The sequence below is a fragment of the Gillisia sp. Hel_I_86 genome, assembly GCF_007827275.1.
Taxonomy (GTDB): Bacteria; Bacteroidota; Bacteroidia; order Flavobacteriales; family Flavobacteriaceae; genus Gillisia.
Genome location: NZ_VISE01000001.1, coordinates 346,029 through 403,699, shown reverse-complemented (window position 1 = coordinate 403,699; position 57,671 = coordinate 346,029). Strand labels below are relative to the sequence as shown.

Here is a 57,671-nt window from a genome sequence, read left to right as displayed (position 1 = left end):
TCAAGGAACCGGACTTGGCCTGCCAATTGTTAAAAAACTTTTGGTTTTATTTAATTCTGAAATAAATCTTGTAAGCGAGGAGGGGGAAGGTTCTACATTTAGTTTTACCATAGAATTTGATAATGGAGAGCAGGCTAAGGATGAGCTAGCGCAGGATTTACAAAATCACGAATTAAGTCTCGAATCTATCATTTCTTCTGGAGAGAAACGCATCTTAGTGGTGGACGATAATAGAATAAATCAAGTGGTAACTAAAAGGATCCTGGAACAACAGCAGTTTTTAGTGGAGCTTTGTGATAACGGAATAGACGCTATAGAAAGAGTGAAGCACCATCCTTTTGAATTGGTACTTATGGATGTAAATATGCCGGGGATTTCTGGCTTGGAAGCCACAAGAAGAATACGGGAGTTCAATAAACACCTTCCAATTATAGCCTTAACTGCAATGGAAATAGATGAGATAAGAGAGGAAATCTATGAAGCCGGTTTAAATGACATCATTGTAAAACCCTACGACACCGCCAGATTTTATCAGGTTATCTTCAAAAACCTGCAATCCCCAATCTTAACATAAACTATTCTTTTTCTATAACTACGGCGTCTTCTGGTTTATCAAAAAGTTTGTCTTCTGCTTCAAAGAATGTAATGTTGCTTAGTGTTGCTTCTCCTATTTTTTCCCCAAAACCATCTTTTAAGTTCCAATTATGGAAAGACCATTTTGTTGCTACAGGAATTCCTTCCACCACTTCATATTCTGAATATACAATTGCATGTGGAGCTTCTTCGGCCTTTTCCTGATTTGTCCCAAAGGTTACAATATAGGCCGCAGCATGTAATAGTCCAGATTTTCTTTCTTGATAAATCACGTACCAATCATCTGGTGCATCTCCAATATTGTTTTCGAAACTCAATTTACCAACATCATAGGGATCATTGTTCAATTCAATAGATTCCATTGATTCCCATTTTGTGCCCGGATCGGTTAATTTAAAAGGAAGGGCAAAAAAGTACTGCCATGTGAACATATCGAATCTGGCTCCTTTTGGTTCGGCATCTGCGGGATATAAATAGGCATTTTTGCCATCATAGATCAACTGCGTATTATTATTTTTATCTACTCTTACCTTAGTAGAATTTGTGAGCGCAGTTACTTTTCCGTTCAATCTTTCCTTTCCCCCAAAAGTTAGGGAAATATCAAAAGAAACTGCTTTTTCAGCATTCCAATCTTCTTTATTATGGGCACTTTCTATTCCTTGTGCAAATGCTACCGCAGGAGAAATAGCTCCATTCCCAATACCAGCATCGGGCTCGGTCATTATAACCTCTTCACTATTTTCCGCTTTTTTTTCTTCTTCTTTGCAGCTTATTAAAGTAAAGATAGCTAGTAGTAGAATTAAATTTTTCATGATTATTTTTTTTGTTTAGGTCTGTAAAATTACAAAAGCTTTCAGTAAGGAATATAAAAAAACCGTTTAGACGTAATTATACGAACTAAACGGTTTAATATCAATAGGATTGGAAAGTGATTTATTTCACCATTTCAAAACTTCTTTTTATAAAGGCAGTTAATTCTTCACCTTTTAATAGGTTCTGGGATAATCTAGCCAAGTCCAAAGATTGCTTTATCAAGCGTTCTTGCTTCTTCCCTGTTTTTGTGTTCAATATTTCTGAAATCAACTCATGGTTGGTATTTACCACCAAATTGTACATTTCTGGCATATTGCCCATTCCAAACATTCCACCGCCACCGGTTTGTTGCATCTCCTTCATTCTTCTCATAAACTCAGGTTGCGTGATGATAAGTGGCGAGGCATTGCTATCCATAGATTCTAATTGAACCGTATATTTTCCTTGAGGGATCACTTTTTCGAAATCTGCTTTTAGCTTTTCTTTTTCCTCTTCAGAAAGCTTGGAGATCTTCTCGTCTTCTTTCTTGATAAGATTGTCAATATTATCTCCATCTACACGTACAAAAGAAATCTTTTCTTTGCTGGTTTCCAACTTCTGAATTAGATGCGAAACAATGGGAGAATCCAGCAATAGCACTTCGTATCCCTTTTCTTTTGCAGCTTCAATATAACTGTGCTGCTCCTCTTTATTGGAGGCATAAAGAATTATAAGATTTCCATCCTTATCTGTTTGGGAATCTTTGATTTTCTCCTGAAGCTCTTCAAAAGTGAAATAATTATTATCTACAGTTGGGTATAAAGCAAATTTATCGGCTTTTTCAAAGAATTTATCTTCAGAAAGCATTCCGTATTCGATAACAATTTTAATATCGTTCCATTTCTTTTCGAAATCTTCACGGTTATTGTTGAACAAGGATTTCAATTTATCGGCAACTTTTCTGGTAATATAGCTGGATATTTTCTTTACAGCTCCATCTGCCTGAAGGTAGGATCTCGAAACATTCAATGGAATGTCTGGCGAATCTATTACTCCTCGCAACATGGTTAAGAATTCCGGAACGATCCCTTCTACGTTATCTGTTACATATACCTGGTTTTGGTACAATTGGATCTTATCCTTTTGCATGTTCATATCCTGACCCATTTTTGGGAAATATAAAATCCCGGTAAGGTTAAATGGATAATCTACATTAAGGTGAATATGGAACAAAGGATCTTCAAATTGCATAGGGTATAATTCCCTGTAAAACCCTTTATAATCTTCATCTTCCAAATCGGCTGGTTGCTTTGTCCATGCCGGAGTTGGATTGTTGATGATATTGTCTACTTCAAGCGTTTCTGGTTTTGCATCTTTTTCAGCATCCTCGGGAAGAGGCAAAGTTTCTTCTTTAGTCCCAAATTTAATTGGCACCGGCATAAACTTATTATACTTGACCAAAAGTTCTTGAATTCTTGCTTCTTCCAAGAATTGCTTGTCCTCTTCATTTATATGAAGAATAATTTCAGATCCTCTTTCAGTTCTATCCGAAGCTTCTAAAGTGAATTCCGTTGTACCTTCACAAATCCAGTGCGCAGCAGGCTCATCTTTATAAGATTTGGTGATGATCTCTACTTTATTGGCTACCATAAAGGCAGAATAGAAACCAAGGCCAAAATGCCCGATAATTCCACTATCCTTAGCAGAATCCTTATATTTCTCTAGAAACTCTTCTGCGCCAGAAAAGGCTACTTCATTTATATACTTTTCGACCTCTTCTTTGGTCATCCCAATTCCTTGGTCGATTACATGAAGCGTGTTGTTTTCTTTATTGATTTTAACTTCGATCTTCGGATCTCCATATTCTGTGTCAATCTCGCCAATACTTGTAAGATGCTTCAGTTTTAAAGTGGCATCTGTTGCGTTGGAAATTAATTCCCTTAAAAAAATCTCATGATCACTGTATAAAAACTTCTTTATTAACGGGAAAATGTTTTCTACAGATACATTAATGTTTCCTTTAGCCATATATCAAAAATTTTATTGAATTATTACTTTTCATTCTATAGTCAAAAAAAATACCAAGACTGTTGCGCTGACAAACTGACACTTGTAATTTGAATTTCCTATTTACGTCTAATGATTATTGGCAATTAGGTGACAAACACGATTTAACAAATATTTTTGTTTAGTCATTATTAAAAAAGATTAAACAATTTGTATCTTTGAAAAAGAACTATAGAATTATGGCAACAAAAAAACAACCAGCAGAAAAGAAATTCAGTAAAGAGCTTTTGATTGGCCTTTATATGAATTATGTGTTAGAGCATGAACAAATGCCGAAAAGCGTTTATAAATTTGCTAAAGAGCATAAAATTACTGAAGCTCAGTTTTATGAATACTTCGGAAGTTTTGATGGATTGAGAAAAGGAATCTGGAATCAGTTCTATGTGAATACCATGGATGTAATGCAAAAAAGCATCGAGTTCGAAGCTTTTACTCCCAGGGAAAAACTACTCACCTTTTATTATACCTTCTTTGAATTGTTGACTGCGAATAGAAGTTATGTGTTGTTAACCCTCAATGAAAATCCGAATAAGCTTAAAAACTTAGAGCAACTAAAAGAATTGCGCAAGGACATTAAAGGTTTTGCAAAAGAATTGATTTCTGAAGGAAACGAATCTAAAAACGCACAGTTTTTAAAACAATCAGAAACAATTTTTTCTGAGGCAACCTGGGTTCAGTTTTTATTCATTCTAAAATTTTGGTTGGAAGATAATTCCGCAAAATTTGAAAGTACCGATGTTGTTATAGAAAAATCAGTAAACACTGTTTTTGACCTTTTTGACAATACTCCGTTGGAACGGGTTATAGATTTGGGAAAATTCTTGTGGAAAGAAAAAATGAATTAAATAGTTCAGAAAAACAATATTAGAATAATTCAAATCCGTTTTTTGGCCAGCAAGGCGTCGATCATCTCGTCACCCTGAACTTGTTTCAGGGTCTAATCCCTATTGGGATGCTGAAACAAGTTGAGCATGACGAAAAATCTGAAGGTTGTTAGTTAAAAGTGATAAATGGGACAAAAGTGGACAATCAGTTAGATTATGAAGACAATAGATAGCATACCCACAGGAAAACTCGGAAGGACCAGTAAAATGGTTCAAACCGGAGTTAAGGTGGGTGGTAATTATATAAAATATTATAGTAAAAAAGCCTTTGATAAGAACTTTAGCAGGGACGAACTTAATGGAGATAATGCATCGGATATTTATGATGGCTTAAAAAGTTTGAAGGGAAGTGCGCTTAAAGTGGCACAAATGCTCTCTATGGAAAAGAGTTTGATGCCTAGTGCATTTGTGGAGAAGTTTTCTTTGGCACAATTTAGTGTTCCGCCATTATCTGCTCCTTTAGTTAGAAAAACCTTCAAAAAATATAACGGAAACTACCCCGAAGAACTTTATGATACGTTTGCAACGCAATCGGTAAATGCAGCCAGCATTGGACAAGTGCATAAGGCTACAAAGAATGGGAAAAAACTTGCTGTGAAAATCCAGTATCCGGGCGTTGCAGATAGTATCAGTTCAGATCTTGCAATGGTGAAGCCTATTGCTACCAGAATGTTCAATTTGCAAGGTAAAGATTCAGAAAAATATTTTAAAGAAGTAGAAGGGAAGCTTTTAGAAGAGACAGATTATATCTTGGAAGTGAAGCAAAGCAAAGAAATCTCATTGGCTTGTTCCCCGATACCAAATCTAAAGTTCCCAAAATATTACGAAGAACTTTCCAGTGAGCGAATTATCACAATGGATTGGATGGATGGGGAACACCTTAGCGAATTTTATAAAAGAAATACCGATCAAGAACTTTCCAATAAAATAGGTCAGGCTTTGTGGGATTTTTATATGTTTCAGATCCATGGTTTAAAAGCGGTTCATGCAGATCCTCACCCTGGTAACTTTTTAGTAGATGAAGAATTAAACTTAATCGCAATCGATTTTGGTTGCATTAAAAGAATACCAGAAGATTTTTATACTCCATATTTTCAGCTTGCTGAAAGAAAGAATTTGGAGAATAAAGAATTTTTTAATCAGAAATTATTCGAATTGGAGATTCTACGTGAAAGCGATTCAAAAAAAGAAAAGGAGTTCTTTTCTGAAATGTTTTACGAAATGTTCAGTATGTTTTCTACTCCCTTTCAATCTGAAACTTTTGATTTTACCGATGTGGCTTTTTGGAACAATCTCACACAATTAAGCGAGCGATATAGTAAAGATCCGGAATTGCGAAAAATGAATGGTTCTCGGGGCAGTCAGCATTTTCTATATATGAGCAGGACTTTCTTTGGGCTTTATAATTTATTGCACGATCTGGAAGCGACCATACAAGTAAATAATTATAAAAAAATGATCTAAAGATTAATATTGGTTAGGTTGAATAGGAGAGCATCACTATTGCGAGTGGTGCTTTTCTTATTTCCCTCATTGAGGGGTTAACCCGCCTGACTGAATGGGCAGGTTCCCCGCTCCTAGTTATTGGCTTGCCCGAGATTCTTGATTAAATTTCCATAATGGAAATAGAATAACAAAGGGCTATCTAAATTTAGCCAGCCCTTTGTTTTAAGTTTATAAAAGATAATTCTCAGTCTTGCATTATCTCTTCTTTTTTGCTTATTTCAGTCTTTACCCTATTTTTTACATAGGTTTCCAGCCACTGGTCTTGCTCCCACAAAACATGTAGTACAGATTCTTTTGCACTGTAACCATGACTTTCTTTTGGAAGGATCACCAATCTTGCAGTTGCCCCAAGTCCTTTTAAAGCATTAAAATACCGCTCACTTTGCATAGGGTACGTACCAGAATTGTTATCTGCTTCTCCATGAATCAATAACAAAGGAGTCTTCATTTTATCGGCATGCATAAAGGGAGACATGGTATTATACACATCTGGTGCTTCCCAGTAGCTCCGCTCTTCACTTTGAAATCCAAATGGGGTCAAGGTTCTATTGTAGGCACCACTTCTTGCAATTCCGGCAGCGAAAAGATTGGAATGAGACAATAAATTAGCCGTCATAAATGCTCCATAACTATGACCACCAACGGCCACCCTATTTCTATCTATATATCCCATTTCGTCCACAGCATCTATCGCAGCCTTACCGTTAGCTACCAACTGAGTTCTAAAACTGTCATTAGGTTCTTCATCTCCTTCCCCAATAATGGGAAATGAAGCATCATCCAACACTACATACCCACGGTTAACCCAATAAATAGGAGATCCATAATAAGGATATGTAAAATCGTTGGCATTGGAAGTGTTTTGCGAAGCAGAATTCTTATCCTTGAATTCTCTTGGATATGCCCAAAGGATCATCGGTAATTTCTCCTTTGCATCTTTATTATAGTCGGCAGGTAGATATAAAGTACCGTTTAATTCCAGTCCGTCGTCCCTTTTGTAGGTGATCACTTCTTTATGAACATCCTGTAGGCTTTTAAAAGGATTTTCAAAGTTGGTGATTTGGGTCAATGCATCCTTTTTATTGATATCCCGTAAATAATAATTAGGATATTCGGTAGAAGATTCAATTCTCACTAAAATTTCCCCTTTAGAAATATCTATGGCTTCTACTAGGGTTTCCTTTTGTTTATTATAATTGGAGCGATATAAATTTGTGGTTTTTCCGCTTTTAAGATCGATCTTATCTACAAAAGGGAATTGACCTTTTTCAGTAAAACCTCTCCCCATTAAGAAAGCATCGTTGTCTTTTAGAGCCAATATATTGGTTCCAAACTCATTTTTCTTTGTCACAAAATTCCCTGGATCGCTATATTGATCTTGATAATTCCTGTTGAATACTACTTTTGGTTCCTCCCTATTATTTGAAGGATCAAAAACATAAGTTCGGGTGTTTCTGTTGTTCCACCAGTAATCATATGCGATTGCTGTATTTTTATTTCCCCAAGTGATCCCGGAGAATCTATCTTTTGTTTTTAAAATAGATTTTCCCTCTCCTGTAAAAGGAGCATCCAACAAAAACACTTCGTCCCTAAACGCTACTTTTACTTCAGGGTCTCCACCATCCAATACTTTTGCATATACCAAGGTAGCTGGTACATCATTTCTCCAGCTCATATCCCTTCTTCCTTCTCTTTCCGCCATAAATCCAATTGGCAATACTTCAGAAAGAGGCACATCGTTCACTTTACTTATTTCCTTTCCGGATTTATCATAGATCACAGTTTCAAAAGGAAATCTATAATAGGGGACCAGATATGAGAATGGTTTTTTAATGTTAGACACCATTACATAATTACCATCTGGAGAGAAAGAAATATCGCTGTACATTTTAGAGGATTTCCACTTTGTCATAGTCCCATTTAAATCTACTTTTACCAAAGAGGCATGCGCTAGTTGTTCAAAATTAAATTCGTCATTTGGATTTTGAAGCAAATCTTGATAGGTCCTATTTTGTGCCTTATTACCATCACTCACAGAAACTGTAGGTCCTTTAGGTACGGCAGTATTGGTGTTAATTAGCTCCTTTCTGTCTTCTGGCAACATTTTCACCAATATCGAGGAGCCATCCTTGAACCAATTAATAACATCCCTCATATTCGCATTAAGTGTTCCCTCTGTTAATTTTTTTGCCGAGGCTGTATTAAAATCAACCATCCATAATTCTACACCTGTGTCTGTAGTATGCGTCATAGCCATCTTAGTCTCATCTGGCGACCAAGAAAAATTTGCCAAACGGGGATTTTCCGGCATGCCAGAAATAGCTTTGGGCGTTTCAGCTTTTATGGGCTTCACTTCTACATTATTATAGTAAGTGGTTCTACTGTTTATATTGGTAACAGGATTAATCCGTAATCCACCCAATCTCAATTCCTGTTCGCTCAGTTCAGCTATGGATTTATATTGATCCCGGTATAGAAACACCATCATTTCCCCTTTGCTATCTACCAGGGTAGCCGGAGCCAAGGGAACATCTACCAATTCCATTATTTCCTGTGGTGGTTTTTGGTAGGTTAAATTTTCCTGAGCTTGAAGATTCGCGAATAAAAAGCTCGCTAAAAAGCATAATAGAATTTTTTTCATGGGTTATTCTTTAAATATTTAAGGTACCACTGCCAATATAAGGGTTTCAAAAAATTAATGTTCTTATATTGCAAAGCAAAAATTTATTAATTGCTTAAATTTAAGAAGAATAAATAATAATACCCTAATTATATACCTATGTATCAATCTAAAATAGCCGGGTTGGGAAGTTACGTTCCTGAAAATGTGGTAACAAATGACGATCTCTCTAAATTGATGGATACCAATGACGAATGGATTCAAGAGAGAACCGGGATCCAGGAACGTCGACATATTAAAAAAGGAGATGGAAATTCTACCGCGGTCATGGGAGTGAAAGCTGCTAAAATTGCTTTAGAACGTGCGAAGATTTCCAAAGACGATATAGACCTTATAGTATTTGCAACTTTAAGCCCGGACTATTATTTCCCGGGATGTGGAGTGCAGGTGCAGGAAATGTTGGATATCCATACATGCCCTGCCATAGATGTACGCAACCAGTGTAGCGGATTCATATATGCCCTTTCTGTGGCAGACCAGTTTATAAAGACCGGGATGTACAAAAATGTGCTGGTTATAGGGAGCGAGAACCATAGTGGAGGTTTGGATTTTACAACCCGGGGAAGATCGGTTTCGGTAATCTTTGGGGATGGAGCAGGAGCTGCTGTATTAACCAGAAGCAATCATATTGGACAGGGAATCCTTTCCACCCATTTACATTCTGAAGGGAAAAATGCCATGGAGCTATCCTTAAAAGGACCTAGCACGATGCATTGGGTGCCGGAGATCATTGCTGAAAATCCACAGGGAGATGATATTCCTTACTACCCATATATGAATGGACAATTTGTGTTTAAAAATGCGATTAGCCGTTTTTCTGAAGTGATCCACGAAGGACTTGAAGCCAACGGTTTGGAAGTGAAAGATATAAATATGCTTATTCCCCATCAGGCAAACTTAAGGATCTCCCAGTTTATTCAGAAGAAATTAAAACTAAGCGACGATCAGGTGTTTAACAATATTCAGAAATACGGAAATACTACTGCCGCTTCTATTCCTATTGCACTTACTGAAGCCTGGGAACAAGGAAAAATTAAAGATGGGGATGTTGTGGTATTGGCTGCTTTTGGTAGCGGATTTACTTGGGGTAGTGCTATTATAGAGTGGTAAAAAATTTTTTCAAAGTAAACTATAACGATCTGGAAGTTGTTTTTTGATTCTTCTATGGAAAATATTGACTCTTAGATATAAGAAAACTGTATGTCCGCAAAGTGTCATAAACTGATAATGTCCGTCATTCTGAACTTGTTTCAGAATCTCAGAACACTAATAAACAGAAAGATAAATTGAGACCCTGAAATAAATGCAGGGTGACGAAAGGACTATATGACTAAAAGCGATATAAAAAGAATTTGCTAACTTAAAGATATATATTGTTAAATTTTTTTCTTATTATATGGGTTGAGTTATTGTATATCCTATTTTATCCTAATTCTAGTGTTTAATCAATTTTAATGGGAGTTGGCTTAAATTATTCTTAAAACCGAGGGTACATCTTATATAGATAGGATTTCAGCTCAAAGCCCTGAATTCATTAATATATGGTAGGGCAGAAATCTTAAACTCTATTTGAAACAATTATACAGCGATTCTGATTTATAAATTCGGACTATAAAAATATTTAATATTAATTATTTGTTAAAATTAATTTGGATGTTTTTTGTATTCCTTTTTGATCTTAATTTACTGTTATCAAAGTATTAACCAATAATTTCAAAAAAAATGAAAAACATTACCTTCTTTCCTAGAAGCTTAGGCTTCGGATTACTGACAATTGCATTGCTTGTTTCCTGTTCTCAGGATTCAATCATTGATGAAACTCAATCATCATTAGATGTGCAATCCAAATCGTTCAACGAAATGATTTCAAGCACTCCAAATCATCCTATTCTCGACGAGTCTCAAGCACAATTGCTTGAAAAGATTTCAAAAGAAGTAATTTTGTTAGCGCAAAAGCCTGAATTTAGAGAAAGTATTTTCACCGAAACTGTTAAACAGAAATCTGGTGATTATGATATTGAATTGTCATCTTTAAATGACATTTTAAAATCTGATACAGAATTAAAACTGTCCTTTTCGAAAATAAGTGATTTATCAAAACAATTCGAAAATGTAAGTGGGGGAATTAAACTTAAACTTTACTATCCTCGTGCGGGAACATTCGAAAAGCAGGGAGTTACAAGTCCAAATTTCTATACCAAGTCGTCTGATAGTCCTGAAATAGTGATTATGAATACCTATAACGAAGATTATTCCTCTCCAGCATACCAACTAAATGACAAAGAGGATTTAGTGTTTACACAAAATGTAACCGAAGATTATGCTAACAACAGTAATGTATATGTTATTGGCTCAGAATCATTACAACGAACATAATCGCTCCTATACTGGATCCAGGTTATGGTGGTGGTGGAGGTGGAGGCTCTACTCCAACTTATACTTATAGAACTAATGGAAGAGCTGAATATGGTGGAAAAATCCAAATTACAGACTTAAATGCCATCGAGCATTGGACAGCGGGAAGATTGGAAATGAGAATTGTTGTAGTAAGTGCATTAGGTAGAGTAATAAAAGATAAAAAATTTCCTCAAAGGGATCGCTCGAATTTTAGGGATAAGAAATGGTATGATTTCAATGAGTTTTTATTTAATTGGAATCAAATTAATATTGGTGCATTTACTATAGAACAATGGTTTGAAATTGACGACCCTATATTTGGTACAGGTAATACGGAAGTAACTATTTCCCTTCCACCAGCTTATGAAGGAGGTTCACCCACTACTGTTAAAATCACTAAACAAGAAGCTGACGATGATCTTGGGCAAACTATTGTTCAGTTTCCTGATAGGATTGAACAAGTTTATGGTATTTCCTATATTAACTTTAAAAGAAAATAATTAATAGGTGGTTTTAGACCACCTTAAATATGTAAACTATGAAAAAACTTTTTCTGCTATTTCTTTTCATTACCAGTTTGACTTTTGCTCAAGAAAATATCTCAGATCAACAAGTCAGCATCATTGGCGAATTTGGTTTAAATAGGCACGGAACGGGAGATATTACGGGTTTTTCCTACGGGCTTAGAGTACATAAGCCTCTTTCAGAAAAATTCGATTTTATTGTCGCTTTTGAAGCCAATCTAAATGATAGAAAAGACACTCCTTTTTTTGGGGAGGACTTAGGTGGAAATACTTATGATGGTACCCTTCATGATGTTTTAGCTGGATTTCAATTGAATTTTGGAGTTGGATACAACTTCATTAATAACAATAAAAGTAAGTTTGGAATCAATCCAAGTGTTTTTGGGCGATATCAGGCTAATTCTGCCCTAGGTAGCGAAATCCTAAATCCCATTGTAACAGATTACCCATTACCAATTAGGGTTTTATCAAGATATGAAAAGGGAAGCACCTATGCCATTGGTTATTCTGTTAGGCTTTATTACCATTATAAAATTTCGGATAAATTTTTGATTGGGATTAGTCCTGGTTTCCAAAATGATTCACAAGGTGATACCATGCTCTTAACGACTCTCATGTTTGGATTAAATTTATAAAAATCAGTATTTTGTAGCTAAATGAAATATTATGTATGTGAGACACGCTTCCATACATCACTATTGGATTCGGAAAACAGTTCTTATAGATTGGCATATATCGGGTTCTAAGATTTTCAATCTAAAAACCAGCTGTATATAAAACCCACGAAGATAATACTTCGTGGGTTTTTTGCTTAAGAGAGAAACTGGGTTATTCAGAGTAATCTGCTATCAAACTTTTCGGTTTCATCTAGATTTTTTTACCTTCAAATTAATACAAAAAGTTACAATTCGCCACACCTTCAGCTTAATTTGTTTTGCAAATGTTCTTTATATAATATATAAAACACAACCAAAATTTTTTGTTACACTTAAACCTAAATATTAACTTTGAGGTATATGAAAAAGAAAACCTTGGTCCTTGGAGCTTCATTAAATAACGCTCGTTACTCTAATCTGGCAATAGAACGTTTGGTGAGAAATAATCAACCCACGGTGGCAGTAGGCCTGAGAGCAGGAACGGTAAATGGAGTTACAATTAATTCAGAAATGGTGGATTTTGAAGATATAGACACTATAACCCTATACCTCAATGCAAAAAGACAGGAAGAATTTTACGAGTATATCATCGATTTACAGCCAAAAAGGGTAATTTTTAACCCAGGCACAGAAAATCCTGTGCTGTATGACCTATTGCGTAAAAACAACATAGAATTTCAGAATGCCTGTACCTTAGTGATGCTTTCTACGAATCAATATTAAACCTAGAAAGGTTAAAGCCCCGTTTAGGATAAGGACAAAAAAGCCAAATTCGAACCCAAACCATACTTCGCTATTCATACTAATCAAATAGCATACTATTGGGGATAAAATGGCGATTATTGGCACCCATTTATCTTTTACCATCCATTTTGTAAAGAGTCCAAAACTATAAAGCCCTAGCAAAGGACCGTAGGTGTATCCTGCAAAAACAATGAGTTTGTCAATTACGCTTTCATCTTTTATAATATATTTAAAAATTATAATTACAAGTATTAGCACGATTGAAACCGCTATATGGATTCGCTTTCTTACAATTTCTTGTTTAGCGGCTTCATATTTTTTTTCGATATCCAATATATCGATGCTAAAAGAAGTGGTTAATGCAGTAAGGGCACTATCTGCGCTACTGTAAGCAGCAGCAATCAACCCTAGAATAAAGAAAGTCGCAATCCCAACCCCTAATCCGCTTTGTGTGGCAATCACTGGAAAGAGATCATCTTTAAAGGCGTCTATTCCATTCAGCCTAGCGTATTCTGTAAGTAAAACCCCTAATGCCAAAAACACCAAATTTACAAAGGTGAGTACAATTGTAAACCAAAACATGTTCTTTTGTGCATCTTTCAAATTCCTGCAAGTGAGGTTTTTCTGCATCATATCTTGGTCCAAACCTGTCATAACGATTGCTATAAAAGCCCCAGATATAAATTGTTTCCAGAAATAATCGGCACTTTTAAAATCATCGAAAAAGAACATCTTGGAAAAGTCACTATCTGCAATATGCCCAATTAAATTGCTTCCTTGTATTCCTAAACTGTCAGAGACATAGTAGATACTAACTCCCACAGCAATCAGCATACAAAGGGTTTGCAATGTATCGGTATAAACAATGGTCTTAATTCCAGATTTGAAGGTGTACAACCAAATTAGCGCAATGGTCATAACCACAGTTGCCCAAAAAGGGATTCCCAAGGCATCAAATAGTATTATTTGCAACACATTGGCTACTAAAAACAACCTGAAACTTGCTCCAACTACTCGAGATAGTAAAAAGAAAGAAGCTCCTGTTTTATACGAATATCTCCCAAACCTACTTTCCAAATAAGTATAAATGGATGTCAGGTTCATTTTATAATAAAGAGGAAGCAGTACCAATCCAATCACGGCGTAACCTACAATATATCCTAAAACCACCTGCATATAACTAAACTGGCTGGCTTCTACCCATCCAGGCACTGATATAAAGGTAACGCCGCTAAGAGAGGCGCCTATCATCCCAAAAGCAACAACATACCAAGGCGATTGCCTGTTAGCTTTGAAAAATGCATCGTTATTGGCATTTTTACCGGTAAAATAGGAGATGATTAACAATGCCCCAAAATAGGAAGCTATTAACAGTAGGATGTAAACTGGTTGCATAGAATTTCAATTTCGAAGCCAAAATACAAATTAATGGGATAAGTTGTCAATTAGTATGCATGAGTAAAATTTAGTAGTATCTATAAAAAATGTAATTTTGAACTATGGATTTTTCTTCTAAATTATTGGAACAGGCTGTTGCAGAAATGTCGCAGTTACCGGGAATTGGCAAGCGAACTGCTTTGCGTCTTGTATTGCATTTGCTAAAGCAGCCCACGGCTCAAACCCAGCAACTCGCCCAAGCCCTGCTGGATTTGAAAGCAAATATTAAATTATGCAAGAATTGTCATAATATAAGTGATACCGAAGTTTGTGAAATTTGTGCAAACCCTAACAGAACAAGGGAATTTGTGTGTGTGGTAGAAGATATTCGGGATGTGATGGCCATAGAGAATACAGGTCAGTATCGCGGCTTATATCACGTGCTTGGAGGGAAAATAAGTCCGATGGATGGAATTGGGCCTTCGCAGCTAACAATAAAATCTTTGGTAGATAAAGTAAAAGAAGGAGAGGTTAAAGAAATTATTTTTGCTCTAAGCAGTACATTGGAAGGGGATACCACCAATTTTTATATTTTTAGACAACTAGAAGGCTTGGATATCAAAACTTCAACAATTGCACGAGGGATTTCTGTGGGGGACGAACTGGAATATGCAGATGAGGTTACCTTGGGAAGAAGCATTGCCAATAGAATTCCATTTGAAGGATCTTTGAAAAATTAGAGAAAGGAAAAGAATCTTTTTGTTTATCCGTAAATATCCCAAACTGAAAAAGGACGTCATTCTGTTCCCATAGCTATCGGAATTGTTTCAGAATCTCATTTCAATGTAAACCAATGCAATATTGAGACCCTGAAATAAATTACCATAGACGTATTTTTTAGAAATATCGATTTCCTGTGATATATCGCCCCTCGCCATGCTGAACTTGTTTCAGCATCTCATGTATGTTAAATTAGACCCTGAATCAAGTTGAGGGTGACGAATGGCGAGCTGTTTTGAGACCCTTCGACAAGCTCAGTCTGAGAGGCTTTTTTTGCCATTCCGAACATAGTGAAGAATCCCTAAGGAGCAGCAATAATATATAATAAAAGAGATCCTTCCTTCGTCAGGATGACAAAAGGGGGTATGATTGTCCCTTCGAGCGGAGTCGAGAAGTCATTCTGTCCCGATAATCATGAAGATCGAATTGTCTGAACATAGTGAAGCATCTCAATGAAGCAGCAATGCGTTATAAAATAGTTCTCGACTTTAGCCTGTATTGAGCGAAGTCGAAATGCCCGAAATGACGCTTTTTTTTAAAATATTCGTGAATTCGTGCAGTAAAAAGCACTTCGATCCAATAGAGATCCCTCCTAGCGTCGGGATGATATAGGAATAAAATTGTCATCCCATGTTTGTATCGAAGGCCTCTCGTCCTTCTGAACTTGTTTCAGCATCTCATGTATGTTAAATTAGATCCTGAATCAAGTTGAGGGTGACGAATGGCGAGCTGTTTTGAGACCCTTCGACAAGCTCAGTCTGAGAGCCTTTTTTTGCCATTCCGAACATAGTGAAGAATCCCTAAGGAGCAGCAATAATATATAGGGGAGTTCTAAAAATTAAATACATGATTTTCAAGTATTTATCCGTATATTTATGACTTCAAAAACACAGATAAAAACATGGATAAACAGATATACAAATCCACAGGAAAGAAGTCATTATTCGACGAGCAATTTTCTGCTGAAAAATTATCAGAAATTGGTAATCCGTTAGATAAAATCAGTAAAGCTATTGATTTTGAAATGTTTAGAGCTTTATTGGAGAGCAAGCTTCTAAATTCTACCAAGAAAAATAATGCCGGAGCAAAACCCTTCGATGTAGTTTTGATGTTCAAAATCTTGATCTTACAACGCTATTATGGACTTGGAGATAAGCAGGTAGAGTACCAAATATTGGACAGGACAAGTTTTAAAAACTTTTTGGGCCTGGACACTGGCGACAAGATTCCAGACGAAAAAACCGTTTGGGCATTTAGAGAGATCCTTACAAAATCTGGTCTTATTGAAGATTTGTTCACACAATTCAAAAGTTTTTTAGAGACCAAGGAACTGATATTGAACAAGGGGCAAATGATAGATGCCAGTTTTACTATTGCGCCACGCCAGCGCAATACCCGTGAGGAAAATAAAAAGATCAAAGAAGGAGAAGGTGATGGTTTATGGAACGACAAACCCCACAAAAAATCACACAAAGATATTGATGCCCGTTGGACCAAGAAAAACAACGAGAATTTTTTTGGCTATAAAAACCACGCAAAAGTGGATGCCAAAAGCAAATTCATCAACACTTTTGTTGTAACGAGTGCCTCGGTCCACGACTCGCAAGCCACCGAAGACTTGTTAGAGGAAACAGATAAAGATCAAGAATTGTATGCAGACAGTGCTTATACCGGAGAAAAGCAAGAAGAAACAATTGCAAAATATAAAATGATAAATAAAGTTCACGAGAAAGGATATAAAAACAAACCATTAACAGAGGAGCAAAAGGAAAACAATACTGAGAGATCAAGAACACGAGCCAGGGTTGAACACGTTTTTGGGTTTATGGAGCAAAGTATGAATGGCCTAAAATTGAAATCAATCGGAATAGCAAGAGCTACTGGAATAATCGGACTGATCAATTTAACCTATAATTTATTCCGATATGAACAAGTAGTCAGATTAAACATTTTACCTATAAAAAACTAAAAATCAAAGAGATAATTGTTTTAAAAATGAATTTTTAGAGGTGTCAGGTCAAAAATATATTGAGATTTAGCTGACGAAAAAATTATTTCTACAAAACCAATGGGGATTGCTTTGTAAAAAAATCAAAAAAATGAATTTTTAGAACCCACCTATAATAAAAGAGATCCTTCCTTCGTCAGGATGACAAAAGGGGGTATGATTGTCCCTTCGAGCGGAGTCGAGAAGTCATTCTGTCCCGATAATCATGAAGATCGAATTGTCTGAACATAGTGAAGCATCTCAATGAAGCAGCAATGCGTTATAAAATAGTTCTCGACTTTAGCCTGTATTGAGCGAAGTCGAAATGCCCGAAATGACGCTTTTTTTTAAAATATTCGTGCATTCGTGCAGTAAAAAGCACTTCGATCCAATAGAGATCCCTCCTAGCGTCGGGATGATATAGGAATAAAATTGTCATCCCATGTTTGTATCGAAGGCCTCTCGCCATGCTGAACTTGTTTCAGCATCTCATGTATGTTAAATTAGACCCTGAATCAAGTTGAGGGTGACGAAACAACTATAGGACAAAAAACGGATATACATAAATCTTTTTAAAAATTCCTTAAATCATTACAATCTCTTTAATCTAAAAAAACATAATTGTAATTTTACCGGCACCAGAATGAATTATTTTAAGCTTGCATCTGGCTTAAAAAATAAATTTATTACATATTTAATACTTCTTAAGTGTTAAATTTAGTAATTTCGCAATAAGAATTATAAAAAACATCGTTGAGATAATAATATGGCAAAGTTTGAACTTAAGTTACCCAAAATGGGGGAAAGCGTAGCAGAAGCAACAATTACCAGCTGGTTAAAAGAGGTTGGAGATACTATTGAAGCAGATGAGGCAGTACTGGAAATAGCAACCGATAAAGTTGATAGTGAAGTTCCAAGTGAGGTGGATGGGGTGCTTATTGAAAAACTTTTTGACCCAGATGATGTAGTGCAAGTTGGGCAAACCATCGCTATTATTGAAATAGCTGGAGGGGATGATTCCAAGGCGCAGCCTACTGAAACTAAAAAACCGGAAGGTGCCTTGGTGGAAGAGGCCGAAAAAATGCTTACTTCAGCTAAAAACATTTCAGAAACTTCTACAACAGATTTTTCTGATTCTACAAAATTCTATTCTCCATTAGTTAAGAATATTGCTAAGAAAGAAGGGGTTTCTCTTCAGGAATTAGAAAAATTGGAGGGAACTGGGAAAGATGGAAGAGTTACTAAAAATGATATTTTAGGATATTTAGAAGAGCGATCAACTCAACCAAAATCCACGGCAGGTGTTTCTGCTCCTGGACAATCTGCTCCAGCTGCTAAAAAGCCAACTGCTCCAATTAGTGTTAGTGGAGAGGATGAGATCATCGAAATGACCAGAATGGGTAAAATGATTGCTCACCACATGGTAGAAAGTGTCCAAACTTCTGCCCATGTTCAATCTTTTATAGAAGTAGATGTTACCAACATTTGGAATTGGAGAAGCAAAAATAAGACAGCTTTTGAAAAAAGGGAAGGGGAGAAATTAACATTTACTCCAATCTTTATGGAAGCAGTTGCAAAAGCGATCAAAGATTTCCCAATGATCAATATCGCTTTGGATGGAGATAAAATTATTAAGAGGAAAAATATAAATCTTGGAATGGCAGCTGCGCTAGGAGATGGAAATCTTATTGTACCGGTTATAAAAAATGCCGATAGATTGAACCTTGTGGGAATGGCCAAAACGGTAAACGATCTTGCCAATAGGGCACGGGAGAATAAATTAAAGCCAGATGATATACAAGGAGGAACCTATACAGTAACAAATGTGGGTACTTTTGGTAGTATCATGGGAACTCCAATTATCAACCAACCGCAAGTGGCTATTTTGGCACTTGGGGCAATTAGAAAAGTTCCTGCGGTTATAGAGACCCCGGAGGGAGATTTTATTGGGATTCGTTACAAGATGTTCTTATCCCATAGTTACGATCATCGTGTTGTTAACGGGGCGTTAGGGGGACAGTTTGTACAACGTGTTGCGCAGTATCTGGAATCTTTCGACAAAAACAGGGAAGTTTAATCCCTCATTGAGGGTCTAAATTTCCCGATGTTTGCCCCGAGGTTCTTGATTCTCAAAATATATAAGCTTAAATAGCCATCAATGCTTCATCTACAATGTAGCTTTGGTGGCTTTTACTTTTTCTAAAAATCATTTTTACAGAAGGTGAGTTTGAATTTTTAGAACATTCAAAATATAGTATCTTTACAAAAACCAATGATTTTTATGGAGTTGAAACTCACAAAACCAATTTGCTTTTTTGACCTTGAAACCACAGGTACCAATGTTGCCAAAGATCGGATTGTTGAAATCTCTATCTTAAAAGTATTTCCCAATGGGAATAAAGAAAGTAAAACCTGGTTGGTAAATCCTGAAATGGATATTCCGGCTGAGGTTATTGCTATTCATGGAATTTCCAATGAAAAAGTAGCTGAGGAACCAACTTTCAATATATTGGCGCCAAAAATCTATGAAATGATAAAAGGTTGTGATTTGGGAGGATATAATTCCAACCGATTTGATATACCGTTACTTGCCGAAGAATTATTGCGGGCAGATATAGATTTTGATATGAAAAGCCAAGCCTCGGTGGATGTGCAAACCATTTTTCATAAAATGGAACAAAGAACCCTATCTGCAGCTTATAAATTCTACTGTGATAAAGAATTGGAAGGTGCCCATGGAGCCGAAGCAGATACGAATGCTACTTACGAAGTCCTAAAATCACAGCTCGATAAATACGACGAATTGGAAAACGATATGTCATGGCTGTCCAAATATAGTGAGAGAAGAAAATTTGCAGATTTTGCCGGTTTTATTGCTTTCGATAAAAAGGGGGAAGAAGTATTTGCTTTTGGGAAATACAAAGGAAAACTTGTAGAAAAGGTGCTGGAAGAGGAACCTGGATATTTTGGATGGATCCAAAATGCCGATTTCCCTTTATATACCAAAAAGATCCTGACAAGGATAAAATTGAGAAAATTAAATACAAAAGTGAAATAACTGGGCTTCTATGAAAATTATTTGCATCGGCAGGAATTATAGTGCCCACATTTCAGAATTAAAAAACGAAAAACCTACAGAGCCTGTCATATTTTTAAAACCAGACACTGCTGTTCTTTTAAAGAAGCAACCGTTTTTTATTCCAGATTTCAGCAAGGATGTCCATTATGAAGTGGAAGTGTTGGTGAAAATAAATAGGGTAGGGAAATATATTGAAGAGCAATATGCCCACAAATATTACAAGGAGATTGGATTGGGTATAGATTTTACCGCTAGGGACCTGCAACAAAAACTAAAAGATAAAGGCTTGCCATGGGAAAAAGCCAAAGGTTTTGATGGTGCTGCGGTAATTGGCGAAAAATGGATCGATAAAAATTCCTTTTCCAGCCTAAATAATATTAACTTTAGCTTGCTTAAAAATAATGAGCCGGTACAAACCGGTAATACCAGTGATATGTTGTGGAAAATTGACGAGCTTATTTCTTATGTCTCAAAATATTTCACTTTAAAAATTGGGGATATTATTTTTACAGGAACTCCAGAAGGAGTTGGAAAGGTTGAGGTCAACGACGTCTTAACTGGGCTAATAGAAGAAAAGCAACTATTTTCAATACAGGTAAAATAAATGAAAAACTACAACTTAGACGACGTAATTGAGATGGCAGGTGGAGATGATGATTTTGTGAAGATAATTGTTCAAACCTTTTTGGAAGAAATTCCACCGGATGTAGCTTCAATGTCGGAGGCTATTTACAACAGTAATCCCGCTTTGGCATATCAATTTGCACATAAAATGAAGCCTAATCTTCAGCTTTTTGGGTTGAACCAAATGGATAATATATTATTGATCGAGGCTTGGTCCAAGGGGAAGGAGCGGGAGACAAATGCTCGGGATGCAGGTGAAAAGATAGCCGCTAAGGTTAGGTTGGCAGAAAGAGAGTTGAAAAATGATTTCGCTTTGTAATGATTGCAGAAATTATTACAATTGGGGATGAGATTCTCATTGGCCAAATTGTAGATACCAATTCGGCACATATTGCACAGGAACTCAATAAAATTGGCATATCCGTTCATCAAATCACTTCTGTGAAAGATGAGCACGACCACATACTTACTACCCTAAAAGAGGCTTATTCCAGGGCAGATGTCATCTTGATCACTGGTGGCTTAGGTCCTACAAAAGATGATATTACAAAAAAGGTATTATGTGAGTTTTTTGAAGATTCTTTAATTAAGGATGAACATGTTTTGCGCCATATAGAATCGATTTTCGCCAAATATGTAACTACGCCTATTTCAGATCTCAATAGGGAGCAAGCGCTCATACCTTCAAAAGCAATTGCGTTGCATAATGAATATGGCACGGCTCCTGGCCTATGGATGAAAAAGGATAATAAGGTTTTCATCGCTCTGCCTGGCGTTCCATTCGAGATGAAATCCTTGATGGAACGGGAAGTTTTGCCTAGGTTAATTAAGGAATTCAAAAGGCCATTTATCTATCACAAGACCATTCGAACTTATGGATTGGGAGAAAGCGCTATAGCCCAAAGAATAGAGGATTGGGAGAACAATTTGCCCTCTCATATTAAGCTGGCTTATTTGCCGAGTTTTGGAACGGTTAGATTGCGGCTTTCGGGAAAAGGGCAAAATGAGGCAGCGCTCAAAACTTCTATAGATAAAGAATTTGAAAAGATCTATCCAATCTTGCATGATATCATTTCTGATGTAAATGGAGAGAACGAAGATATTGCCATCACGATAAATGAATTGCTGAGAGCTAAAAGTCAATTTTTATCTGTTGCCGAAAGTTGTACAGGAGGGGAGCTAGCTACAAAATTCACTAAAAATCCTGGAGCATCTACTAGTTTTAAAGGGGGGATTGTTGTTTATGCAACCGAGTCCAAAGAGGACATTTTAAAGGTTCCCCATGAATTAATTGAGGAAAAAAGTGTGGTTAGCGCAGAAGTAGCGGAAGAGATGGCGAGAAATTCGAAGCTTATTTTTAAATCAGATTATGCAATTTCCACCACAGGAAATGCCGGACCGGAAAAAGGAGAGAGCGATGCAGAGGTGGGAACGGTTTTTATTGGAATCGCCACACCAGATAAAGTTTTCGCGCAAGAGTTTAAATTTAGCCGAAGCAGGGAGCAAGTTATCCAGAAAACAGTGAATAAAGCCCTGGAAATGCTGCTAAAAGAGCTTCTTTCTAAATAAAAATTCCTTCAGAAGTATTTGATATCAAAACAACTAGATTGCATCATAGTGATAAAGAGGAAATAAGGCATAAAATATTTTTATTTTTATGTTGGCAGTTACTTAAAAAAATCGTTAATTTGCAGCCTGTTTTGAAATAACAAGATAAAGAGATAGAGCAATGTCAAGAGTTTGTGAACTTACAGGTAAAAAAGCAATGGTTGGGAACAATGTTTCCCATGCCATGAATAAAACCAAACGTAAATTTAATATCAATTTATTAAAGAAACGTTTTTATATTCCTGAAGAAGATAAGTGGGTAACCCTAAAAATATCTGCTTCTGCATTAAAGAACATCAATAAAAAAGGGATCTCTGCTGTCATGAAGGAAGCTAGAGAAAAAGGGTTTTTAAACAAATAATCCTAAACCATAAAGACACGAGAAAATGGCAAAGAAAGGCAATAGAATACAGGTTATCTTAGAATGTACAGAACACAAAGAATCCGGGAAACCGGGTACTTCTAGATATATATCAACAAAAAACAAAAAGAACACGCCAGATAGGTTGGAGCTAAAGAAATTTAACCCTATTCTTAAGAAGATGACGGTTCATAAAGAAATCAAATAAGTATAAGTCATGGCAAAAAAATCAGTAGCATCGTTGCAAACAGGATCCAAGAGATTAACTAAAGCCGTTAAAATGGTGAAATCTCCAAAAACCGGCTCTTATACTTTTGTTGAAAGTATTATGATCCCAGAACAAGTGAATGACTTTTTAGCTAAAAAATAAGTCATTTTAAAATATTTTAAAGGCCGTCCTGAACTATCTGGACGGCTTTTTCTTTTTATGTATATTTACGCATGAATTTTTGCTGATTCTTGGTTTAGTTCAGCAAGGAAAAACCATCCAATAGAAATGAGTTTATTTAAAAAAATATTTTCCAAGGAGAAAAAAGAAACCCTGGATAAAGGACTTGAGAAATCCAAGACCACTTTTCTTTCTAAAATGAGTAAGGCCGTTGCCGGTAAATCCACGGTAGACGAAGACGTTTTAGATGATCTTGAAGATGTATTGGTAAGCAGCGATGTTGGGGTTGCAACCACGATAAAGATAATTAAGAGAATAGAAGAACGTGTAGAGCGCGATAAATATTTGGGAACAGCCGAACTGAACGAGATTTTAAGAGAAGAGATCGCAGGCTTGCTTTCTGAAACAGAAACCGGTGTTGGAAACGGATTTGATTTCGATAATTCCAGCAAACCTTATGTAATTATGGTAGTTGGTGTGAATGGGGTAGGAAAAACGACAACCATCGGGAAATTGGCACATCAATTCAAGAAGGATGGCAAAAAAGTGCTTTTGGGAGCAGCAGATACTTTTAGGGCAGCTGCTATAGATCAGCTTCAAGTTTGGGCAGATAGGACCGGAGTTCCCATTGTAAAACAACAAATGGGAAGCGATCCCGCGTCTGTTGCTTTCGATGCGGTAGAAAGTGCTGTAAAGCAAGATGTAGATGTGGTAATTATAGATACCGCAGGTAGATTGCACAATAAAGTGAACCTTATGAATGAGCTTACCAAAGTAAAAAGGGTAATGCAAAAAGTGATTCCTAATGCTCCTCACGAAGTGCTATTGGTGTTGGATGGCTCAACAGGTCAGAATGCTTTTGAACAGGCTAAACAGTTTACGGCCGCTACAGAGGTTACTTCTCTTGCTGTAACTAAACTGGATGGAACTGCTAAAGGTGGCGTCGTGATTGGAATTAGCGATCAGTTTAAAATTCCGGTAAAATATATTGGAGTTGGAGAAGGCATAGAAGATCTTCAAACCTTCAATAAATTTGAATTTGTAGATTCATTCTTTAAGAAGCAATAATTCTGATATTTTAACTAGTTTTAATTCTGAATTCAATAGATCTTAATATTTAAAATTTAGCATATTTATTGAATAAAAAATCAATTTAATCTCATTGTTTATGAAACAGCTTTTACTCTCATTCTTCTTACTAGCTTTTATTGCTTGTAAAGAGGAATCAAAACAATTAAGTTCTGTACAAACAGTACAGGATACTACGAAAGTTGCCGATTTTAGAGAGTTTAAAGTATTGGATTCAAAATATATTGAATCAGATTCTATTTGGGCTCCGTTTAATAAAGATTTAGAAGCTTTTTCTGAAGAAAGGTATACTCAATTATTGCCACTTATCTTAGATCAAGATATTCCTACTTTGCAAAAAGCTGTTTATTCTGGAAATTTCACTTACGAGGAATTAACGTTGTTTTATTTGAAGCGTATTCAGAAATATGACAGAAATAATGACTTAAGTCTAAATTCAGTAATCTCATTAAATCCGAATGTATTACAGGAAGCCCGGGTTAAGGATCAAGGGCTCAAAAATAAAATGATGAAGCATCCCGTTTTTGGGATTCCAGTACTTCTAAAAGACAATATAAATACAGCAGATATGCCAACCACGGCCGGGGCTATTGCTTTAGCTAATAACAATACTGAAGATGCTTTTATTGTGAAGCGTCTAAAAGAAAACGGCGCTTTAATTTTAGGAAAAGCCAATCTTAGCGAATGGGCGTATTTCTTTTGTGGAGACTGTCCAAGTGGATATTCTGCGGTTGGAGGCCAGACACTTAATCCATATGGAAGAAGAACCTTAGATACAGGCGGGTCCAGTTCGGGAAGTGCGGTTTCTGTAGCGGCAAATTTTGCACCAGTTGCAGTAGGCTCTGAAACTTCGGGTTCTATATTATCTCCAGCTAGCCAGAATTCTTTAGTGGGTTTAAAGCCCACTATCGGGGTGTTGAGCAGAGGCGGAATCGTTCCAATTTCCAGTTATTTGGATACGCCTGGCCCAATTACTAAAAATGTACGAGATAATGCGATCTTGTTTTCAGCTATGTCTGGCAGGGATTCTCAAGATCCTGCTTCAGTAGCTAATAAAAACAACACCTCTAATTATTATGAAAGTTTAGCTGAAGTTTCTTTAAAAGGAAAACGTTTTGGAGCTATAAAATCTTTGATGGAAGATAGTTTATATGTCGCAGCCATCAATGACCTTAAATCTGCTGGAGCTGAAATAATAGAATTTGAAGGGGAGGATTTGGATCTTCCAAATTTCACAAGATTTCTCAATATAGAGATGAAGCGGGATCTTCCTGTATATTTCAAAAGATATGGAAATAAAGACTTGCCCTTCAAGAGTGTGAAGGATGTGGTTTCTTATAATAATACTGATTCTTTGATGCGTTCCCCTTATGGTCAGAAATTATTTGATGGAATTGTAGCCGATTCTGCTACTACTGAAGAATTTGCAGCTATAAAAGACACCTTAATTACGAAAGGGAAGCAATTCTTTGAAGGGCCAATGAGGGCGCATAATTTAGATGGAATTCTTTCTATTAATAATTACCATGCAGGTTACGCAGCGGTTGCAAAATATCCGGCGATCACCGTGCCTATGGGGTATGCAAAAAACAACGCTCCAAAGGGATTGACTTTTATTGCAAGACCTTATCAAGAAGCTGCATTGTTAAGTTGGGCTTTGGCTTACGAAAAAGCTTCTAAAAAGCGAGTTTCCCCGGAAAATTATAAGAATTAAGCATGCCTAAAACCAATTTTAAGGCGATTATTAGTAAGATCATTGTTTTTTATAGTGTGTTTTATGTGGTCATGAAGCTTATTGCCATTCTTTTTGAAGACGCTTGGGCGCTTCCCAATTTAATTATCGCTCTACCATTTTTGCTGTTTGCAATCATCGGTGGGTTACTGATGAAAAATGACAATTTTTCATGGGTCTATGTAGTAGTTGGGATTTTGGTGATTAGCGCTATCAGGTTTTACGAAGCCCGATGGGTGATAGAGCTGCATGAATATTTTAACTAGTTTACAGAATCCTGCTAATCTTCTTTATGGCATATCCTTTTTTGCCCTATAGTTGTTTCGTCACCCTTAATTTATTTCGGGGTCTCTGTTTACAGGATTGATTATTAGTGTTATGAGATTCTGAAACTCCCGAACGGTCGGGACAGAATGACGTTATTTATCATTTCAGGATACTTTACGGATATACAATCTTCTTTTAATCAGTTTTTAGGTTGTATCTTTGCAGCCGTTTTCCGCTAGGGCTATAATTAGTATAGTCAGGGAATTCAAAAAGGTATTAGTTATGAGAACAAAGTCCAGAAGAAAGAACAAGATCAATGTAGTGACGCTTGGTTGTAGTAAGAATGTTTACGACAGTGAGGTGTTAATGGGACAATTAAAGGCAAACGATAAGGACGTTGTTCATGAGGAAGAAGGAAATATTGTTGTAATTAATACCTGTGGGTTTATAGACAACGCCAAGGAAGAATCTGTAAACACCATTCTGGAATATGTAGCAAAAAAGCAAGAAGGAGAAGTAGATAAAGTGTTTGTAACAGGATGTTTAAGTGAACGCTATAAACCAGATCTTCAGAAGGAAATTCCAGATGTGGATCAATATTTTGGAACTACAGAATTACCGGAATTACTAGCTGCTTTGGAAGCAGATTATAAACACGAACTTTTAGGAGAGCGTTTAACTACAACCCCTAAAAATTACGCATATTTAAAGATTGCCGAAGGTTGTGACCGTCCTTGTTCTTTTTGTGCTATCCCATTAATGCGAGGAAAACATAAATCTACTCCAATAGAACAATTGGTTAAGGAAACGAAAGGTCTGGCAGCAAATGGCGTAAAAGAATTGGTTTTGATCGCGCAAGATCTTACCTATTATGGGTTGGATATTTATAAGAAAAGAAATCTTGCAGAACTGTTAGAAAATCTTGTGCAAGTGGAAGGAATAGAATGGATCAGGTTGCATTATGCATTTCCAACAGGTTTCCCAATGGATGTATTGGACGTGATGAATAGGGAACCAAAGATCTGTAACTATCTGGATATCCCGCTTCAGCATATTTCTGATACTATTTTGAAATCTATGCGAAGGGGAACTACGGAGGCAAAAACTACGAAGTTGCTTCAGGAATTTAGAAAAGCGGTTCCAGAAATGACCATTAGAACCACGTTGATCGTTGGATATCCGGGAGAAACTGAAGAAGATTATCAAACCCTAAAAAATTGGGTTATCAAAATGCGTTTCGAGCGTTTAGGTTGTTTTACCTATTCTCATGAAGAAAATACACATGCTTTTAATTTGGTAGATGATGTTCCGCAGGAAGTAAAGCAACAGCGGGCTAATGAAATTATGGAAATTCAATCCCAGATCTCATGGGAATTAAATCAGCAGAAAATAGGTCAAACCTTTAAGGTAATCATCGATAGAAAGGAAGGTAATTATTTTATTGGAAGAACCGAATTTGATTCTCCAGATGTGGATAATGAAGTTCTTATTGATGCTACAGAAATTTACCTAAAAACCGGAGAATTCTATGATGTCTTGATTCATGAGGCAGCAGATTTTGATCTTTATGGTACTCCAGTAAACGCAAAAGTTTCTAAACCAGTAAGAAAGGAATTAAAGATCAGGACTTCATAAGGAATAGACTTTCGTTACAATAACTTAATTATTGCTTAATCTTTAAATGACTTTGAAGAGCATGAAAAGCATAATATTTGAAGTGCCTTTATTTTAAAGGTGATTTCATAGAATCTTTGGTTTTTGTCGACTTTATTTTATGAAGAAGCCGCCCCAAAGGGGCGGCTTTTATTATAAATTCTTACTTTTGACCAAAGCATAACTTGCAAGTAACATTAACTTAACATTGGAGTCGCACATTTGCAGCGACAAAAACAACAAGATAATGAAATTAAAATGGTCAATGTTACTTCTCTTCGGACTTGTAACTTCTTATTTTGCACAAGCGCAAGATATCACTAACAACAAATTTGGTAAAGGTTTGGTAAATGTAGTGGCAAAAGATAGCTCGTATAGCTTAAAATTTGCAGCTCGTTTTCAATCTTTATATACGAGCACTTGGGATTTTCCTGATAATGAAAATATACAAAATGCTGAAACCAATTTTTTAATTAGAAGAGCCCGTTTAAAATTTGAGGGTTTTGCTTATTCTCCTAAATTAACTTACAAGATTGAATTGGGATTGTCCAACAGAGATATTAGCGGAGCTTCAGAATTTACAAGCAACGCACCAAGATATATTCTAGATGCTGTTTTAAAGTGGAACTTTTATGAGAATTTTGAATTATGGATTGGACAAACCAAACTTCCCGGAAACAGAGAAAGGGTTATCTCTTCAGCAAACCTGCAAACGGTAGATCGCTCTTTGGTTAACAGTAAATTTAACGTAGATCGTGATATGGGGATGCAACTACATCATTATTTTAATCTAGGTGAAAATGTAATTGTTAGAGAAGCATTAGCAGTTTCTCAGGGTGAAGGTAGAAACGTAACTTCAGAAAATCTTGGAGGATTTCAATATACGGGTAGAATAGAAGTTCTTCCTTTTGGTGATTTTGATGATTATTCTGGAGCAGACCTTGATAGGGAAGAAACACCTAAATTGGCTTTAGGTGTGAGTTACGATCATAACAGTAATGCTGTAAAGACTCGTTCTAACATGGGAAGTTATATGACCACAGACACTGGCTTTTTTGAAACCGATATAAACACGTTCTTTATAGATGGGATTTTTAAATATCAAGGATTCTCTGCAATGGCAGAATATGCTAAAAGAACAGCAGATAATGCAGTTGCTTTAAATTCAGATGGTACTCCAACAGGAAGAGTAGTAGAGGTAGGAGATGGATTTAACATGCAGGCTGGTTATGTGTTTAAAAACAATTTTGAAGTTGTTGGTAGATATACGCAGGTTGCTTTAGATGAAGCTTTAACTGGTGAGGGTATAGAGAACCAGTATACTTTAGGGCTTTCAAAATATATTGTTGGTCACAAACTAAAAGTTCAAACAGATGTAAGTTGGAACGATTTCGAGAACAACTTAGACAATAGCTTAGCATATAGATTACAAATAGACATTCATTTTTAAAAATAATCAAACCATGAAAAAAGTATTATTAATTGCAATTTTATCTTTCGCAGTTATTTCTTGCGGAAACAATAAAGGTCAGGATAAAGAAAACGGGGAAGCAGGATCTGGAACGATATCTATAGATGGATCCAGTACAGTATATCCTATTACTGAAGCTGTTGCTGAGGAGTTTAGAGCAGTACAGCCTAAAGTAGATGTTACTATTGGAGTTTCAGGAACTGGTGGAGGTTTCAAAAAATTCGGAAGAGGAGAGATCAATATTTCAGATGCTTCTCGACCAATAAAGGAATCTGAAGCTGCAATAGCTAAAGAGAACAATATTACTTACGTAGAATTGGAAGTTGCTTATGACGGACTTGCAGTTGTTATTAATCCAGAAAACGATTGGGCTACTTCTTTTACAGTTGAAGAATTAAAAATGATCTGGGAACCTGCAGCACAAGGGAAGATCAAAAAATGGAACCAAATAAACCCAGCTTGGCCAAATGAAGAAATTCATTTGTTCGGACCTGGGGTTGCTTCTGGAACTTTCGATTATTTTACGGAAGCGATCGTTGGAGAAAGTGGATCTAGTAGAGGGGATTTTACTGCTAGTGAAGATGATAATGTATTGGTGCAAGGTGTTGCTGGAGATAAATATGGGTTAGGGTTTTTTGGATTGGCTTATTTCGAGGCAAATCAGGATAAATTAGCATTAGCTTCAGTAGATGGAGGTAACGGTCCGGTTAAACCATCTACAGAAACTGTGAAGAATGGAACCTATACTCCATTATCCAGACCCTTGTTTATTTATGTGAACAGTTCTTCTTTAAAGGATAAGCAAGTGGTGGACTTTGTGAAATTTTATTTAGAGGAAGCTGGTGCATTGGCCAAAGATGTTGGTTATATTGCAATGACAAAAGAAGAATACGCAGCTCAGAAAGAAAAATTCAATAAGTTTGTGAAAGATAATCAGTAGTCGAATATTGAGATGAAAGCTAAATTTGAAAAAGTATAATTTTGTTTAAGACTGAATTACCTGCCCATATTGTGGGTGGGTTTTCAGTCTATTTAACCTTTTGCCCTAATTTTAATTTTATAAATGCGAAAAATTAAGGAATTAGTAATTGAAAGGGGCCTTTTATTGAGTGCTCTTATTACTATTGCCGTAACAGTTGGAATTGTTTTAGTGCTTTCCATAGAAGCAGTAAATTTTTTTAGTGAAGTTTCGATAATGGATTTTATAACAGATCCAGAATGGACTCCGTTATTTTCTGATAAACATTTTGGGATACTACCTTTACTTTCTGGTACTCTTTTAACTTCGTTTATCGCCATTGCATTTGCAGTCCCAGTAGGGCTATCCATTAGTATCTATCTAAGTGAATATGCACCAAAAAGTTTTAGAAGAACCATAAAACCCCTTTTGGAGTTGCTTGCTGCAGTTCCTACTGTAGTTTATGGATTCTTTGCTTTAATGGTGGTAACTCCGTTTTTGCAATCCTTTATACCTGGAATGTCCAGTTTTAATTCGCTATCTGCCGGGTTGGTTATGGGGATCATGATCATTCCATATATCTCGTCGTTGAGTGAAGATGCGCTTCATGCGGTACCAAACTCATTACGGGAAGCCGCTTATGGAATGGGATCTACAAGATTGCAAAATTCATTTAAAGTGATGGTGCCGGCAGCATCATCTGGTATTATAGTATCTATAATATTAGCGATATCCAGAGCCATAGGAGAAACCATGATCGTTGCTATTGCAGCAGGACAACAACCACGATTGACTTTTGATCCTACGGTTCCGGTAGAAACAATAACAGCATATATTGTTCAGGTCAGTTTGGGAGATGTTCAACATGATTCTTTGGAGTACAAAACTATTTTTGCAGCTGGGATCACCCTGTTTGTATTTACATTTTTGCTGAACACAATTAGTTATAGAATTCGTAAAAAATTCCAGGAGAAATATGAATAATATTAGAAAGAACAGGCTAAAGGATCAGGCTTTCAAAATATGGGGAATTTTCTGTACGCTTCTAGGGCTTGTACTGCTTGCGATTTTTATTGGAAATATATTTATAGATGGAATTATGAGGATAGATTGGGAGTTTATAATGAACCTTCCATCTAGAAAAGCTGAAAAATCGGGTATATATACGGCCTTAATGGGAAGTATTTGGGTTTTATTGCTTACTACTTTAATCGCGTTGCCAATTGGTATTGCAGCAGCTATTTATTTAGAGGAATATTCCAAAAAGAATAAACTGGCAACAATTTTAGAAGTGAATATTTCTAATCTTGCCGGGGTGCCCTCAATAATCTATGGGTTATTGGGATTGGAAGTTTTCGTAAGGATTTTGGAAATGGGCGCAAGCGTGTTGGCTGGGAGTTTTACTTTAGCATTGCTAATATTACCTATAGTTATAGTTTCTACTCGTGAAGCCTTAAAAGCAGTGCCTAAATCTATTAGGGATGCCTCTTTTGCAATGGGAGCCTCTAAATGGCAAACGGTATACCATCAATTATTACCTGCTTCCTTTGGAGGGATCTTAACAGGGATCATTTTAGCATTATCCAGGGCGGTGGGAGAGACTGCACCATTAATTGTCATAGGAGCTTTGGCATATGTGCCTTTTGCACCTTCCTCTGCAATGGATGAGTTCTCGGTACTGCCAATTCAAATTTTTAACTGGATCACACGTCCGCAACACGGATTTGTGGAAAATGCGGCTGCAGCTATTATAATATTATTGTTGATTACCTTTGTAATGAATGGGATTGCGGTTTATTTCAGAAATAAATGGCAGAAAAAATTTAAATAACAGAAGTGTTATATTATGAGTAAAGAGAAAAAGGAAAGCGTGATAGAAAGTAGCATTAAACGCAAGTATAAATTACAAGCAAAAGATGTTAAGGTGTGGTATGGGGATTTTATGGCCATTAAAGGGATTAGTATGGACATAAAACCCAACAAGGTTACCGCTTTTATTGGGCCTTCTGGTTGTGGGAAATCTACATTTTTAAGATTGTTCAATAGGATGAACGATTATGTAGATGGATTTAAGATGGATGGTGAGATCAATATAGATGGTAGTAATATCAACGATAAAGATATTAATGTGGAATTGCTTAGAAAGCAGGTGGGAATGGTTTTTCAAAAACCAAATCCGTTTCCTAAATCCATTTACGAAAATGTTGCTTACGGACTAAAGATCCAAGGTTTAAAGGATAAAACGTTTTTGGAAGAACGTGTAGAAAGTTCTTTAAAAAGGGTAGCTCTTTGGGATGAGGTAAAGGATGATCTTCATAAAAATGCTTTGGCACTCTCAGGAGGTCAACAACAACGTTTATGTATTGCCAGAACTTTGGCAGTAGAGCCATCTATTATATTGATGGATGAGCCAACTTCGGCTTTAGACCCTATTTCTACGGCTAAAATTGAAGAACTAATCTACAAATTAAAAGATAAGTATACCATTGTAATTGTTACGCATAACATGCAACAAGCAAGTAGGATTAGTGATAACACGGCATTTTTCTATCTAGGGGAACTAATAGAATATGATAAGACCAATAAGATCTTTACCAATCCAGAGAAACAACAAACCGAAAACTACATCACAGGGCGTTTCGGATAAACTTAAACATTATGTTGAATTTAGAAGACCACAGGGAAATTTTGAATCAGTCAGGCTTGGAAATGTTCCAACTTGTAAGAAAGCAATTTATAAAATCCAAAGAAGCATTTCTTACTCATGACAGTGATCTGGCAGAAGAAGTTTTGCATACAGAAAATCGTGTAAATGGAATGGATCTTAAGTTGGATAGGGAATGCGAGCGTTTTATAGCCTTGCATAATCCTGTAGCCAGCGATTTGCGTTTTGTTTTGGCATTAAGAAAGATCAATTTCGATCTGGAGCGTATTGGAGATCATGCTTATGGAATTTCCAGTTATATAGTAGAAGTAGATACTCCTGTTAGTCAGGAAATACTGGATAAATTAGGTTTTGAGGAAATGTATACGGCGGCATTGTCTATGCTGGATGACATTAGGGATGCCTATAAAACGGGAAATGCTAAAAAGGCTAGAAAGGTGTTTAAAAAGGATAAAATCCTTAATAAAATCAATCTAAACTCTTTTGGCGTTATTTCAGAAGAAGTTCAAAAAGACCCAAAATTGATAGATCAATATTTATTGCTTTTTTCTGTGATAAAGAAGATTGAAAGAGTAGGGGACCTCATCACAAATATAGGCGAAGAGATCATTTTTTACCTTGAAGCTGAAGTACTAAAACATAGAAAGAAAAAGGGGCCACCTAAGCCTGGTAAATAAATTGAAGTTTATAAATATCGAGAATGCAGCCTTAAGTAATATCCAAGTGCTGCTTTTCTATTTTTTAAAAGTTCCATATCGCATATCAACTGCTTTCTAGTATATTTTTCAGGTTGAAAAAGGGAAGTTTCTGAAGCCTGCAATTTTTCAAATTGATCTAGACATACATAAACACGAGAAAGCCCAAAAAGAACGATTCTTATAAAAGCTTGGAGTTGTTTTTTTGGATAATCACATTCTTTTATTAGTGCTATTGTACTATTTAATTCTGAAGAAAAGGAATTTCGTAGGAGATGTATGGATGTAGTTTTGGTAGCAAGCGTTTCTATTTGTTGGTTTACATCTTCCCAAACGTCAAAAATATCATTTCCCAATTGCATTAAACCCCCTAATTGAAAGTTCATCTTTTCTTCCTCTTTTTCCAAAGGATGATCCAAACACATTCTATAAAATAAAAAAGAATGTCCACCTTTTAAAAATGTGAGTTCCTTAATTTTCTCTTCTGGAAGGTTGTTATTATGCTGAAGTTCACTTTTTGTTTCGGTTTTAAAAACTTTCTTCGCTTGTTGCTTTAAAACTTCTGAGTTTTTGGAACAATCCAGTCCTTTGATATAGAATTGCGTTAAAAGTGCTTCATATTTATTTATGGGTTTTAACGCTTCAGGACGAAAAATGAAGTTTTCGAGGTGCAGTACTTTTTTGTCTTTTTCATCAAAGAGATCATCGAGTAAGCCTGATATCCCACCTAAATATGTGGTGGTAGTTCGCTCCTTTGTATTTAATGGAAAGCCTCTTAAAACACTAAAGGCATAACCCAATATCGCGGGAACACCCACAGCGTAGTAATTCGTGATTTTTTTAAAATCGGTTTCTTTTAGACTGCCATCGTTTTTATCTTGAAATTCTTTGAGGTCAGGAAGTAAATGGATTTTTATAAACTTCTTTTGCACCCTAACATTTTGAAACAAAAAAAATGCAACTGAAGGAAGTTTTAAAATCCCGACACTTGCATTTAAAAATGAATTCCGATTATCTTTCATTTAAAAGAATTGGTTTCCCGAATTCAAGTTGTTCCAATTTTTCCAATTGTGTTTCAGCATCCCCAACTATAAGATAGTACATTTTAAAAGGGTTCACATAGTTCCCTGCCAAGGCTTTCAAATCTTCCAAGCTCATTCCTTTTACAACAACTTCCTGTTGCTTTATAAAATCATCTTCGTAATTAAAGTTTGCGATTTCACTTAACATATTTAGTTTTGCTCCTAAAGTTTCAAATTTTCTCGCCTTGCTTTTTATCATAAAACTTTGGGTAACGTCAAGATCTTCTGGTTCTAAACTTTCAGAATAGTTAATTAAAATTTTCTTGATCAAGGCTACAGCCTCATAGGTGATGTTTGATCGTACTCCGCTTGAAATTTCAAATGGCCCTACTATCTTCCCTCCATTAAACCGGGATCTAATTCCATAGGTATATCCTTTTCCTTCTCGTAACTCTTGGGTAAGCTGGGATGCAAATCCGCCGCCACCAAGTCTATAATTCATAACTTCCGCCCTATAAAAATCGTCGCTGGTTGCAGCCAATGCAGGTGCGCCAATTTTTATAACGGACTGCTTTGCTCCGGGAACATCATAAAAATACACCTTGGAATTTCCTGGTGGGGTAGGAGTTCTATATTCAGGAATTTTTACCGACACTGGTTTCCAGTTGGCAGAAATGGCTTTTAAAGACTCAGTTGCCATTTTTTGTTCCAGATCTCCCACGGCCATAAATTTTGCCCGCATTGGAGATAGCTTATTTTTATAATAATCTTTAAGATTTTGTAACGAAATTGCTTCTACGGTTTCTGGCGTTCCCAATATATTTTTTGAAAGGATATGATTTTCACCATAAATCAATTTGCTGAATTCCAGATCTGCAATACTATTGGGATTTGCCTGTTGCTGTTGCAGCTGACTCAAAACTTGCTGCTTTGCCAATTTAAATTCTGCATCATCCCATCTTGGTTCCAATAGAATTTCTTCTACCAATTTCATGGTCTTTTCAAAATTGCGAGTTAGGCTACTCCCAGAAAGTACGATTTTCTCATCTTCTGCATTTACAGAGATTGTAGAACCAAGTAATTCTATAGCTTCTTCCAGCTCTTGTGGCGTTTTCTTTGCTGTTCCTTTGGTGAGCAACTTAGCCAATAAATTGGAAACTCCTGTTTTGTTTATATCTTCTAATAGTAGGCCGCCTTCCATTTCTAGACTGAATTGAACGATGGGCACTTCTTTAGATGTAATTCCGGAAACACTTAAGCCGGAAGGCAAATTGAATTTCCATATTTCAGGAACCACAATTTCAGGATTTCCCCAGTAAGGAGGTTCGCTACTTCTATCAAAACTGCTAGGTGTTTTTTCGTAAGTAACATTTGTAGTGGAATCAAATTCTTCTTCGGCTCCTTCAACGATCTTTTCTTCAACAACCGTTGCCAGTACTGCATTCTCTAGTGCGAGCTCCTTCTGACCTTTCGGAACGAAACTGGTAGCCACATATGGTTTCCCTTTTATGTATTTATTATACACCCGTTCTACGTCTTCCGCAGAAACATTTAAAATTTTCTCTATATTTTTATTGATCTCATTCGGGTCGTTTGCGAAGATTTGATATTGTGCCAATTGAAATCCTTTTCCTAAAACGCTGGAAATACTATTATAAAAATCGGTTTCCTGGCCAGCTTTAATTCTTTTTAGATCTTTTTCTGAAATTCCATTTTTCTCGAACTCTTTAAAGGTTTCATTAATGGCTTTATGAACATCGTCCAGATCTTTCCCATCATACGCCCTCACCTGAAGCATTAACTGCCCAGCCAATTCTGAAGTATAATCGAACATCCTCACTCGATCTGTAAGTTCCTTTTCTACCACCAATTTTTTATAGAGAGGCGCATTCTTTCCATCTGCTAAATATTTAGTCAAGATTTCCAAGGCATAAGAATCTTCGTGATACGAATATTGAGACGGCCAGGTTAGGGTTAATTCGGGAAGGTTGGCGAAATTATCTTCATAATAAAGGTTTTTGATTTCTTTTAAATTCGCTGGTCTTTTTTCTTGTCTCGCGATATCGGTTCCCGCAGGAATTTCATCAAAATATTTATGAACCCATTCTTTCGCTTGCTCCTTGTCGAAATTCCCTGCAATGGTCAAGGTTACATTATTTGGCACATACCATTTATTATAAAAATCCTTTACATCCTGTAAAGTGGCATTTTGAAGGTCTTCCAAAGATCCAATCACTTGCCAATGGTAAGGATGATCGCTAGGATATAAATTCTGGTCTATTACAGCAAAAGTATGGCCATATGGTCTATTATCTACTCCTTGTCTTTTTTCATTCTTCACTACTTGCTTTTCCTTAGCCAACACAGGTTCGGTTACTGTATTTATAAAGTAGCCCAATTTATCGGCTTCAGCCCAGATCATTTTTTCCAATGCGTCGCTTGGCACGGTTTGAAAATAATTGGTTCTGTCTCTGCTCGTAGAACCATTTGCTCCCGAGCCACCAATACGTGCGCTCATTTTATCCAATCCACCTTTTCCCAGGTTTTCAGACTCTAAAAACAAGAGGTGTTCAAAAAGATGTGCAAAGCCTGTTCTTCCTTCAATTTCCCTGGCAGAACCAACATGACTGGTGAGTGCTACGGCCACCACAGGGTCCGACTTGTCTTCGTGCAAGATTACCCGCAATCCATTTTGAAGTGTAAATGTTTCAAAATCGATATTGATTCCAGTGGCTTTATTTTGTCCTAATAATGAAATAGGAATTGCTAAGAAAAGCAGTAATAAAGCTGAAAAAGTATTCTTCATGTTTTTTATTTCTAAGTTTTTTTAAATTTTCAATCTGTAATTTTCATTGTTCACAAAGAAAACTGCATTCGCAAAAAACAATTTTCCATTTTCCCAGAAAGCCCTAAATAATGGATTATCAACCATATAGATGATGCTTCCTTGTCCTATTCGTTCTTCCCCAAAGATCATGGAATTTTTCATATTTTTGGCAGCTTCACTTCCTGCAAAACCCGATACTATTTCTGGAGCATCCTTTAAATATGCCACATTATAGCCTTCAGATAAATAGCTGTAACTATTGCTGCTTAATTTTAAACTGAAATAGGAGTCTCCATATCCAAATGCCAAAGGGTGCGTTTTATCCAGGGTTGTTCTTACAATACTCCCGGTAATGAGATCCTTGATGCCTTCTCTCTCGCGACTTGCATACGGAATTAAGTTTGCTGTTGCTGTTGTGTCTTTTTTAGCTTCTGGTTTGTTTTCCTTTAAATTGAAACCTTCTTTTCCTGCAAAACTTCCAACGGCATTCCCAATTGAAATTATTTTTCCACCATTTTTAACCCAAGTTGTGAGCTGTTCCAAGGTTTCTTTGTTCAGTAATTTTCCGTAATTTCCAGAAGGCAGGACCAGAATATCGATCAGGGAAAAATCTATATTTTTAAAATAATCGGTATCAATTGGAGTGATTGGATATTTTAGATCTTGTTCGAAAAAATGCCAAATCTCCCCAAAGTTTAAGGAAGAAACTCCTTCTCCCCGAAGCACGCCAACTCTTGGCTGATTGATAATTTTTATTTCTGAAGAACCAAAATCGGGTCCGCTTTTAGAAAATCCTGTGTTTGCAGCAGTAAGTTGTCTTCCATGCTTATTGGCTATTTCTATCAGTTTAGAATTGAAATCCTTTAAAGTTCTGTTATCGCTTTTTGTAATAACAAGACTACCAGGGTTGAATTTCTGCTCTGCATTTTCAAATTCCAAGGTGCTGAATCTTACCTTAATTCCTTCTTTTAGTAAAGCTGCTAAAAAACGAGCGTCTTTCATACTATCCCATTTCGAGATATATGCACTTGCATTCGTAGTAGAATTAATTGCAGATGGAACAGATGCAATATTATTAATAGTTAAGGATTTACTGCTGCCTACCGCTTCTAGGCCGTAAGCGTAAGGTAAACTCCAAGCTGTAATATCGTAAGTTAGGGAATCACTCAACTTGGTATTTGGCTCGAATAATACTTGTACCATTTTCCCTTTTGGCTGATTGGTATTTATAACCAAGGTGTTTTCATTAGAACTAAAATCGGCTTGCTTGTTCTGTGAGTAATTAAAACCTTTTATTTTTCCGGAATTGGTCGAACCATATTTTATTTCATGTAGATCGAGTAACGATTTCAAAGCAGCAATCTTATCCGGGCTGCCATTTAAAGCGTAACTTTTATAGGACAACTGATCGTTTTGATAGAATTTATTGAATTCAGCATTTAATTTTTCAACATTCTGTGAGGCGATTTCTACCGTGGATAAACTTGTGGTAAAATGATGCGCTACCCGATCTACAAGGGTGAGTTCATAACCTTCAGTGGTTTGGATCCCAAGACCCGCTTGGCCGTTTCCTGCTTGTTCATAGGTCATTCCTATGGCGCCCATGTACGTTGGATAGGTGTCGCCATAACTTGGATATAATAGATCGAAACGTTCTTTTGTAAAATAGAGCCAACCATTTTCATCAAAATATTTTGCATGGTTCTTCCCTATTTCGCTTTGAAAATCTCGCTGAAAAGGAGTGATTATCTCATGAAAAGGCTCTGCTGCCGGAGCAAAATAATAAGGATCGTTGATGCCTTGCTCATGAAAATCTACGTGGATATGTGGCAACCATGTATTATAAATTTTAAGTCGGTTTTTGGTTTCAACTTGTGTAGCCCAGGCCCAATCCCTATTTAGATCGAAAAGGTAATGATTTGGCCTTCCTCCCGGCCATGGTTCGTTATGCTCTGCAGCCACTGGGGATGCATTATAAGGAGTTGCTTTCACTTGATTGTACCAATTTGTATAACGATCTCGTCCATCTGGATTTACACAAGGATCCAGAATTATCACGGTATTTTTAAGCCATTCTTTTTTGTTAGTGATTAACTCATAAGCCGTTTGCATGGCAGCTTCTGTACTGGAAGCTTCGTTTCCGTGGACGTTATAGCTTAGCCAAACAATCGCTTTATCTGTATTATTATCAGGGTTATTAACTGAATTTGTATTATTTAAATGATTTTTTTTTATCTCTTCAATATTCCTCAAATTTTCTTCTGAAGAAATTACCGCATACGTAAGCGGTCTATTCTCATTGGTTTTTCCGTAAGAAGTATATTCAACTAAATTGGAATTTTCAGCAATGTGCTTAAAATAATTCACCACATCTGCATGCCGCGTGAATTGCGTGCCAATTTCATATCCTAGAAATTGTTCAGGGGATTGAAGGTTTTGCGAGAAGATCGAAGTCGTAATTAAACAAGTAAAGAGGAGGAGGAAGGTCGTTTTTTTCATTTATATGAGATATTGTTGAAATTTGCGTAGTAAAGATAGCATACAGCATGGAAATAATTAAAAAATAGCCTGTAAAATACTTATCTTCGATATCTTTGCCATTTAAAATTTATTTATGCCTGCAGACTGTCTTTCCTATCGTGAAACAAATTATTTCTCCCAGCTTATTTCAGATTATTTGGATCAAAAGGAAGAACTAAAATCTTTTTATAATAGATTTCCAAGTATAGAGAATTTTGAAGGGCAAATTCAGTATAAAAAACAGTCTTTCTCCCCTTCGAAAAGAGAATTGCTCGTAACTATTTTGCAGAAGCAATATGCTAATTTGGAGCAAGGGGAAGTGGTTTCAGCTAATATACGTGCCCTGTTAAATGAAAATACTTTTACTGTTACAACAGGGCATCAACTAAACCTTTTTACCGGTCCGCTTTACTTTTTGTACAAAATAGTTTCTACCATCAATTTAGCTTCAGCTTTAAAAAAACAGTATCCGGAAAATAATTTTGTACCTATCTATTGGATGGCTACGGAAGATCATGATTTTGAAGAGATTAATTATTTCAATTTAAATGGTAAAAAATTCAAGTGGAACAGCCAGCAAAAAGAGGCTGGGAATAATGCGGTAGGAGAATTGAATACCGAAGGTTTGGATGAGGTTTTCAATCTTTTTTCGGCAGAAATAGGAGGAGGGAAGAATGCCGAAGACCTTAAGCAACTTTTTAAGTCGGCTTATTTGGAGCATTCCAATTTAACCGATGCGACTCGATATTTAGCACATGAATTATTTAAGGAATATGGCCTCGTGATTTTGGATGCTCATAACAGGGAGCTGAAAAAGGCATTTATACCCTATATAGAAAAAGAATTGTTCGAGAAAGTGTCTCATAGAACTACAATTAATACTGCCAAAAAGCTAGAGAAACTAGGATATGGAGTACAGGTGAACCCAAGGGAAATCAATTTATTTTATTTGCATGATGGTTTGCGGGAACGAATTGTAGAGAAAGAAGGATCTTTCTATATTAACGAAACAGAAATAAAGTGGAACAAAGAGGAAATGCAAAAGGAAATTCAGGGTTTTCCTGAGCGTTTCAGTCCCAATGTGATGCTACGGCCTTTATACCAAGAAGTGATCTTGCCCAATCTTTGTTACATAGGCGGAGGCGGAGAGTTGGCATATTGGTTTGAGCTAAAGGATATGTTCGAGGAATTAAAAGTGCCATTTCCTGTTCTTTTACTTCGGAATTCTGCTTTGATAGAAACAAGCAAACAAAATGAAAAGCGTCGCAAATTAGAAATTTCCCATTCAGAATTATTTCTGAAGCAGCATGAACTCATCAATAGAAAAGTGAGAAAAATATCCAATATTGATATTGATTTTTCACCTCAAAAAGAACATTTGATAAAGCAGTTTCAGCAATTATATGAACTGGCAGAAAAAACTGATCCTACATTTCTCGGTGCAGTAAAAGCACAAGAAGTAAAACAATTGAAAGGTTTGGAGAATCTAGAAAATAGATTGCTTCTGGCTCAAAAAAGAAAATTGAAGGATGAGGTTACGAGAATTACAAGTCTTCAAAATGAACTTTTTCCAAATAAAAGTTTGCAAGAACGCCAAGTTAATTTTTCTGAAATGTATTTAGAATTTGGGAAATCCCTAATTCCTCAACTCATTGAAAATTTAGACCCTTTAGAATTAAAATTTAAAATACTTAGCCTTGGAGAAAAATAAAATGCACACCATAGATATTGAGTTGGTCGAGATGACTTTGGATGTCATGAAATATACCATCGATCGTATTTCTAATATCACTCCAGAATTTGGAGCTCCCAAAAGAGAAGAAGAATTGTTGGAAATGGTGGGAGAAACCATCACCCCAAAAGGAATAGGAGGAGAAATAGCATTCAAATTATTTAAGGATGTACTTGTCAAAGCAACGGTGCCAATTGACCATCCAAGGCATTTGGCGTTTGTGCCCGCCGCTCCAACCCGGGCTGCGATTATGTTCGATTTGGTAACTTCTGCTTCCAGTATTCACGGAGCCTATTGGATGGAAGGTGCTGGAGGAATTTTTTGCGAAAACCAAGCGATGAAATGGTTGGTTTCCTTAACAGGGCTACCAAAAGATGCATTCGGGGTTTTTACCAGTGGAGGCACTGCAGCAAATTTATCGGCACTTGTTGCCGCACGCGAAGAATGGCGAACTAGGGATAAAAAGAATATGGCTGTAAAAGGGCTTTTATTGACCTCTAATGGGGCGCATAGTTCTATTCAGGCTATGGCAAAAGTGATGGATGCAGACCTGGAAATTATCGTTTGCGAAGGAGAAAACCTTACCGGCACCAAATTGAAATCGACTATAGCAAATTTAAAGAAAGAAGACCGTAAGCGGTTATTTGCAGTGGTTGCGACCGGTGGAACTACCAATGCAGGAATTATAGATGAATTGGACACCATTGCTGAGGTTTGTGAAAAAGAGAAGGTTTGGTTGCATATAGATTGTGCTTATGGAGGTGGCGCTTTGGCTGCGCCTTCGGTAAGACATTTGTTCAACGGAATTGAAAAAGCAGATAGTATTACCATAGACCCTCATAAATGGCTTTTTTCGCCTTATGATTGTGGGGCAGTGATTTATAAAGATCTGGAATTAGCTAAAAATGCACATTCCCAAAAAGGCTCTTATTTGGAGATCTTTAAAGATGATGGTGCGCACGGATTTAATCCTGCCGATTATCAGATTCAGCTTACCAGAAGGGTACGTGGAATGCCATTATGGTTTTCATTGGCAATGCATGGAACCGAGAAATACCGGGACTCGATAGAGCGCGGAATTGAACTTGCTAAAATAGCAGAGAAAAAGATTAGGGAGAGGGATTATTTGGAATTGGTAAGGCCTTCAAGTCTTTCCGTAGTGCTATATAGAAGAAAAGGTTGGACTCCAGATCAATATCGAGATTGGACTTATAAGAACCACAGGGAGGGAATTGCTTTGGTAACGCCAACCAAGTGGAAAACAAATGGCGAGGATGAGACTGTTTCTAGGTTTTGTTTTATTAATCCGGATACTACAGAAGAAGATATCGATTTGATTCTGGATACGATGAAATAAGATTTTTATATTCCAATTTTTACTGGAATAACAAGGCTTCTTAATTTTGATGCTTATCTGGAATTTTGAAGTTACAATGCATGCAAGGATCAGGCTGGGCATGAGTGGCTTCTCGGCTCTGAGGTGCAATTGTTGCAATTTGTAAGGTAGAGCCTTACAATGCCAGATTTGTATTCTAAAGCGCTCTTCCACCTCGAAGTAACATTGAGGATCTTTTGTTAGACTGATGTTCGTGATAAAAAAAATTATCCAGCGTAGGGAATTGACCTCCTTTTCATATAGGCTTACGAGATGCTGAAACAAGTTCAGCATGACGACAACTCCGCATCGTCACCCTGAACTGGTTTCAGGGTCTTGGATTCATAAATAAAATACGTCAATAATAGTCGATAATTCTTAGCGGAAAGGATAGCAAATAGGGCAAATAGATTCTTCAATCCGTTCCGCTACTTTCAGAATGACATTAATTCTTTTGTCAGTCTGAGCATAGCGAAGAATCTCAAGTTAACTGAATCAATCTTATTCAGAATTTAAGATTCACTGTAACTCTACTTTAAATTTTTAGTAAGAACAAATAATTAAAAAGATCAGCAATAAAAAAAACCACTCTATTAGAGTGGGTTTTTAAATATATAAGAACGTTAATCGTGAAAAATATTATTTTACTTTGTTAACTATAGCTCCAAACGCTTCTGGATGGTTCATTGCCAAATCGGCTAAAACCTTGCGGTTTAAATCGATTTTAGCAGCTTTTAAACCTCCCATAAACTGGGAATAAGACATCCCGTGCATTCTTGCTCCGGCGTTAATACGCACGATCCAAAGAGAACGGAAATTTCTTTTATTGGTTTTACGGTCCCTATAAGCATATAACATTGCTTTGTCCACCGCATTTTTTGCTACTGTCCAAACGTTTTTACGACGTCCAAAGTAACCTTTTGCTTGCTTAAGAACCTTTTTTCTTCTGGCTCTCTTGGCAACTGAATTTACTGATCTTGGCATAATTTTAATTGTTTTTGAAGAAGGCGACCTAATAATTCAAAATTTTGAATTTTGAATTTTAAATTCTTTAATTGCCCAACTCCAGGGTTTTTAAATAGTTTAAACCATCAAAAACTTCTAGCTACTTTAAACGTAGTTGAGTTTTGATATTTTTCTCATCCGCTTCATGTACCAAAGTACTGTGCGTTAGAGCAAGCTTACGTTTTTTTGACTTCTTTGTTAAGATATGGCTTTTAAACGCGTGCTTTCTTTTAATTTTACCGGTACCTGTAAGCTTAAAACGCTTCTTGGCACTGGATTTGGTTTTCATTTTAGGCATGCTCGTGTAATTTTATAATTAACGTTCTTATTTCGTTTTCTTGGGAGAGAGAAACATAGTCATACGTTTTCCTTCCAACTTCGGCATTTGTTCTACTTTTCCAACTTCTTCTAGATCTTGTGCAAGACGCAGAAGTAATATCTGACCCTGATCTTTAAAAACAATAGACCTTCCTTTAAAGAATACGAAAGCCTTAAGTTTGGCTCCGTCTTTTAGGAATTTCTCAGCATTTCGCTTTTTGAATTCATAATCATGATCATCGGTTTGTGGACCAAATCGAATTTCTTTAACTACAACTTTACTGGCTTTAGCTTTTAGGACTTTTTCCCGTTTCTTTTGTTCATAAAGAAATTTCTTATAATCCATCACCTTTGCAACCGGTGGTTTTGCATTTGGAGAAATCTCTACTAGATCTAAACCTTGTTCTTCGGCTATTTCTAGCGCCTTTCTCGTGGGATACACTCCCATTTCAATGTTATCGCCAACAAGGCGTAATTCTTCTGATCGGATTTTTCCGTTAATGCGGTGTTGGTCTTCTTTAATTTCTCTTAGCGGTCGCTTAGATCTTTTTCTACGTATTGCTATGGCTATCTAATTTTAATTATACTTCAAACGCTTTATGCGTTTTTTTGATTTCATTGTTTACTAATTCAGCAAAGGCTTCAATAGACATTGTTCCAATGTCACCTTCTCCGTGTCTACGTACAGAAACTGTACCATCTTTCTCTTCTTGCTCGCCAACAATCAGCATATATGGGACTTTGCTCATTTCAGCATCCCGTATTTTCTTGCCAATGGTCTCGCTCCGGTCATCAGATACGGCGCGAATTTCGTCATTTTCAAGCAATTCTAAAACTTTTTGTGAGTATTTTTCATATTTCTCACTGAGGGAGAGTATAATAGCTTGTTCTGGCATTAACCATAATGGGAAATTACCTCCTGTATTTTCAAGCAATACAGCAACAAAGCGTTCCATACTACCAAAAGGAGCTCTGTGAATCATTACTGGTCGGTGCATTTCGTTATCACTTCCTTTATATGTCAGGGCAAAACGTTCTGGCAGATTGTAATCGACCTGAATGGTGCCAAGTTGCCAGCTTCTTCCTAAAGCATCTTTAACCATAAAGTCTAATTTTGGACCGTAAAATGCCGCTTCTCCAGTTTCAACCACAAAATTAAGCCCTTTTTCTTTTGCTGCAGAAAGGATTGCAGATTCTGCCTTTTCCCAAACATCATCATTTCCTATGTATTTTTCTTTGTTTTCGGGGTCTCTCAAGGAAACCTGAGCAGTAAAATCATCGAAACCTAAAGATTCGAATACATATAAGGTAAGATCTATTACTTTTTTGAATTCAGAATCCAACTGATCTGGAGTACAAAAAATATGTGCATCATCTTGAGTAAAACCTCTAACACGAGTTAAACCATGTAATTCCCCACTTTGCTCATACCTATAAACCGTTCCAAATTCCGCAAAGCGCTTTGGAAGATCTTTGTAGCTCCATGGGGCAGAATTGTAAATTTCACAGTGATGTGGACAGTTCATAGGTTTTAGTAAGAATTCTTCTCCTTCATTAGGGGTAAGAATTGGCTGAAAACTATCTGCGCCGTATTTTTCATAATGGCCCGAGGTCACATAAAGTTCTTTTTGACCAATATGCGGAGTGATCACCATTTCATAACCAGCTTTTTTCTGAGCTGCTTTCAGGAAATTTTCCAAACGCTCTCTTAATGCGGCACCTTTAGGAAGCCATAAAGGCAATCCTTGCCCAACCTTTTGTGAAAAAGTAAAAAGTTGCAGTTCCTTTCCTAATTTTCTGTGGTCGCGCTTTTTTGCTTCTTCTAATAGCTCTAAATATTCCTTTAGATCTTTTTGCTTCGGGAAGGAAGTTCCGTAAACTCTTGTGAGTTGAGGATTTTTTTCGTTTCCTCTCCAATATGCGCCGGCAACACTCATCAGTTTTACAGCCTTGATAATTCCAGTATTTGGAATATGACCCCCACGACATAGATCGGTAAAGGTGTCATGATCACAAAAAGTAATGGTTCCATCTTCCAGATTCTCGATCAGCTCAACTTTAAAAGGATTGTTTTGTTCTTTATAATAAGACAGTGCTTCTGCTTTGGTAGAAGATCGCATGCTAAACTCATGTTTTCCACGAGCAATCTCGAGCATCTTATCCTCAATCTTCTTAAAATCGTTTTCAGAAATTTTTTGCTCTCCAAAATCCACATCATAATAAAACCCATTTTCAATCGCTGGTCCAATAGTGAGCTTAGCTCCCGGATACAAAATTTCAATAGCCTGTGCCATTACGTGAGAAGTGGAATGCCAAAAAGCCTTTTTCCCATCTTTATCGTTCCAAGTATATAATATAAGACTGCCATCGGTTGTAAGTGGCGTAGAAGATTCCACAACGGTATCATTGAATTTTGCTGAAATCACATTTCTCGCAAAACCTTCACTAATACTTTTAGCCACATCCATTGGAGTGGCTCCGCTCTCAAATTCTTTTACCGTGCCATCTGGCAAACTTATTTTTATCATTTCCGTATATTAAAGGAGGCAAAGATAATAGGTTAAATGCGGTTGCACAATATACAGCGTCTATATATTCATGTTTATTATTAGGGTGTTCCCCCGATCCAAAAATCGGGGTCGGGCTATTCGCGCTATCTTTTGGCTGTTTAAAATTGTCTTATTAATATATAGAGCAATAAAACATCCACTAGTATATATAGAAACATATAGGTGTTGCCAAAAGGATATTGCTTCTATCCCTAACACAAAAGAAAAGTTTGGGGGAAAGAGTGGGTCTTATATATAGTATAAAAAATAAACGTTCAAGTATTGCTCGATTGGATTATATAAGAGTTTGATGAAAATTCCTGCTTTTTGAGCGCTGCTATGTAAGTTAAAAAAAAAGGGATATTGATAATTAGCTGAGAAGTGGGGGATTTCCCTATGTTCTGATTTAAAAAATTTATGAAATATTCCTTGTCTTAAAAACACTATAAATTTTTAGTGTATTGATTTGGAAATGATTAGAAAAAGATTGTATTTTAGTGCCCCGCTTTTTTGAGGAGTGGTTAAAAAAAACTTGATATTTTTTTAATAAAATTTGCGCGGCAAGATAAAAGAGGCGTATATTTGCACCCGCTTTAAGGGTAAGACTGCAAGGCGTAACAAGTTCTTTGATCAGTGAGCATACGGTGCAGGTTTTAGGGGAAGAAGTCCTCAAAAAGTTTATCCAAAAAAAACTTCAAAAAAGTTTTGGTCGGTAAAGAAAAAGCATTGTATATTTGCAGCCGCTTTGAGCGGGATCAAAAGTTCACGAAGAGTTATTGAAAAGAGGTCCCTGGGTTAGGGCGGTTAAGAAGAGGTTCGACTCCTTTTGTTTCGACAAGAAGTTCCTATAATCCTTCCCTTAGGGAAGATGCCCGCAAGGGCAGATGGGAGAAATGTTCATTGATATATTGAATTGACAGCGCGTTTCAATGTTGTCCGCAAGGATGGCAGAAGAAACCAAAAGAAAAGAATTAAGACTAGAAGAATATTTTGAGTGATTGGTTTCTCTTCGGAGGAGCTAATGAAACAGGCCTTGTAATTGTTGCAACATTTAAAAATCAACGATGAAGAGTTTGATCCTGGCTCAGGATGAACGCTAGCGGCAGGCTTAACACATGCAAGTCGAGGGGCAGCGGTCCCGCTTTCGGGCGGGAGCCGGCGACCGGCGCACGGGTGCGTAACGCGTATACAATCTACCTTGTAGAGGGGAATAGCCCAGAGAAATTTGGATTAATGCCCCATGGTATTATAGGACAGCATTGTTTTATAATTAAACATTCATGGCTACAAGATGAGTATGCGTTCTATTAGTTGGTAGGTAAGGTAACGGCTTACCTAGACTTCGATAGATAGGGGTCCTGAGAGGGAGATCCCCCACACTGGTACTGAGACACGGACCAGACTCCTACGGGAGGCAGCAGTGAGGAATATTGGACAATGGGCGGGAGCCTGATCCAGCCATGCCGCGTGCAGGAAGACGGCCCTATGGGTTGTAAACTGCTTTTATAGAGGAAGAAACACCCCTACGTGTAGGGGCTTGACGGTACTCTACGAATAAGGATCGGCTAACTCCGTGCCAGCAGCCGCGGTAATACGGAGGATCCAAGCGTTATCCGGAATCATTGGGTTTAAAGGGTCCGTAGGCGGGACGATCAGTCAGCGGTGAAAGTCTGTGGCTCAACCATAGAATTGCCATTGATACTGTTGTTCTTGAATACTTATGAAGTGGTTGGAATATGTAGTGTAGCGGTGAAATGCATAGATATTACATAGAACACCGATTGCGAAGGCAGATCACTAATAAGTCATTGACGCTGATGGACGAAAGCGTGGGTAGCGAACAGGATTAGATACCCTGGTAGTCCACGCCGTAAACGATGGTTACTAGCTGTTCGGGAGCAATCCTGAGTGGCTAAGCGAAAGTGATAAGTAACCCACCTGGGGAGTACGTTCGCAAGAATGAAACTCAAAGGAATTGACGGGGGCCCGCACAAGCGGTGGAGCATGTGGTTTAATTCGATGATACGCGAGGAACCTTACCAGGGCTTAAATGTAGGTTGACAGGGGTGGAAACACCTTTTCCTTCGGGCAATTTACAAGGTGCTGCATGGTTGTCGTCAGCTCGTGCCGTGAGGTGTCAGGTTAAGTCCTATAACGAGCGCAACCCCTGTTGTTAGTTGCCAGCGAGTCAAGTCGGGAACTCTAACAAGACTGCCAGTGCAAACTGTGAGGAAGGTGGGGATGACGTCAAATCATCACGGCCCTTACGTCCTGGGCCACACACGTGCTACAATGGTAGGGACAGAGAGCAGCCACTTCGCGAGAAGGAGCGAATCTACAAACCCTATCACAGTTCGGATCGGAGTCTGCAACTCGACTCCGTGAAGCTGGAATCGCTAGTAATCGCATATCAGCCATGATGCGGTGAATACGTTCCCGGGCCTTGTACACACCGCCCGTCAAGCCATGGAAGCTGGGGGTACCTGAAGTCGGTCACCGCAAGGAGCCGCCTAGGGTAAAACTGGTAACTGGGGCTAAGTCGTAACAAGGTAGCCGTACCGGAAGGTGCGGCTGGAACACCTCCTTTCTAGAGATTTTGCCGTTTTAAAAGGCAAGACGCAATTACATCAAAAAGGTTCTCAAGAGGTCCTTTTGGTCTTGATTCCTGTCAATTTAATTATATTATAATAGTAAAAAGTGAAATGTGAAGAGTGAATGGTATTACTTGAAACTTGTCATTTTAAACTTGAAACTGTTAAAGATGCAGTCTCATAGCTCAGCTGGTTAGAGCGCTACACTGATAATGTAGAGGTCGGCAGTTCGAGTCTGCCTGAGACTACTTTTTAATTCTGAATTCGGAGTTTTGAATTCAAAATTGAACATGTTCATTACAATACTGGGAAATTTTAGAAGTTGAGAATTCTAATCATTTTAAATTCTGAATTCATAGTTCTGAATTTCGACAAATGGGGGATTAGCTCAGCTGGCTAGAGCGCTACGCTTGCACCGTAGAGGTCAACGGTTCGACTCCGTTATTCTCCACCATTTTTTTTCTTCTTAGGAAGATACGTTCATTACAAATTGAAATAGAGTTTTAGTCATTTTATGGGACTGGAGCGTCCCGATTTTACATCGGGAAGCCTCAACGGTTCGACTCCGTTATTCTCCACAAGGCAATGCCTTGGGATATATTATGTATCACAAGGGTGTTGCAGGCAAAACGCCTACTGATAATTATTTATCAGTGGCGATTCGCCACACGTTCATTGACATATTGGGAAATAAAGAATACGAGAACATTAGGTACTTGCAAGGAATTGCAAGTGCAAAAGAACAATTATAATAAAAGTGTTGTTTTTGCATATCGGCAAAAGCAAGATTTGAGCAAATTAGGTAAAAGCACATAAGCTAAATAAGGGCGTATGGGGAATGCCTAGGCTCTCAGAGGCGAAGAAGGACGCGATAAGCTGCGAAAAGCTGCGGGGATTGGCACATACAAATCGATCCGCAGGTATCCGAATGGGGCAACCCACTATATTGAAGATATAGTATTCCGTAAGGAAGGCGAACCCGGGGAACTGAAACATCTAAGTACCCGGAGGAGAAGAAAACAAAAGTGATTGCGCAAGTAGCGGCGAGCGAACGCGCATTAGCCCAAACCACGTGCGTTACGGCGCGCGTGGGGTTGTAGGACCACGTGATTGGTTGTGAACAGAATTAGAACACCTTGGAAAGGGTGGCCAAAGAAGGTGATAGCCCTGTATAGGTAATGAACATGAACCATAGTGGTATCCTGAGTAGTGCGGGGCACGTGAAACCCTGTATGAATTTGGCGGGACCATCCGCTAAGGCTAAATACTCCTGAGAGACCGATAGTGAACCAGTACCGTGAGGGAAAGGTGAAAAGAACCGTGAATAACGGAGTGAAATAGATCCTGAAACCATACGCTTACAAGCGGTCGGAGCCCTTAGGGGTGACGGCGTGCCTTTTGCATAATGAGCCTACGAGTTACCGTTGCCAGCAAGGTTAAGCCTTTAAGAGGTGGAGCCGTAGCGAAAGCGAGTCTTAATAGGGCTAGTATAGTTGGTAGTGGTAGACGCGAAACCGTGTGATCTACCCTTGGGCAGGTTGAAGCTGTGGTAACACATAGTGGAGGACCGAACCCGTTGACGTTGAAAAGTCTTGGGATGACCTGAGGGTAGGGGTGAAAGGCCAATCAAACTCGGAAATAGCTCGTACTCCCCGAAATGCATTTAGGTGCAGCGTTGATTTAAAGTTTTATAGAGGTAGAGCTACTGATTGGATGCGGGGGCTTCACCGCCTACCAATTCCTGACAAACTCCGAATGCTATAAAATGTTGGTCAGCAGTGAGGGCATGGGTGCTAAGGTCCATGTCCGAGAGGGAAAGAACCCAGACCATCAGCTAAGGTCCCCAAATGTATATTAAGTTGAAATAACGCGGTTGGACTGCCCAGACAGCTAGGATGTTGGCTTGGAAGCAGCCATTCATTTAAAGAGTGCGTAACAGCTCACTAGTCGAGCGGTCCGGCATGGATAATAATCGGGCATAAATATACTACCGAAGCTATGGATTTACAGTTTTTGAATTGTAAGTGGTAGGGGAGCATTGTAACAAAGTTGAAGGTGTGCCGTGAGGCATGCTGGATTGGTTACAAAAGAAAATGTAGGCATAAGTAACGATAATGCGGGCGAGAAACCCGCACACCGAAAGACTAAGGTTTCCTCAGCTATGCTAATCAGCTGAGGGTTAGTCGGGACCTAACGCGACCCCGAAAGGGTTAGTGGATGGACAACAGATCAATATTTCTGTACCTGCCCCACGTTAAACGTGACGGAGGCGAAAAGTTGGTGCGTACTGACGGAATAGTACGTTGAAGCCAGTGGCAACACGGCAATAGTACACAAAAGCTTCGGCCGGCGTGACAATCCAGCAAATCGACTTCCAAGAAAAGCAAGTGGTGGCAGCCCGTACCGTAAACCGACACAGGTAGTTGGGATGAGAATTCTAAGGTGCTCGAGAGATTCATGGCTAAGGAACTAGGCAAAATCGACCCGTAACTTCGGGAGAAGGGTCGCCCCCGCCTTGCGGGGGCCGCAGTGAAGAGGTCCAGGCGACTGTTTATCAAAAACACAGGGCTCTGCCAAATCGAAAGATGATGTATAGGGCCTGACACCTGCCCGGTGCTGGAAGGTTAAGAGGAGATGTTAGCTTCGGCGACGCATTGAATTGAAGCCCCAGTAAACGGCGGCCGTAACTATAACGGTCCTAAGGTAGCGAAATTCCTTGTCGGGTAAGTTCCGACCTGCACGAATGGTGCAACGATCTGGACACTGTCTCAGCCATGAGCTCGGTGAAATTGTAGTATCGGTGAAGATGCCGATTACCCGCTGTGGGACGAAAAGACCCCGTGCACCTTTACTATAGCTTAGTATTGACTTTGGACAAGTGATGTGTAGGATAGGTGGGAGACGTTGAAGCTGCATCGCCAGGTGTGGTGGAGTCATTGTTGAAATACCACCCTTTACTTGTTTGAAGCCTAACCCCGTTTTGCGGGGGACAATGCTTGGTGGGTAGTTTGACTGGGGTGGTCGCCTCCAAAAGAGTAACGGAGGCTTCTAAAGGTTCCCTCAGCACGCTTGGTAACCGTGCGCAGAGTGCAATGGCATAAGGGAGCTTGACTGAGAGACATACAGGTCGATCAGGTACGAAAGTAGGGCATAGTGATCCGGTGGTTCCGCATGGAAGGGCCATCGCTCAAAGGATAAAAGGTACGCCGGGGATAACAGGCTGATCTCCCCCAAGAGCTCACATCGACGGGGGGGTTTGGCACCTCGATGTCGGCTCGTCACATCCTGGGGCTGGAGAAGGTCCCAAGGGTTGGGCTGTTCGCCCATTAAAGTGGCACGCGAGCTGGGTTCAGAACGTCGTGAGACAGTTCGGTCTCTATCTACAGTGGGCGTTAGAAATTTGAGTGGATCTGACTCTAGTACGAGAGGACCGAGTTGGACGAACCTCTGGTGCACCAGTTGTTCCGCCAGGAGCATTGCTGGGTAGCTACGTTCGGAAGGGATAAGCGCTGAAAGCATATAAGCGCGAAACCCACCACAAGATGAGATTTCTTTAAAGGACCGTGGAAGACCACCACGTTGATAGGCCATAGGTGTAAAGGCAGTAATGTCATAGCCGAGTGGTACTAATAATCCGTAAAGCTTAGTGCGGTTCTCCCTTTTTCTTCGGAAGAAGGGAGGGCGAAAAACCTATCCAATTTGCCATTGATCGTTCGAACTGGTATTCTTCTATTGTTTGTTTCCCATATGTTGATCTTATTATCACGCCTTGGCGTGAAGTGAATTGTGAATTGTGAAGCGTGAACAGGTTTTTTCTGATCACCCCTTGCCCCTCACTGATCACTTATAATTTAAGGTGGCTATGGCAACGGGGCTCACCTCTTCCCATTCCGAACAGAGAAGTTAAGCCCGTTAGCGCAGATGGTACTGCATTTTTGTGGGAGAGTATGTCGCCGCCTTTTTTTTGAAAGCCCCTTCATCACCCGATGGAGGGGTTTTTTTGTTTTGTGGGGACTTCAAATATAAAGTAAATCGTACCACGTCCCGAAAAGTGTGTTTTTAAGGGGCCCTCCCGGCCAGGGACCGCAGCCGGGCCACCGCGTAGCGCAATAAAAACAAAATAAAATTATGGAATAATTGTAGGGATTAAGACAATGAAAATTTATTCTACTAACGATTATGTTTAATCAAAAAGAGCTTTCATAATTGTTTTAATTCCTGAAAACATCAATATAATGGCGCCTACCAGAGCAAGAAGCCCAAATATCAGAACAAAAATATAGTACGGATGTTCCTTATTATGAAAAGCGGAATAAAGCACAACAGGTCCTAAAAGCGTTAAGGGAAGTGCTCCTGCTAAATATTTAAGGCCTTTGCCAAGTAATTCTCTATTAGTATGTTTCATAGATTGCAAAATGAGGTATGATATCACTCAACTAGGTATGTTAGTGTATCAGATTGAGATAATCTAAAATAACCGAAAGCAAAATTTTCAGGGGTCGTGGTGTTTACTATATTTCCTCTCACTGTTGTTGGCTGAGTTTGGAATGGTCCGCCATTATTTTCTCCAGCTTGCGAACTCAGTATATAAAGATATTCATAAAATCTCTCTGAGACCCCTTGTATTTCAAAATTTACCTGATCCCCGGATTTTAAATCTTCATCAGAAAAATAGGCAAAAGTTCTATTTCCGTTCGTAAACTCATCATTGTAAATTTGAAGGGAAGTATTTTCAAAAAAAAATTTCAAGAGGTAGTAATTTTTGATTTCTGAAGGATCTGAATAATAAGCTTTCAATTCAATATCATTTCCGTTAAATCCTCCATTACTTGTTTGTTCTATATTTTCCAAATCTACCACGGGGATCATTTTTTCGCTGGCTGTATAAAATTCATTTTTGTAATTAATAGATAGTGTATACGATTTATATAATTCGGGCTTGAAATTTGTATTTTCATATATGCCAGGAGAGATTTCAGTAAACTGATAGGTTTCTTCTGTAGCGGAATTAATTATGACATTAGCACCTTCTGCTGGAGGATTTTCAGAATTATAAAATGAGGTAGTACTACTTAAAATGATGTACTGATTATTTCCTAGCGATTCCTTTTCCCATATAATAGAAGCTTCTACTACCAGCTTTGGTTCCGATTCTTGGAGATCTACTTCCACAACTTCTTCACAGGAAGACAGAATTAAAAGCATCAAGAAAAATCCCATATTTAATAGTGCTCTCATAATTAAAATTTGAAATTATAGGTCACAGATGGTATGATACCAAATAGTGACAATCGTACTGCTTCATTTTGCCCAGTATCATCGTTATTTCTAAAACTTAACGACACTGCGTTTTTTCTAGCATATATGTTATAGATCCCAAAATTCCAAGATGATTGATATTTTCGGCCTTTATTTTTAGTTGGGGTATATGTTGCAGCTATATCCAATCTATGGTATGCGGGTAGGCGCTCACTATTTCTGGGAGCGTAAACGGGAATGACAAAACCTTCAAATCTATATTGCCCTGTTGGAAATGTGGTAGGTAAGCCAGTTTGATAGCTAAAATTTGAACTTAATTCCCAAGTATTGTTTAGTTGATAACTAGAAGTTACTGAAATATCATGAGTTTTGTCATAGGCAGTATTATACCAGTTCCCATTGTTAATTCCATTTTCCATTTCTGTTCTGCCGGGTGTTTTTTGTTCAGATCGAGATAAGGTATAAGCTACCCAGCCAGTAAGTCTTCCTTTGTTTTTTCTTAATAAAAGTTCCAATCCATAGGCTCTGGCTTTTCCCGGCAAGATTACTTGCTCTATGGCATTGTTGGCAATTAAATTAGCACCATCTATATAATTAACTCGGTTCTTTATGTATTTATAAAAGCTTTCAACTTCTAAAGAATAGTTGTTATTTTTTAAATTTTGAAAATATCCAACGGAGAATTGATCTAATACTTGCGGATCTATATATTTACCACTTGGCGACCAAATGTCCAAGGGCGTGGGGGAACTTGTGTTAGTTATGAGATGCAAATATTGAATCATCCTGTTATAGCTTAATTTTACAGATTGATCGTTATTAAAACTGTATGCCAAAGATGCACGTGGCTCCAATGCCCAAAAATACTTCTCTACTTTAGATTTTTCTAGTGTTTTTGTACCAATAGGATCTGCTTTTTCATAAATCTTAAAATCATTATTAAATACTACAGCTTCATTATTCTCATATAAATTGAGTTCTGATTGTCCTAATCTAAAAAAATTGCTAAAACGCAGTCCATATTCAGCAGATAAATTTTCGCTTATTTCATGCTTGGCCGATATATATAAAGCACTTTCAAACGCATATTTTTTGGTTAATTTATAGTCGATTATTCCAGAAGTGGGAGTGCTGGGCTCTATTTCTCCAGGGTTGAATTCATAATACGTGTTCTGCATTCCATAATCCAAACTGAAATCATCGTTTATATATTGATCGAAACCGTACTTGATATTTAGGTTTTTTATACCGCTATTCCAGTTAAATTCAACAAAATCCAGCGTAAGGCCATAATAGTAGTCGCTATAAATAAGGGAAAGGTTTGTGAAAATATTATCTGTAAGTACATGGTTCCACCTTAAGTTAAATACGGCATTACCGTAGGTGTTTTTAAAACTCTCATTTATATTGAAAACATCCCTTCCGAAATAACCAGAAAACAATATCGTATTGTTGTTATCCAGCCTATAGCTCAATTTTGTGTTTAGATCGTAAAAATATGCCGAATTCTGGTTGTCTGATAATTTTAAGAATAAATGGGCATAAGAGCTTCTTCCCCCTATTAAAAACGAACCTTTATCCTTAATAATAGGCCCTTCGGCTAATACCCTACTGGAGATAACTCCAATTCCGCCATTCGCTTTAAATTCTTTACTATTTCCGTCTTTCTGAAAAATTTCTAAAACAGATGAAACCCTCCCACCATATTTTGATGGAATTCCGCCTTTGTATAATTTTAAATTCTTGATCGCATCTGGATTGAAAACAGAAAACAACCCGAATAAATGAGAGGAATTATAAATAGTAGCTTCATCCAGCAATATTAGATTCTGATCTACAGCTCCACCGCGAACATTGAAACCTGAAGAGCCTTCCCCTGCATTGGATACTCCAGGAAGCAATAAAAGGGACTTAATTACATCTACTTCTCCAAAAACCACTGGTAACTTTTGGATGGTGTTAATACCCAATTTATTAACACTCATTTCTGCACTTCTAATATTAAGCCTTTCTGAGTCCTCAATGATAACAACTTCTTCCAAGGTTTCTGAAGTTTCCGTCAATGAAAAATTATAGGTAGCATTCTCTGTAATAGTAAGCACAACTTGCTCATTTTTAAAACCTAAGTAAGTGATTGTTAATGTATGAGTGCCGGGCGGTAATTTTATCGAATAAAAACCATACTCATTGGTAACAACACCAGAATTTAAATTGGATACCAGAATATTCACCCCGTAGAGGGTTTCATTGCTAGAAACATCTTTTATTACACCATTGATGGTAAAGGTCTCTTGAGCTTGAAGAAAGAAAAACGAGAATATAAAAATTGCAGAAAATAATTTTTTCAACTTTTTTTGGTAAATATAGGTTTTGTAATACTATTTTTTTGAATAGATCATGGATCTTAGGAAATAATTTAAAGCTGTTTAACTCGATTGAAACTAGTTCTTTAAGAAGCCAAAAGCCCTAATCATATTGATCAGGGCTATTTATTTGAAATCATTTTCCCTTCCTAGTTCTGCAGAATATTATTCAATGTTTCACTTGGGCGCATTGCATTTGCTGTAAGATCTTCATTGGGATAATAATAGCCATCAATATCTACTTTCTTGCCTTGAGCATTTATAAGGTCTTGTAGAATTTTTGTTTCATTAATTGCTAATTTCTCCGCAATCTTGGAAAATTCAACCTTTAAACTTTGATCCTTATTTTGTGCCGCCAGACCTTGAGCCCAATACAGTGCTAAATAAAAGTGGCTCCCTCTATTGTCCAATTCGTTTACTTTTCTTGAAGGAGACTTATCATTGCGTAAAAATTCTTCGGTGGCTTCATCTAAAGTTTCGGAAAGGATCAAAGCCTTTTTATTATCGAATTTTTCGCCTAAATGTTCCAAAG

General features: G+C 37.5%; 45 protein-coding genes, 2 tRNA genes and 3 rRNA genes (2 of these 50 cut by a window edge). 35 read left to right on the top strand and 15 right to left on the bottom strand.

Features of this window, described 5'->3' with window-relative positions:
* Positions 1-574 carry the 3' end of a response regulator gene (locus JM83_RS01740; protein WP_261376305.1) on the top strand. 1,640 nt of this gene lie to the left of the window's left edge, so only the last 574 of its 2,214 coding nucleotides appear in the window; its start codon lies off the left edge, out of view; it ends in the stop codon at positions 572-574.
* A gap of 1 nt (position 575) precedes the next feature.
* On the opposite strand, the gene JM83_RS01735 is transcribed toward JM83_RS01740, so the two are convergent.
* Both JM83_RS01735 and htpG read right to left on the bottom strand, forming a co-directional pair.
* Entirely contained in the window at positions 576-1,406 is an 831-nt protein-coding gene (locus JM83_RS01735) for a DUF6503 family protein (protein WP_144958790.1), read from the bottom strand.
* A gap of 121 nt (positions 1,407-1,527) precedes the next feature.
* Complete coding sequence (gene htpG / locus JM83_RS01730) at positions 1,528-3,414, bottom strand: molecular chaperone HtpG (protein WP_144958788.1); 1,887 nt, start codon at positions 3,412-3,414, stop codon at positions 1,528-1,530.
* 218 nt (positions 3,415-3,632) lie between these two features.
* On the opposite strand from htpG, the gene JM83_RS01725 reads away from it, so the two are divergent.
* Positions 3,633-4,298 (top strand): TetR family transcriptional regulator C-terminal domain-containing protein, encoded by a 666-nt coding sequence (locus JM83_RS01725; protein WP_144958786.1) that lies wholly within the window; start codon positions 3,633-3,635, stop codon positions 4,296-4,298.
* Positions 4,299-4,493: 195 nt separating this feature from the next.
* Complete coding sequence (locus JM83_RS01720) at positions 4,494-5,801, top strand: ABC1 kinase family protein (RefSeq protein ID WP_144958784.1); 1,308 nt, start codon at positions 4,494-4,496, stop codon at positions 5,799-5,801.
* A gap of 226 nt (positions 5,802-6,027) precedes the next feature.
* On the opposite strand, the gene JM83_RS01715 is transcribed toward JM83_RS01720, so the two are convergent.
* Positions 6,028-8,484 (bottom strand): prolyl oligopeptidase family serine peptidase, encoded by a 2,457-nt coding sequence (locus JM83_RS01715; protein WP_144958782.1) that lies wholly within the window; start codon positions 8,482-8,484, stop codon positions 6,028-6,030.
* 138 nt (positions 8,485-8,622) lie between these two features.
* On the opposite strand from JM83_RS01715, the gene JM83_RS01710 reads away from it, so the two are divergent.
* From JM83_RS01710 to JM83_RS01690, 5 genes are all read left to right on the top strand, one after another.
* Positions 8,623-9,633, top strand: a complete 1,011-nt coding sequence (locus tag JM83_RS01710) for a 3-oxoacyl-ACP synthase III family protein (RefSeq protein WP_144958780.1) — start codon at positions 8,623-8,625, stop codon at positions 9,631-9,633.
* A gap of 612 nt (positions 9,634-10,245) precedes the next feature.
* Entirely contained in the window at positions 10,246-10,899 is a 654-nt protein-coding gene (locus tag JM83_RS01705; protein ID WP_144958778.1) for a hypothetical protein, read from the top strand.
* A gap of 155 nt (positions 10,900-11,054) precedes the next feature.
* Positions 11,055-11,420: a hypothetical protein gene (locus JM83_RS01700; protein ID WP_144958776.1), complete on the top strand. Its 366-nt coding sequence runs from the start codon at positions 11,055-11,057 to the stop codon at positions 11,418-11,420.
* A gap of 38 nt (positions 11,421-11,458) precedes the next feature.
* A complete protein-coding gene (locus tag JM83_RS01695; RefSeq protein ID WP_144958774.1) occupies positions 11,459-12,079 on the top strand; it encodes a hypothetical protein in 621 nt (206 codons plus the stop codon).
* 381 nt (positions 12,080-12,460) lie between these two features.
* Positions 12,461-12,823, top strand: coding sequence for a CoA-binding protein (locus JM83_RS01690; protein ID WP_144958772.1), 363 nt, complete (start codon positions 12,461-12,463; stop codon positions 12,821-12,823).
* Here the strand turns inward: JM83_RS01690 and JM83_RS01685 are convergent.
* The gene (locus JM83_RS01685; protein ID WP_144958770.1) at positions 12,794-14,239 is read right to left on the bottom strand and encodes a sodium:solute symporter; all 1,446 of its coding nucleotides are present in this window, start codon (positions 14,237-14,239) and stop codon (positions 12,794-12,796) included. The genes JM83_RS01690 and JM83_RS01685 overlap by 30 nt on opposite strands.
* 104 nt (positions 14,240-14,343) lie before the next feature.
* Here JM83_RS01685 and recR point away from each other — a divergent pair, with 104 nt between their 5' ends.
* The 20 genes from recR to phoU all read left to right on the top strand — a co-directional run bounded on the left by recR (position 14,344) and on the right by phoU (position 33,560).
* Complete coding sequence (gene recR / locus JM83_RS01680) at positions 14,344-14,961, top strand: recombination mediator RecR (RefSeq protein ID WP_144958768.1); 618 nt, start codon at positions 14,344-14,346, stop codon at positions 14,959-14,961.
* 941 nt (positions 14,962-15,902) lie between these two features.
* Positions 15,903-16,970, top strand: coding sequence for an IS5 family transposase (locus tag JM83_RS01675; RefSeq protein ID WP_144958309.1), 1,068 nt, complete (start codon positions 15,903-15,905; stop codon positions 16,968-16,970).
* Between the two features lie 784 nt (positions 16,971-17,754).
* On the top strand, positions 17,755-19,065 hold the full coding sequence (locus tag JM83_RS01670; protein ID WP_144958766.1) for a dihydrolipoamide acetyltransferase family protein: 1,311 nt from the start codon (positions 17,755-17,757) through the stop codon (positions 19,063-19,065).
* A 204-nt stretch (positions 19,066-19,269) separates the two neighbouring features.
* Positions 19,270-20,046, top strand: coding sequence for a 3'-5' exonuclease (locus tag JM83_RS01665; RefSeq protein WP_144963664.1), 777 nt, complete (start codon positions 19,270-19,272; stop codon positions 20,044-20,046).
* 10 nt (positions 20,047-20,056) lie between these two features.
* A complete protein-coding gene (locus tag JM83_RS01660) occupies positions 20,057-20,671 on the top strand; it encodes a fumarylacetoacetate hydrolase family protein (protein ID WP_144958764.1) in 615 nt (204 codons plus the stop codon).
* A complete protein-coding gene (locus tag JM83_RS01655; protein ID WP_144958762.1) occupies positions 20,672-21,010 on the top strand; it encodes an Hpt domain-containing protein in 339 nt (112 codons plus the stop codon).
* Positions 21,010-22,260, top strand: coding sequence for a competence/damage-inducible protein A (locus JM83_RS01650; RefSeq protein ID WP_144958760.1), 1,251 nt, complete (start codon positions 21,010-21,012; stop codon positions 22,258-22,260). Before JM83_RS01655 ends, JM83_RS01650 begins: the two co-directional genes overlap by 1 nt.
* 160 nt (positions 22,261-22,420) lie before the next feature.
* Complete coding sequence (gene rpmB, locus JM83_RS01645; RefSeq protein WP_010229300.1) at positions 22,421-22,660, top strand: 50S ribosomal protein L28; 240 nt, start codon at positions 22,421-22,423, stop codon at positions 22,658-22,660.
* A 25-nt stretch (positions 22,661-22,685) separates the two neighbouring features.
* Positions 22,686-22,868 carry a 50S ribosomal protein L33 gene (gene rpmG / locus JM83_RS01640; protein ID WP_010229301.1) on the top strand — a complete coding sequence of 61 codons (183 nt, stop codon included), beginning with the start codon at positions 22,686-22,688 and terminating at the stop codon, positions 22,866-22,868.
* A gap of 9 nt (positions 22,869-22,877) precedes the next feature.
* On the top strand, positions 22,878-23,030 hold the full coding sequence (locus tag JM83_RS01635) for a DUF4295 domain-containing protein (protein WP_144958758.1): 153 nt from the start codon (positions 22,878-22,880) through the stop codon (positions 23,028-23,030).
* 126 nt (positions 23,031-23,156) lie between these two features.
* Positions 23,157-24,116, top strand: coding sequence for a signal recognition particle-docking protein FtsY (gene ftsY, locus JM83_RS01630; RefSeq protein ID WP_144958756.1), 960 nt, complete (start codon positions 23,157-23,159; stop codon positions 24,114-24,116).
* Positions 24,117-24,216: 100 nt separating this feature from the next.
* Positions 24,217-25,851, top strand: a complete 1,635-nt coding sequence (locus JM83_RS01625; RefSeq protein WP_144958754.1) for an amidase family protein — start codon at positions 24,217-24,219, stop codon at positions 25,849-25,851.
* A gap of 2 nt (positions 25,852-25,853) precedes the next feature.
* Positions 25,854-26,135 (top strand): hypothetical protein, encoded by a 282-nt coding sequence (locus JM83_RS01620; RefSeq protein WP_144958752.1) that lies wholly within the window; start codon positions 25,854-25,856, stop codon positions 26,133-26,135.
* 283 nt (positions 26,136-26,418) lie between these two features.
* Positions 26,419-27,771, top strand: coding sequence for a 30S ribosomal protein S12 methylthiotransferase RimO (rimO, locus tag JM83_RS01615; RefSeq protein ID WP_144958750.1), 1,353 nt, complete (start codon positions 26,419-26,421; stop codon positions 27,769-27,771).
* A 265-nt stretch (positions 27,772-28,036) separates the two neighbouring features.
* Positions 28,037-29,239, top strand: coding sequence for a porin (locus JM83_RS01610; protein ID WP_186434933.1), 1,203 nt, complete (start codon positions 28,037-28,039; stop codon positions 29,237-29,239).
* Positions 29,240-29,252: 13 nt separating this feature from the next.
* A complete protein-coding gene (locus tag JM83_RS01605) occupies positions 29,253-30,200 on the top strand; it encodes a PstS family phosphate ABC transporter substrate-binding protein (RefSeq protein ID WP_144958746.1) in 948 nt (315 codons plus the stop codon).
* Between the two features lie 123 nt (positions 30,201-30,323).
* Positions 30,324-31,202, top strand: a complete 879-nt coding sequence (pstC, locus tag JM83_RS01600) for a phosphate ABC transporter permease subunit PstC (RefSeq protein WP_144958744.1) — start codon at positions 30,324-30,326, stop codon at positions 31,200-31,202.
* Positions 31,195-32,049: a phosphate ABC transporter permease PstA gene (gene pstA, locus JM83_RS01595; RefSeq protein WP_144958742.1), complete on the top strand. Its 855-nt coding sequence runs from the start codon at positions 31,195-31,197 to the stop codon at positions 32,047-32,049. Before pstC ends, pstA begins: the two co-directional genes overlap by 8 nt.
* A gap of 15 nt (positions 32,050-32,064) precedes the next feature.
* Positions 32,065-32,865, top strand: coding sequence for a phosphate ABC transporter ATP-binding protein PstB (pstB, locus tag JM83_RS01590; RefSeq protein WP_144958740.1), 801 nt, complete (start codon positions 32,065-32,067; stop codon positions 32,863-32,865).
* Positions 32,866-32,876: 11 nt separating this feature from the next.
* Positions 32,877-33,560, top strand: coding sequence for a phosphate signaling complex protein PhoU (gene phoU / locus JM83_RS01585; RefSeq protein WP_144958738.1), 684 nt, complete (start codon positions 32,877-32,879; stop codon positions 33,558-33,560).
* Between the two features lie 8 nt (positions 33,561-33,568).
* Here the strand turns inward: phoU and JM83_RS01580 are convergent, their stop codons facing one another.
* From JM83_RS01580 to JM83_RS01570, 3 genes are read right to left on the bottom strand one after another with little or no spacing between them, the layout of a single operon-like run.
* The gene (locus JM83_RS01580; RefSeq protein ID WP_144958736.1) at positions 33,569-34,600 is read right to left on the bottom strand and encodes a hypothetical protein; all 1,032 of its coding nucleotides are present in this window, start codon (positions 34,598-34,600) and stop codon (positions 33,569-33,571) included.
* Positions 34,590-37,406 (bottom strand): M16 family metallopeptidase, encoded by a 2,817-nt coding sequence (locus JM83_RS01575; protein ID WP_144958734.1) that lies wholly within the window; start codon positions 37,404-37,406, stop codon positions 34,590-34,592. Before JM83_RS01575 ends, JM83_RS01580 begins: the two co-directional genes overlap by 11 nt.
* 21 nt (positions 37,407-37,427) lie before the next feature.
* Positions 37,428-39,926, bottom strand: coding sequence for a M14 metallopeptidase family protein (locus tag JM83_RS01570; RefSeq protein WP_144958732.1), 2,499 nt, complete (start codon positions 39,924-39,926; stop codon positions 37,428-37,430).
* Between the two features lie 115 nt (positions 39,927-40,041).
* Between JM83_RS01570 and bshC the strand changes: the two genes are divergently transcribed.
* Positions 40,042-41,658 carry a bacillithiol biosynthesis cysteine-adding enzyme BshC gene (gene bshC, locus JM83_RS01565; protein WP_144958730.1) on the top strand — a complete coding sequence of 539 codons (1,617 nt, stop codon included), beginning with the start codon at positions 40,042-40,044 and terminating at the stop codon, positions 41,656-41,658.
* A gap of 1 nt (position 41,659) precedes the next feature.
* Positions 41,660-43,036, top strand: a complete 1,377-nt coding sequence (locus JM83_RS01560) for a pyridoxal phosphate-dependent decarboxylase family protein (protein ID WP_144963663.1) — start codon at positions 41,660-41,662, stop codon at positions 43,034-43,036.
* A gap of 657 nt (positions 43,037-43,693) precedes the next feature.
* Here the strand turns inward: JM83_RS01560 and rplT are convergent.
* The 4 genes from rplT to thrS form a co-directional block, all read right to left on the bottom strand.
* On the bottom strand, positions 43,694-44,038 hold the full coding sequence (gene rplT / locus JM83_RS01555) for a 50S ribosomal protein L20 (RefSeq protein WP_010232224.1): 345 nt from the start codon (positions 44,036-44,038) through the stop codon (positions 43,694-43,696).
* Between the two features lie 121 nt (positions 44,039-44,159).
* Entirely contained in the window at positions 44,160-44,357 is a 198-nt protein-coding gene (gene rpmI / locus JM83_RS01550) for a 50S ribosomal protein L35 (protein ID WP_144958728.1), read from the bottom strand.
* 27 nt (positions 44,358-44,384) lie between these two features.
* Positions 44,385-44,900 carry a translation initiation factor IF-3 gene (infC, locus tag JM83_RS01545; RefSeq protein WP_261376879.1) on the bottom strand — a complete coding sequence of 172 codons (516 nt, stop codon included), beginning with the start codon at positions 44,898-44,900 and terminating at the stop codon, positions 44,385-44,387.
* Between the two features lie 58 nt (positions 44,901-44,958).
* Positions 44,959-46,905: a threonine--tRNA ligase gene (gene thrS / locus JM83_RS01540; RefSeq protein WP_144958724.1), complete on the bottom strand. Its 1,947-nt coding sequence runs from the start codon at positions 46,903-46,905 to the stop codon at positions 44,959-44,961.
* A 1,082-nt stretch (positions 46,906-47,987) separates the two neighbouring features.
* On the opposite strand from thrS, the gene JM83_RS01535 reads away from it, so the two are divergent.
* The 5 genes from JM83_RS01535 to rrf all read left to right on the top strand — a co-directional run bounded on the left by JM83_RS01535 (position 47,988) and on the right by rrf (position 53,479).
* Positions 47,988-49,513: ribosomal RNA gene (locus tag JM83_RS01535) — 16S ribosomal RNA — on the top strand.
* Positions 49,514-49,691: 178 nt separating this feature from the next.
* Positions 49,692-49,765 (top strand) — tRNA-Ile (locus JM83_RS01530).
* Positions 49,766-49,894: 129 nt separating this feature from the next.
* A tRNA-Ala gene (locus tag JM83_RS01525) sits at positions 49,895-49,971 on the top strand.
* A 355-nt stretch (positions 49,972-50,326) separates the two neighbouring features.
* A 23S ribosomal RNA gene (locus JM83_RS01520) occupies positions 50,327-53,168 on the top strand.
* Between the two features lie 201 nt (positions 53,169-53,369).
* Positions 53,370-53,479, top strand: a 5S ribosomal RNA gene (gene rrf, locus JM83_RS01515).
* The 16S, 23S and 5S rRNA genes sit together here with 2 tRNA genes alongside, the layout of an rRNA operon.
* Positions 53,480-53,700: 221 nt before the next feature.
* Here rrf and JM83_RS01510 read toward each other — a convergent pair.
* From JM83_RS01510 to JM83_RS01495, 4 genes are all read right to left on the bottom strand, one after another.
* Positions 53,701-53,922: a DUF6095 family protein gene (locus JM83_RS01510; protein ID WP_144958722.1), complete on the bottom strand. Its 222-nt coding sequence runs from the start codon at positions 53,920-53,922 to the stop codon at positions 53,701-53,703.
* A 23-nt stretch (positions 53,923-53,945) separates the two neighbouring features.
* Entirely contained in the window at positions 53,946-54,755 is an 810-nt protein-coding gene (locus tag JM83_RS01505; RefSeq protein WP_144958720.1) for a DUF4249 domain-containing protein, read from the bottom strand.
* Positions 54,756-54,757: 2 nt separating this feature from the next.
* Entirely contained in the window at positions 54,758-57,124 is a 2,367-nt protein-coding gene (locus JM83_RS01500) for a TonB-dependent receptor (protein WP_261376301.1), read from the bottom strand.
* Positions 57,125-57,288: 164 nt separating this feature from the next.
* Positions 57,289-57,671, bottom strand: partial view of an NADP-dependent isocitrate dehydrogenase gene (locus tag JM83_RS01495; RefSeq protein WP_144958718.1) — the final stretch only. The gene runs 1,840 nt beyond the window's last position; only the last 383 of its 2,223 coding nucleotides appear in the window; its start codon lies beyond the right edge, outside the window — the gene reads right to left on this strand; it ends in the stop codon at positions 57,289-57,291.

Coding starts and splice junctions, on each gene's coding strand:
- JM83_RS01735 (WP_144958790.1), bottom strand. CDS start 1,406: ATGAAAAATTTAATTCTACTACTAGCTATCTTTACTTTAATAAGCTGC.
- htpG (WP_144958788.1), bottom strand. CDS start 3,414: ATGGCTAAAGGAAACATTAATGTATCTGTAGAAAACATTTTCCCGTTA.
- JM83_RS01725 (WP_144958786.1), top strand. CDS start 3,633: ATGGCAACAAAAAAACAACCAGCAGAAAAGAAATTCAGTAAAGAGCTT.
- JM83_RS01720 (WP_144958784.1), top strand. CDS start 4,494: ATGAAGACAATAGATAGCATACCCACAGGAAAACTCGGAAGGACCAGT.
- JM83_RS01715 (WP_144958782.1), bottom strand. CDS start 8,484: ATGAAAAAAATTCTATTATGCTTTTTAGCGAGCTTTTTATTCGCGAAT.
- JM83_RS01710 (WP_144958780.1), top strand. CDS start 8,623: ATGTATCAATCTAAAATAGCCGGGTTGGGAAGTTACGTTCCTGAAAAT.
- JM83_RS01705 (WP_144958778.1), top strand. CDS start 10,246: ATGAAAAACATTACCTTCTTTCCTAGAAGCTTAGGCTTCGGATTACTG.
- JM83_RS01700 (WP_144958776.1), top strand. CDS start 11,055: ATGAGAATTGTTGTAGTAAGTGCATTAGGTAGAGTAATAAAAGATAAA.
- JM83_RS01695 (WP_144958774.1), top strand. CDS start 11,459: ATGAAAAAACTTTTTCTGCTATTTCTTTTCATTACCAGTTTGACTTTT.
- JM83_RS01690 (WP_144958772.1), top strand. CDS start 12,461: ATGAAAAAGAAAACCTTGGTCCTTGGAGCTTCATTAAATAACGCTCGT.
- JM83_RS01685 (WP_144958770.1), bottom strand. CDS start 14,239: ATGCAACCAGTTTACATCCTACTGTTAATAGCTTCCTATTTTGGGGCA.
- recR (WP_144958768.1), top strand. CDS start 14,344: ATGGATTTTTCTTCTAAATTATTGGAACAGGCTGTTGCAGAAATGTCG.
- JM83_RS01675 (WP_144958309.1), top strand. CDS start 15,903: ATGGATAAACAGATATACAAATCCACAGGAAAGAAGTCATTATTCGAC.
- JM83_RS01670 (WP_144958766.1), top strand. CDS start 17,755: ATGGCAAAGTTTGAACTTAAGTTACCCAAAATGGGGGAAAGCGTAGCA.
- JM83_RS01665 (WP_144963664.1), top strand. CDS start 19,270: ATGGAGTTGAAACTCACAAAACCAATTTGCTTTTTTGACCTTGAAACC.
- JM83_RS01660 (WP_144958764.1), top strand. CDS start 20,057: ATGAAAATTATTTGCATCGGCAGGAATTATAGTGCCCACATTTCAGAA.
- JM83_RS01655 (WP_144958762.1), top strand. CDS start 20,672: ATGAAAAACTACAACTTAGACGACGTAATTGAGATGGCAGGTGGAGAT.
- JM83_RS01650 (WP_144958760.1), top strand. CDS start 21,010: ATGATTGCAGAAATTATTACAATTGGGGATGAGATTCTCATTGGCCAA.
- rpmB (WP_010229300.1), top strand. CDS start 22,421: ATGTCAAGAGTTTGTGAACTTACAGGTAAAAAAGCAATGGTTGGGAAC.
- rpmG (WP_010229301.1), top strand. CDS start 22,686: ATGGCAAAGAAAGGCAATAGAATACAGGTTATCTTAGAATGTACAGAA.
- JM83_RS01635 (WP_144958758.1), top strand. CDS start 22,878: ATGGCAAAAAAATCAGTAGCATCGTTGCAAACAGGATCCAAGAGATTA.
- ftsY (WP_144958756.1), top strand. CDS start 23,157: ATGAGTTTATTTAAAAAAATATTTTCCAAGGAGAAAAAAGAAACCCTG.
- JM83_RS01625 (WP_144958754.1), top strand. CDS start 24,217: ATGAAACAGCTTTTACTCTCATTCTTCTTACTAGCTTTTATTGCTTGT.
- JM83_RS01620 (WP_144958752.1), top strand. CDS start 25,854: ATGCCTAAAACCAATTTTAAGGCGATTATTAGTAAGATCATTGTTTTT.
- rimO (WP_144958750.1), top strand. CDS start 26,419: ATGAGAACAAAGTCCAGAAGAAAGAACAAGATCAATGTAGTGACGCTT.
- JM83_RS01610 (WP_186434933.1), top strand. CDS start 28,037: ATGAAATTAAAATGGTCAATGTTACTTCTCTTCGGACTTGTAACTTCT.
- JM83_RS01605 (WP_144958746.1), top strand. CDS start 29,253: ATGAAAAAAGTATTATTAATTGCAATTTTATCTTTCGCAGTTATTTCT.
- pstC (WP_144958744.1), top strand. CDS start 30,324: ATGCGAAAAATTAAGGAATTAGTAATTGAAAGGGGCCTTTTATTGAGT.
- pstA (WP_144958742.1), top strand. CDS start 31,195: ATGAATAATATTAGAAAGAACAGGCTAAAGGATCAGGCTTTCAAAATA.
- pstB (WP_144958740.1), top strand. CDS start 32,065: ATGAGTAAAGAGAAAAAGGAAAGCGTGATAGAAAGTAGCATTAAACGC.
- phoU (WP_144958738.1), top strand. CDS start 32,877: ATGTTGAATTTAGAAGACCACAGGGAAATTTTGAATCAGTCAGGCTTG.
- JM83_RS01580 (WP_144958736.1), bottom strand. CDS start 34,600: ATGAAAGATAATCGGAATTCATTTTTAAATGCAAGTGTCGGGATTTTA.
- JM83_RS01575 (WP_144958734.1), bottom strand. CDS start 37,406: ATGAAGAATACTTTTTCAGCTTTATTACTGCTTTTCTTAGCAATTCCT.
- JM83_RS01570 (WP_144958732.1), bottom strand. CDS start 39,926: ATGAAAAAAACGACCTTCCTCCTCCTCTTTACTTGTTTAATTACGACT.
- bshC (WP_144958730.1), top strand. CDS start 40,042: ATGCCTGCAGACTGTCTTTCCTATCGTGAAACAAATTATTTCTCCCAG.
- JM83_RS01560 (WP_144963663.1), top strand. CDS start 41,660: ATGCACACCATAGATATTGAGTTGGTCGAGATGACTTTGGATGTCATG.
- rplT (WP_010232224.1), bottom strand. CDS start 44,038: ATGCCAAGATCAGTAAATTCAGTTGCCAAGAGAGCCAGAAGAAAAAAG.
- rpmI (WP_144958728.1), bottom strand. CDS start 44,357: ATGCCTAAAATGAAAACCAAATCCAGTGCCAAGAAGCGTTTTAAGCTT.
- thrS (WP_144958724.1), bottom strand. CDS start 46,905: ATGATAAAAATAAGTTTGCCAGATGGCACGGTAAAAGAATTTGAGAGC.
- JM83_RS01510 (WP_144958722.1), bottom strand. CDS start 53,922: ATGAAACATACTAATAGAGAATTACTTGGCAAAGGCCTTAAATATTTA.
- JM83_RS01505 (WP_144958720.1), bottom strand. CDS start 54,755: ATGAGAGCACTATTAAATATGGGATTTTTCTTGATGCTTTTAATTCTG.